The sequence below is a fragment of the Chromatiales bacterium genome (genome assembly GCA_020445605.1).
Taxonomy (GTDB): Bacteria; Pseudomonadota; Gammaproteobacteria; order JAGRGH01; family JAGRGH01; genus JAGRGH01.
Window position 1 is genome coordinate 1 of the sequence record JAGRGH010000049.1, and the last position, 56,757, is coordinate 56,757.

The 56,757-nt window shown below is 64.9% G+C and carries 57 protein-coding genes and 1 tRNA gene (1 of these 58 only partly in view); 36 read left to right on the forward strand and 22 right to left on the reverse strand.

Going from position 1 to position 56,757, the window contains the following annotated elements; all coding sequences use genetic code 11:
• The 3 genes from KDG50_10250 to KDG50_10260 all read left to right on the forward strand — a co-directional run.
• Positions 1-598, forward strand: a 598-nt coding sequence (locus KDG50_10250) for a transposase (GenBank protein MCB1865802.1), incomplete at its 5' end; no start/stop codon positions are given.
• 73 nt (positions 599-671) lie between these two features.
• A complete protein-coding gene (locus tag KDG50_10255; protein ID MCB1865803.1) occupies positions 672-1,196 on the forward strand; it encodes a DUF2812 domain-containing protein in 525 nt (174 codons plus the stop codon).
• Between the two features lie 20 nt (positions 1,197-1,216).
• On the forward strand, positions 1,217-1,480 hold the full coding sequence (locus KDG50_10260; protein MCB1865804.1) for a helix-turn-helix domain-containing protein: 264 nt from the start codon (positions 1,217-1,219) through the stop codon (positions 1,478-1,480).
• 325 nt (positions 1,481-1,805) lie between these two features.
• Here KDG50_10260 and KDG50_10265 read toward each other — a convergent pair whose 3' ends face one another.
• From KDG50_10265 to KDG50_10275, 3 genes are all read right to left on the reverse strand, one after another.
• Positions 1,806-2,219 carry a type II toxin-antitoxin system VapC family toxin gene (locus tag KDG50_10265; protein MCB1865805.1) on the reverse strand — a complete coding sequence of 138 codons (414 nt, stop codon included), beginning with the start codon at positions 2,217-2,219 and terminating at the stop codon, positions 1,806-1,808.
• The gene (locus KDG50_10270) at positions 2,216-2,458 is read right to left on the reverse strand and encodes an AbrB/MazE/SpoVT family DNA-binding domain-containing protein (protein MCB1865806.1); all 243 of its coding nucleotides are present in this window, start codon (positions 2,456-2,458) and stop codon (positions 2,216-2,218) included. The genes KDG50_10265 and KDG50_10270 overlap by 4 nt, the downstream gene beginning before the upstream one ends.
• 253 nt (positions 2,459-2,711) lie before the next feature.
• A complete protein-coding gene (locus KDG50_10275; protein ID MCB1865807.1) occupies positions 2,712-2,924 on the reverse strand; it encodes a hypothetical protein in 213 nt (70 codons plus the stop codon).
• A gap of 20 nt (positions 2,925-2,944) precedes the next feature.
• Here KDG50_10275 and KDG50_10280 point away from each other — a divergent pair, with 20 nt between their 5' ends.
• The 5 genes from KDG50_10280 to KDG50_10300 all read left to right on the forward strand — a co-directional run bounded on the left by KDG50_10280 (position 2,945) and on the right by KDG50_10300 (position 7,074).
• The gene (locus tag KDG50_10280) at positions 2,945-3,919 is read left to right on the forward strand and encodes an ABC transporter permease (protein MCB1865808.1); all 975 of its coding nucleotides are present in this window, start codon (positions 2,945-2,947) and stop codon (positions 3,917-3,919) included.
• Positions 3,916-4,713 carry an ABC transporter permease gene (locus KDG50_10285; protein ID MCB1865809.1) on the forward strand — a complete coding sequence of 266 codons (798 nt, stop codon included), beginning with the start codon at positions 3,916-3,918 and terminating at the stop codon, positions 4,711-4,713. Before KDG50_10280 ends, KDG50_10285 begins: the two co-directional genes overlap by 4 nt.
• Positions 4,714-4,838: 125 nt before the next feature.
• A complete protein-coding gene (nagZ, locus tag KDG50_10290) occupies positions 4,839-5,888 on the forward strand; it encodes a beta-N-acetylhexosaminidase (GenBank protein MCB1865810.1) in 1,050 nt (349 codons plus the stop codon).
• Positions 5,885-6,652, forward strand: coding sequence for an aspartyl protease family protein (locus KDG50_10295; GenBank protein ID MCB1865811.1), 768 nt, complete (start codon positions 5,885-5,887; stop codon positions 6,650-6,652). Before nagZ ends, KDG50_10295 begins: the two co-directional genes overlap by 4 nt.
• Positions 6,649-7,074 (forward strand): hypothetical protein, encoded by a 426-nt coding sequence (locus KDG50_10300; protein MCB1865812.1) that lies wholly within the window; start codon positions 6,649-6,651, stop codon positions 7,072-7,074. The genes KDG50_10295 and KDG50_10300 overlap by 4 nt, the downstream gene beginning before the upstream one ends.
• Before the next feature lie 47 nt (positions 7,075-7,121).
• Here the strand turns inward: KDG50_10300 and KDG50_10305 are convergent, their stop codons facing one another.
• The 4 genes from KDG50_10305 to KDG50_10320 all read right to left on the reverse strand — a co-directional run bounded on the left by KDG50_10305 (position 7,122) and on the right by KDG50_10320 (position 12,113).
• Positions 7,122-7,571, reverse strand: a complete 450-nt coding sequence (locus KDG50_10305; protein MCB1865813.1) for a hypothetical protein — start codon at positions 7,569-7,571, stop codon at positions 7,122-7,124.
• A 96-nt stretch (positions 7,572-7,667) separates the two neighbouring features.
• On the reverse strand, positions 7,668-10,772 hold the full coding sequence (locus KDG50_10310; GenBank protein MCB1865814.1) for an efflux RND transporter permease subunit: 3,105 nt from the start codon (positions 10,770-10,772) through the stop codon (positions 7,668-7,670).
• Positions 10,769-11,779 carry an efflux RND transporter periplasmic adaptor subunit gene (locus KDG50_10315; protein MCB1865815.1) on the reverse strand — a complete coding sequence of 337 codons (1,011 nt, stop codon included), beginning with the start codon at positions 11,777-11,779 and terminating at the stop codon, positions 10,769-10,771. The genes KDG50_10310 and KDG50_10315 overlap by 4 nt, the downstream gene beginning before the upstream one ends.
• A gap of 7 nt (positions 11,780-11,786) precedes the next feature.
• A complete protein-coding gene (locus KDG50_10320) occupies positions 11,787-12,113 on the reverse strand; it encodes a S24 family peptidase (GenBank protein ID MCB1865816.1) in 327 nt (108 codons plus the stop codon).
• An 83-nt stretch (positions 12,114-12,196) separates the two neighbouring features.
• Between KDG50_10320 and KDG50_10325 the strand changes: the two genes are divergently transcribed.
• From KDG50_10325 to KDG50_10365, 9 genes are all read left to right on the forward strand, one after another.
• Positions 12,197-13,990, forward strand: a complete 1,794-nt coding sequence (locus KDG50_10325) for an ABC transporter ATP-binding protein/permease (protein ID MCB1865817.1) — start codon at positions 12,197-12,199, stop codon at positions 13,988-13,990.
• Positions 13,987-15,117 carry a multifunctional CCA tRNA nucleotidyl transferase/2'3'-cyclic phosphodiesterase/2'nucleotidase/phosphatase gene (gene cca, locus KDG50_10330; protein ID MCB1865818.1) on the forward strand — a complete coding sequence of 377 codons (1,131 nt, stop codon included), beginning with the start codon at positions 13,987-13,989 and terminating at the stop codon, positions 15,115-15,117. Before KDG50_10325 ends, cca begins: the two co-directional genes overlap by 4 nt.
• Positions 15,114-15,461, forward strand: a complete 348-nt coding sequence (locus KDG50_10335; protein ID MCB1865819.1) for a 4a-hydroxytetrahydrobiopterin dehydratase — start codon at positions 15,114-15,116, stop codon at positions 15,459-15,461. The genes cca and KDG50_10335 overlap by 4 nt, the downstream gene beginning before the upstream one ends.
• Complete coding sequence (locus KDG50_10340; GenBank protein ID MCB1865820.1) at positions 15,458-17,017, forward strand: histidine kinase; 1,560 nt, start codon at positions 15,458-15,460, stop codon at positions 17,015-17,017. The genes KDG50_10335 and KDG50_10340 overlap by 4 nt, the downstream gene beginning before the upstream one ends.
• Before the next feature lies 1 nt (position 17,018).
• On the forward strand, positions 17,019-17,708 hold the full coding sequence (locus KDG50_10345; GenBank protein MCB1865821.1) for a response regulator transcription factor: 690 nt from the start codon (positions 17,019-17,021) through the stop codon (positions 17,706-17,708).
• A 45-nt stretch (positions 17,709-17,753) separates the two neighbouring features.
• Complete coding sequence (locus KDG50_10350; protein ID MCB1865822.1) at positions 17,754-18,173, forward strand: Mth938-like domain-containing protein; 420 nt, start codon at positions 17,754-17,756, stop codon at positions 18,171-18,173.
• Positions 18,170-19,342 (forward strand): right-handed parallel beta-helix repeat-containing protein, encoded by a 1,173-nt coding sequence (locus KDG50_10355; GenBank protein ID MCB1865823.1) that lies wholly within the window; start codon positions 18,170-18,172, stop codon positions 19,340-19,342. The genes KDG50_10350 and KDG50_10355 overlap by 4 nt, the downstream gene beginning before the upstream one ends.
• 372 nt (positions 19,343-19,714) lie before the next feature.
• Positions 19,715-20,521, forward strand: coding sequence for a helix-turn-helix transcriptional regulator (locus KDG50_10360; GenBank protein ID MCB1865824.1), 807 nt, complete (start codon positions 19,715-19,717; stop codon positions 20,519-20,521).
• 183 nt (positions 20,522-20,704) lie between these two features.
• Positions 20,705-22,915, forward strand: a complete 2,211-nt coding sequence (locus KDG50_10365; GenBank protein ID MCB1865825.1) for a hypothetical protein — start codon at positions 20,705-20,707, stop codon at positions 22,913-22,915.
• A gap of 42 nt (positions 22,916-22,957) precedes the next feature.
• On the opposite strand, the gene KDG50_10370 is transcribed toward KDG50_10365, so the two are convergent.
• On the reverse strand, positions 22,958-24,448 hold the full coding sequence (locus KDG50_10370) for an AAA family ATPase (protein ID MCB1865826.1): 1,491 nt from the start codon (positions 24,446-24,448) through the stop codon (positions 22,958-22,960).
• 179 nt (positions 24,449-24,627) lie between these two features.
• Here KDG50_10370 and ndk point away from each other — a divergent pair, with 179 nt between their 5' ends.
• The 11 genes from ndk to KDG50_10425 all read left to right on the forward strand — a co-directional run bounded on the left by ndk (position 24,628) and on the right by KDG50_10425 (position 35,793).
• Positions 24,628-25,059 (forward strand): nucleoside-diphosphate kinase, encoded by a 432-nt coding sequence (ndk, locus tag KDG50_10375; GenBank protein ID MCB1865827.1) that lies wholly within the window; start codon positions 24,628-24,630, stop codon positions 25,057-25,059.
• The gene (gene rlmN / locus KDG50_10380; GenBank protein ID MCB1865828.1) at positions 24,986-26,128 is read left to right on the forward strand and encodes a 23S rRNA (adenine(2503)-C(2))-methyltransferase RlmN; all 1,143 of its coding nucleotides are present in this window, start codon (positions 24,986-24,988) and stop codon (positions 26,126-26,128) included. Before ndk ends, rlmN begins: the two co-directional genes overlap by 74 nt.
• The gene (pilW, locus tag KDG50_10385) at positions 26,125-26,901 is read left to right on the forward strand and encodes a type IV pilus biogenesis/stability protein PilW (protein MCB1865829.1); all 777 of its coding nucleotides are present in this window, start codon (positions 26,125-26,127) and stop codon (positions 26,899-26,901) included. Before rlmN ends, pilW begins: the two co-directional genes overlap by 4 nt.
• Entirely contained in the window at positions 26,898-27,929 is a 1,032-nt protein-coding gene (locus KDG50_10390) for a helix-turn-helix domain-containing protein (protein MCB1865830.1), read from the forward strand. The genes pilW and KDG50_10390 overlap by 4 nt, the downstream gene beginning before the upstream one ends.
• Positions 27,930-27,931: 2 nt before the next feature.
• Entirely contained in the window at positions 27,932-29,206 is a 1,275-nt protein-coding gene (gene hisS / locus KDG50_10395) for a histidine--tRNA ligase (protein ID MCB1865831.1), read from the forward strand.
• Positions 29,207-29,227: 21 nt separating this feature from the next.
• Complete coding sequence (locus KDG50_10400) at positions 29,228-29,863, forward strand: tetratricopeptide repeat protein (protein MCB1865832.1); 636 nt, start codon at positions 29,228-29,230, stop codon at positions 29,861-29,863.
• Complete coding sequence (gene bamB / locus KDG50_10405; protein ID MCB1865833.1) at positions 29,856-31,031, forward strand: outer membrane protein assembly factor BamB; 1,176 nt, start codon at positions 29,856-29,858, stop codon at positions 31,029-31,031. The genes KDG50_10400 and bamB overlap by 8 nt, the downstream gene beginning before the upstream one ends.
• Positions 31,032-31,055: 24 nt before the next feature.
• Complete coding sequence (der, locus tag KDG50_10410) at positions 31,056-32,435, forward strand: ribosome biogenesis GTPase Der (GenBank protein ID MCB1865834.1); 1,380 nt, start codon at positions 31,056-31,058, stop codon at positions 32,433-32,435.
• Positions 32,436-32,526: 91 nt separating this feature from the next.
• Positions 32,527-34,350 carry an ATP-dependent DNA helicase gene (locus tag KDG50_10415; GenBank protein ID MCB1865835.1) on the forward strand — a complete coding sequence of 608 codons (1,824 nt, stop codon included), beginning with the start codon at positions 32,527-32,529 and terminating at the stop codon, positions 34,348-34,350.
• Positions 34,347-35,036, forward strand: a complete 690-nt coding sequence (gene tsaB, locus KDG50_10420) for a tRNA (adenosine(37)-N6)-threonylcarbamoyltransferase complex dimerization subunit type 1 TsaB (GenBank protein ID MCB1865836.1) — start codon at positions 34,347-34,349, stop codon at positions 35,034-35,036. Before KDG50_10415 ends, tsaB begins: the two co-directional genes overlap by 4 nt.
• Positions 35,037-35,337: 301 nt before the next feature.
• Positions 35,338-35,793 carry a hypothetical protein gene (locus KDG50_10425; GenBank protein MCB1865837.1) on the forward strand — a complete coding sequence of 152 codons (456 nt, stop codon included), beginning with the start codon at positions 35,338-35,340 and terminating at the stop codon, positions 35,791-35,793.
• Between the two features lie 56 nt (positions 35,794-35,849).
• Here KDG50_10425 and KDG50_10430 read toward each other — a convergent pair whose 3' ends face one another.
• Complete coding sequence (locus tag KDG50_10430) at positions 35,850-36,626, reverse strand: helix-turn-helix domain-containing protein (GenBank protein ID MCB1865838.1); 777 nt, start codon at positions 36,624-36,626, stop codon at positions 35,850-35,852.
• Between the two features lie 172 nt (positions 36,627-36,798).
• Here KDG50_10430 and KDG50_10435 point away from each other — a divergent pair, with 172 nt between their 5' ends.
• A complete protein-coding gene (locus KDG50_10435; protein MCB1865839.1) occupies positions 36,799-37,482 on the forward strand; it encodes a Crp/Fnr family transcriptional regulator in 684 nt (227 codons plus the stop codon).
• A gap of 63 nt (positions 37,483-37,545) precedes the next feature.
• On the opposite strand, the gene KDG50_10440 is transcribed toward KDG50_10435, so the two are convergent.
• The 11 genes from KDG50_10440 to KDG50_10490 form a co-directional block, all read right to left on the reverse strand.
• On the reverse strand, positions 37,546-37,980 hold the full coding sequence (locus tag KDG50_10440; protein MCB1865840.1) for a molybdenum cofactor biosynthesis protein MoaE: 435 nt from the start codon (positions 37,978-37,980) through the stop codon (positions 37,546-37,548).
• Positions 37,977-38,234 (reverse strand): molybdopterin converting factor subunit 1, encoded by a 258-nt coding sequence (gene moaD, locus KDG50_10445; GenBank protein ID MCB1865841.1) that lies wholly within the window; start codon positions 38,232-38,234, stop codon positions 37,977-37,979. The genes KDG50_10440 and moaD overlap by 4 nt, the downstream gene beginning before the upstream one ends.
• A 7-nt stretch (positions 38,235-38,241) precedes the next feature.
• Positions 38,242-39,534: a molybdopterin molybdotransferase MoeA gene (locus KDG50_10450; GenBank protein MCB1865842.1), complete on the reverse strand. Its 1,293-nt coding sequence runs from the start codon at positions 39,532-39,534 to the stop codon at positions 38,242-38,244.
• Positions 39,486-40,016 carry a molybdenum cofactor biosynthesis protein B gene (moaB, locus tag KDG50_10455; GenBank protein ID MCB1865843.1) on the reverse strand — a complete coding sequence of 177 codons (531 nt, stop codon included), beginning with the start codon at positions 40,014-40,016 and terminating at the stop codon, positions 39,486-39,488. The genes KDG50_10450 and moaB overlap by 49 nt, the downstream gene beginning before the upstream one ends.
• Before the next feature lie 37 nt (positions 40,017-40,053).
• Positions 40,054-41,037, reverse strand: coding sequence for a GTP 3',8-cyclase MoaA (gene moaA / locus KDG50_10460; GenBank protein ID MCB1865844.1), 984 nt, complete (start codon positions 41,035-41,037; stop codon positions 40,054-40,056).
• Between the two features lie 164 nt (positions 41,038-41,201).
• Entirely contained in the window at positions 41,202-41,369 is a 168-nt protein-coding gene (locus tag KDG50_10465; protein ID MCB1865845.1) for a 4Fe-4S binding protein, read from the reverse strand.
• A 422-nt stretch (positions 41,370-41,791) separates the two neighbouring features.
• The gene (locus KDG50_10470; protein ID MCB1865846.1) at positions 41,792-42,265 is read right to left on the reverse strand and encodes a nitrate reductase cytochrome c-type subunit; all 474 of its coding nucleotides are present in this window, start codon (positions 42,263-42,265) and stop codon (positions 41,792-41,794) included.
• On the reverse strand, positions 42,262-43,143 hold the full coding sequence (napH, locus tag KDG50_10475; GenBank protein ID MCB1865847.1) for a quinol dehydrogenase ferredoxin subunit NapH: 882 nt from the start codon (positions 43,141-43,143) through the stop codon (positions 42,262-42,264). Before napH ends, KDG50_10470 begins: the two co-directional genes overlap by 4 nt.
• A 56-nt stretch (positions 43,144-43,199) precedes the next feature.
• Positions 43,200-43,955 (reverse strand): ferredoxin-type protein NapG, encoded by a 756-nt coding sequence (gene napG, locus KDG50_10480; GenBank protein MCB1865848.1) that lies wholly within the window; start codon positions 43,953-43,955, stop codon positions 43,200-43,202.
• A gap of 28 nt (positions 43,956-43,983) precedes the next feature.
• Positions 43,984-46,722, reverse strand: coding sequence for a nitrate reductase catalytic subunit NapA (napA, locus tag KDG50_10485; GenBank protein ID MCB1865849.1), 2,739 nt, complete (start codon positions 46,720-46,722; stop codon positions 43,984-43,986).
• A 68-nt stretch (positions 46,723-46,790) separates the two neighbouring features.
• On the reverse strand, positions 46,791-47,111 hold the full coding sequence (locus tag KDG50_10490; protein MCB1865850.1) for a chaperone NapD: 321 nt from the start codon (positions 47,109-47,111) through the stop codon (positions 46,791-46,793).
• A 628-nt stretch (positions 47,112-47,739) separates the two neighbouring features.
• Here KDG50_10490 and KDG50_10495 point away from each other — a divergent pair.
• From KDG50_10495 to KDG50_10525, 7 genes are all read left to right on the forward strand, one after another.
• Positions 47,740-49,842, forward strand: coding sequence for an adenosylcobalamin-dependent ribonucleoside-diphosphate reductase (locus tag KDG50_10495; protein MCB1865851.1), 2,103 nt, complete (start codon positions 47,740-47,742; stop codon positions 49,840-49,842).
• 40 nt (positions 49,843-49,882) lie between these two features.
• Positions 49,883-50,569, forward strand: a complete 687-nt coding sequence (locus tag KDG50_10500) for an NrdJb (GenBank protein ID MCB1865852.1) — start codon at positions 49,883-49,885, stop codon at positions 50,567-50,569.
• Positions 50,570-51,092: 523 nt separating this feature from the next.
• The gene (locus tag KDG50_10505; protein ID MCB1865853.1) at positions 51,093-52,598 is read left to right on the forward strand and encodes a cytochrome C552; all 1,506 of its coding nucleotides are present in this window, start codon (positions 51,093-51,095) and stop codon (positions 52,596-52,598) included.
• Positions 52,599-52,703: 105 nt separating this feature from the next.
• Positions 52,704-53,198 carry a tetratricopeptide repeat protein gene (locus tag KDG50_10510; GenBank protein MCB1865854.1) on the forward strand — a complete coding sequence of 165 codons (495 nt, stop codon included), beginning with the start codon at positions 52,704-52,706 and terminating at the stop codon, positions 53,196-53,198.
• Positions 53,199-53,257: 59 nt separating this feature from the next.
• Positions 53,258-53,851, forward strand: coding sequence for a c-type cytochrome (locus KDG50_10515; GenBank protein MCB1865855.1), 594 nt, complete (start codon positions 53,258-53,260; stop codon positions 53,849-53,851).
• 12 nt (positions 53,852-53,863) lie between these two features.
• Complete coding sequence (locus KDG50_10520; protein ID MCB1865856.1) at positions 53,864-55,144, forward strand: FAD-dependent oxidoreductase; 1,281 nt, start codon at positions 53,864-53,866, stop codon at positions 55,142-55,144.
• A 159-nt stretch (positions 55,145-55,303) separates the two neighbouring features.
• Positions 55,304-55,379: transfer RNA gene (locus KDG50_10525), tRNA-Ala, on the forward strand.
• A 62-nt stretch (positions 55,380-55,441) separates the two neighbouring features.
• On the opposite strand, the gene KDG50_10530 is transcribed toward KDG50_10525, so the two are convergent.
• Together KDG50_10530 and ppa are read right to left on the reverse strand one after the other, a co-directional pair.
• On the reverse strand, positions 55,442-55,960 hold the full coding sequence (locus KDG50_10530) for a metallophosphoesterase family protein (GenBank protein ID MCB1865857.1): 519 nt from the start codon (positions 55,958-55,960) through the stop codon (positions 55,442-55,444).
• A gap of 250 nt (positions 55,961-56,210) precedes the next feature.
• On the reverse strand, positions 56,211-56,757 hold the 3' portion of the coding sequence (gene ppa / locus KDG50_10535) for an inorganic diphosphatase (GenBank protein MCB1865858.1). The gene runs 2 nt beyond the window's last position; only the last 547 of its 549 coding nucleotides appear in the window; the start codon is cut by the window's right edge — 1 of its three bases falls inside, at position 56,757; the stop codon is at positions 56,211-56,213.

The window sequence follows — 56,757 nt, forward strand, 5'->3', positions numbered from 1 at the left end:
CAGGTACGCGGGCGAGACGGGCTGCGAGGTCCACGTCTATGTCCTGATGACCAATCACGTCCACCTGCTGCTGACACCGAGGGAGTCCGATTCAGCAGGTGACCTAATGAAGCGCCTGGGCCAGCGCTACGTCCAGTACGTCAATCGTACCTATCGACGCAGCGGCACCCTGTGGGAGGGGCGATACAAGTCGTGCCTGACCCAGGAGGAGGACTACGTGCTGGGTTGTCACCGCTACATCGAGCTCAACCCGGTGCGTGCGGGGATGACTGAACATCCAGCGGAGTACCGCTGGTCGAGCTACCGGGCGAACGCGCAGTCGGAAAGCAACACGCTGCTGACGCCTCATCCGTTGTACGTTGCGCTCGGCACCAGCGGAGAGTCGCGTTGCGCGAGCTATCGCGAACTGTTCAGGAACGAACTGGATCCTGGGATGGTCGGTGAAATCCGCCAGGCCACCAATGGCAATTACGCGTTAGGCACCACAAGATTCCAGGCTCAAGTGGAGCGGGCATTGGGGAGACGCGCTGCCAGAGGTGTCTCCAGACGCCCTCGTAAGAGCCGATCAGACGATGCGGATCTCGACCTCTCCTCGTAGGCCAGTACGAAACCGTGGTCTGTCCCCTATTTGCTCTGCGTATGCCCCAAAAAACCCGGGCCGGATGGGTGTGATGAATGCTCAGAATAATCTAAAGTTATTCTTTGCTGTTGGATCTCTTATTTGTTTGTTAGTTGTTGGCTGTAACAATACTTCTAGGGAGAATAGTTTTTTTGTTCCTTTAATGAATGGAGGATATAAAGCTAACGTATATCATTTGGAGCGAGAGTTAGCAAAGCAGTTGACTTACAAAATTGATCTTCCGTATCGCTCCAAATCAGCATACATGTATTATGTTGATTTTTATGTCAATAAAGGTTGGACTTTGTGCGGGGAATTAGATGAATGGCATAAGCATACTTACTTAGATGGAAACAAACAGATAGTTAACTCTGAGCGGATGTTAAGTTATTTCTTAGATTCTACAAGCGATAGATTATCGTTGCTGCTTACACAGACCGACTCTTTGAGAGGGCAAGAGGACAGTGGCTCTATAACCCAATCTGTTTCGATAATTCAGTATCAGAATATATCCGCGCAAGATTTGGTTTCTTTATTATCTCTAGATTGCAAGATTTACTCACAAGTCAGCAAATAAGACTACAGTTGTGGAACTGAATGGTCATAGCTGAACTCCAACCGATCATGAAAAGAGACGGACGTGCGCTTGATCGCAAGACCCAGGAAGCCATCCGCCTGATGGCAGTGGAACGCATCGTTGAGGGCGAGGATGTAACGAGCGTTATGGCGAGCTATGGCTTGTGTCGTACGACGGCTTACAGGTGGCTTGCCAAGATACGTGGTCGCGGCCATGGCAAACGCGCGCTGGCTGCCCGCAAGGCGACGGGCCGTCCGTCCAAGCTTACGATGACCCAGAAGTAGAAAAGGGGTCAGACCCCTTTTATGATGGGTTCGGCGGTGAATTCAAGTTCCAAGCGCACCACCTGTGATCTTGTTGAACACTTCGAACGGGGTCTGGTAGTTGAGGCACTTGCGGGGTCTATGATTGAGGGTGTGGACGATCCGTGCAAGCTTTTGGAACAATAGGGGACAGACCACGGTTTTCCGCCAGAAGCCAGCCCTGATACCCTGAAACTCCACAATCAACGGACTGAACGATCATGCCAAGAGTCAAAGGGGTCAGCGCCCTTTAATTGATCCGCCGCGGGTATTGTGAGCCCATCCTCGCTGGCGAATTCACCTGGTGTCAGACGCCCAACCAGTTCTCAATGCGCAGGGATGGAATGCGTTTGAATTCGCGTGTGTTTGCGCTCACGAGCGTTAGATCTGCGGCCAGTGCATGTGCGGCGATCAACAGGTCGTTTGGGCCGATGGGGGTTCCCAACCCAGCGAGTTGGTTGCGAATCACAGCATAGAGACGATCTGCCGGGGGCGCTAGCGGCAGAATTTCCAGCGCGGACAATAGCAGCTCAACCCGTTCGGATAGTGGCTTTGATCCCGACTTTTCGGCGCCATAGCGAAGTTCGGCAGCCACGATGATGCTGGTACAAATCGAGTCTTCGCCAACCTCGGCAATTTTTCTAACTACCGCTCCGTCGGGCTGGCGAATGAGGTTCGAGATGATATTGGTGTCGAGCAGATAGCGAAGCGACACGCTCAGAGTTCCGGTTCGTCCAAAGATGCCAAGCCCTTGTCGACATCTGGGAATTTTTCAGCCAACGGCTTAAGGGTTGCCAACAATGCCAGCAACCCGCCTTTACGGACAGGCTCAATTACCAGGCGGGCACCGTCCTTGCGCACGATGGCCTCGTTGCCCTGTAATTCGAACTCACGGGGAATGCGTAGCGCCTGATTACGGCCATTGCGAAACAGCCGGACGATTCGTTCGTTTTCAGTCACGGTGATGATCCCAGAACCAGAAAGACATATGCGGAAGCATATGCCGAGATGATCCGCTCGGTCAATTCAGACGCCTCGCTATCCTTGCTGACACAACCGGGGCGGCACTGCACCTTGGGGCGAGCCTGGGGATCCCGCGAGGGAGAAGGGGCAGGCCCTTTAATCGCCTGACCCACTATCTAGACAAGCTCTACGAGCGCAGTTTCGAGACCGACGACCAGGGTCAACCCGTCACCAAGGCGCGGCATTTCATCTACGTCGGCGGCAACGTGATTGCCGTGCACACGAAGACCGAGGGGCGGTTGGGCTGATAGCCGCCCAGAGCGCGTTCATGCACCACGACGCCCTGGGCTCGGTCGACACGGTCACCGACCTCCAGGCCAGGGTCATCGACCGCCAGGGCTTCGATCCATTCGGCAGCCGGCGGGGCGATCCATTCGGGCATACTCGCGGCTGGTACCGTCATCGAGTATGCACCTCCGTTCCATGGTCCAAACGCAGGCAAGCGATCACCTTCTCCGGGCGCTGCCTGGCGTGGGGGTCTTCGGCTATCTGATCGGCCGGGCGACGCAGGCGCTGGTTACGGCGTTTGGCGTCGTGACGCTCGTGTTCCTGCTCCTCCACCTGATTCCGGGTGACCCGGTCGAGGTCATGCTCGGTGAATCGGCGCAGCCGGCCGATCTCGAGGCGCTGCGCGCGTCGCTCGGGCTGGATCAACCGCTTGCGCGGCAATACGGCCGGTATCTCGCCGGGCTTGCGGTCGGGGATCTGGGTGAGTCACTGAGTCATGGGCGGCCGGTTGCACAGCTGCTGGGCGAGCGCATCGGACCGACCGCGGAACTTGCCGTCGCGGCGCTGCTGATTGCAGTCGGGATCGCGATTCCGCTCGGCATTGCCGCCGCGCTTCGGCGCGGACGCGCGGTCGATCTCGCGGCGAGCAGCCTGTCGCTCGCCGGCGTTTCGATACCGAACTTCTGGCTCGGACCGATGCTGATGCTGGTGTTCGGGCTGTGGCTGGGTTGGACACCGATCAGCGGACGCGACGCCCCGGGCGGCCTGATCCTGCCGGCCGTGACGCTCGGCACTGGCCTGGCTGCCATACTCGCCCGGATGCTGCGGGCCAGTCTCCTTGAGGTGCTTGGTGAGGACTACGTGCGCAGCGCGCGTGCGCGAGGTCTGTCCCCATCGCGCGTTCTGGTTCGTCACGCGCTGCGCAATGCGTGGATGCCGTTCGTCACGGTGCTCGGCCTGCAGTTGGGTGTTCTGCTGGGTGGCGCAGTGATCGTGGAGGTCGTGTTCGGCTGGCCGGGGCTGGGCTCGCTGATGATCGAATCCATTCAACGCCGTGACTATCCGGTGGTGCAGGGCGCGGTGCTGCTCATTGCGCTGTCGTATGTGGCGGTGAACGCGCTGACCGATCTCGCCTACGGCTGGCTCGATCCACGGGTTCGGCAGCGATGAACCGCGGGCTGTGGCTGGCCGCCGGTGTGGTGGGGCTGTGGTTGCTGGCGGCCGCGTTCGGCCCCGTGTTCGTGGATGACCCGAATGCGATCGTGCTGGAGGCGATTCTGGAGCCGCCATCGACGGCCGCAATCGTCGGCCGCGACGAGCTCGGTCGTCCGGTGTTCGAGCGTGTGGTCATGGGTGCGCGCACCGCGGCAGTTGTCGGCGCGGGGGTGGTCGCGGTGGCGGCCGTGGTCGGCGTCGCGCTGGGTGCGCTGGCCGGCTTTGCCGGCGGGACCCTGGACCGTTTCGTCGGCTTTGTCGTGGACGTGGTTCTGGCGTTTCCGGGGCTGCTTTTGGCGATTGCACTGGCTGCCGTGCTCGGTCCGGGGCTCGAAAACGTCATTCTGGCGCTGGCGGCCGTGGGCTGGGTCGGCTTCGCGCGGCTGACGCGGGCACAGGTGCTGGTGCTGCGCGAACGCGAGCATGTGAGCGCGGCCCGGGCGCTGGGCACGACGCCGGTCCGAATTGTGCTCCGGCATCTGCTGCCGCTGGCGGCCGCGCCGCTGATCGTTGAGGCCAGCTTCGCAATGGCCACCGCAACGCTGGCGGAGGCCGGCATGGCCTTTCTGGGGTTGGGCGTACAGCCACCCGATGCCTCCTGGGGCGTGATGATCCGCGACGGCGCACGCTTCATGCTGGTCGCGCCGCATCTGGTGATCGCACCGGGGCTGGCGCTGTTCGCCGTGGTGCTGGCAATCAACCTGCTTGGCGATGCGCTTCGCGACCGGCTCGACGTGCGCCTGCGCTGATGCATTGGCTATAACGATTGTCGAACACCGGGCCCGACACTACGATGCTCACCATGTCGCGGATGAATCCCCCACGCGCGCAGCGGCGACCGAAGCGCCCGCTCTAGATTGCTGAGCAGTCGACGATGGCAAGCGGTCCTCTGATGCTGGATCTCGCCGGTCTCGCGCTCGGCGAGGAAGAGCGTGATCTGCTGGCCCACCCGGCGGTGGGCGGAGTCATTCTGTTCACGCGCAACTACGAGTCGCACGAGCAGTTGCGCGCGCTGGTCGCCGACATTCGTGCCGCGCGCGAGACGCCGCTGCTGATCGCGGTGGATCACGAGGGCGGGCGCGTGCAGCGGTTTCGCCCGGGATTCACCGAGCTGCCGCCGGCGCGCTGGATCGGGCAGTGCTATCACGCCGATGCCGCGCGGGGAAGGGCGCTGGCGCGTGAAATGGGCTGGCTGATGGCGCGCGAGCTGCGCCATTTCGACATCGATATCAGCTTTGCCCCGGTGCTCGATGTCGACCACGGCACCAGCGAGGTCATCGGCGACCGCGCGTTCGACCGTGATCCGGAGGTGGTCGCGCATCTCGGCTTCGAGTGGGTGCGCGGCATGCGCGAGGCCGGCATGGCGGCGACCGGCAAGCACTTCCCCGGCCACGGGTACGTGGCGGCCGATTCGCATCATGCGTTGCCCGTTGATGAGCGCGAATTCGCCGCAATCGAACGCCGCGATCTGCTGCCGTTCCGTCGCCTGATCCGCGCAGGGCTCGATGCGATCATGCCCGCGCACGTGATCTATCCGGCGGTGGACTCCGTGCCGGCGGGGTTTTCGCCGATCTGGCTCAGGGAAATCCTGCGCCGGCGGCTCGGGTTCGAGGGCGTGATCTTCAGCGACGATCTGGACATGGCCGCCGCGGGCGCCGGCGGTGGTTTCTGCGAGCGCGCCGACCACGCGATCGACGCCGGCTGCGACATGGTGCTCGTGTGCAATAATCGGGCAGCAGCGATCGAAGTCGCCGAGCATCTCGGTGGCTGCCGCCGTCCGACCTCGATGATGCGCCGGGTACGCATGCAGGGCCATGGTCATGACGAGCCGGCCGGCGCGGGGGATCGCTGGCGGCGCGCAATGCAGGTCGCGCAGTCTTACCGAGATGGCGGGCTTGACGAACTCGAGCTGGAGGTCACATGAAAGCCATCGGTACTGGCCTCGTCCTGACACTGTTTTCAATTCCAACGCATGCGGCTGGTGTTGCGATCGCACAGGCCCTGGATGGCCTGGCCGGCCAGCATCGGTTCACCGTGGTGGGTGCGCACCGGCTCGGTGATGCGGCTGGGCAGCTCATCGACGCCGGGCTCGACGAACAGTTGCGCACACTGCTCGCTGGCTGGAGTTACGTCTATTCCGAGGGCGATGCAGGGGCCCCTGCGCGGCTGGTCGTCATTGGTCCCAAGGGCGCGGCGCCGGTGATCGCCGTGCCTGCGACCGCGAATGATGACGGCGTCGGGTCGGGAGACCATCAGGTCATCGCCTTGCAACCCGATGGCAGCCACCTGACGGTGCCTGCGGCGTTGCGCGGCCCGGCCGGCCGCGAGGTCACGCTGCCCCTGATCGTCGATACCGGAGCGTCAAGCGTGGTGTTGCCGAAATCCCTGGTCGAGCGGCTCGGGTTTTCGTCCGAGGCCCTGGCGCCGATCCGGATCCGGACCGCCAGTGGCGACGCCGAAGGGCTGCACGGTCGTCTTTCGGGCTTCACGTTTGGTAAAGATTCCCTGGACGATGTCGACGTGGTGTTTGTCGACAATCCGGAAATGGGCTCGACCGGGCTGCTGGGAATGAGCGTGCTCGGGCGCTACAACTTCCGCATCGACACCGAGCAGAACCAGCTCGTTGTCCAGCCGCTCGGCGACCGCCGCAGCGACCACAACGACGGCACGCAGGAGGTCAGTCAGTGAGTGGTGCCGCCGCAGGCACGGCCGAACCGGATGCCGCCGTCACGCTCGAGCCGGACGGCATCGTACACATCGAGTATCCGCTGCATGCGCACGTGACGGCCGCCATGGTGCGGCGTGTACTGGCCAACCATCAGGCCTTGGGTGATAGGGCGCGGCCGGTGCTGATCAGCGGTCAGCGCCTGACCGGGTTCGATCGTGAGGTGCACGAGGTCTGCAACAGCCCCGAGGTCGCCCGCTTAACCCTGGCCGTGGCACTGGTGGCCAAGACCGTGCTCGAGCGCTACCTGATGCGGCTGTACCTGGAGTTCTCGTCGTCACCGTACCCGCGCCGGGCGTTCAACGACGAAGACGAGGCGCGCGCCTGGTTGCGTGGATTCCTTGCGCCTGTCCCGGAAGCCGCGGCGGGCGGGGTTGCCGGCTGAAACCGTAGGCCCGCGGGACGCATGCCCACTGCCTGATTGCAGAGCGCTCAGCGCAGGTGCGCGAGGCGTTTGTCGATCCAGCGCAGGATTGCGTCGGTGAAGGCACGTTCCCGTGGTGTCACGCGGGTGCGCAGATCCTGGACCATGCCTCGCATGCGTGTGCACAGCTCGCGGTATTCGATCACCTGATCGCGGTAGTAGCGCGCGTCACGCGCCGCCTGATCGAACGACTCCTTGAGTTCGGCGTAACTCGCGCCATAGGTCTGGCGATTGCGCTGCCCCATCGCCTTGCTGGTCGCGTCCTCGCGAATCTGGCCGACGACCTCGACCATGGTCGTGCGCCGTTCGCCGACATCCGGAAACTGCCGCTTGAGTTCGGCGAGCCGAACCTTGCCCCGCACCAGATGCAAAACGCCGCGGCGAATCTCCGCTTCGATCTCATCGATGCCGACACCGGCGAGTCGTGCGGCGCGTTCAAGGTCCAGTAATCGATCCATCCGCTCAGCATAGACCCGGGCCGGCAGGCGTACAAATGCGCGGCATCGTTCGGTCGGGCGCTTTGCGAATCCGCAAGTGCCGGCGTGAATCGAACCTCAGGCGCGCCCGAGATGGCGATAGGCGACCGGAACGAAGATCAGGCTGACGATCAACGAGAAGCTGAGCCCGCCGGCGATTGTGATTGCCAGCGGTTGCAGCATCTCCGCGCCTTCGCCCCAGGCCAGCGCCAGCGGCAGCAGACCGACGACCGTGGTCAGCGTCGTCATCAGAATGGGACGCAGCCTTTCGCCGGCCGCGAGTGCGATCGCCCGCACGCGCTCGACACCGGCCCGACGGCGCAGTTCGATCGCCTCGATCAGCACAATGGCGTTGTTGACGACGATTCCGGCGAGCATGATCACGCCGAGCCACACCGGCATGGACACGCTGACAGCGCTCAGCTTCAGGGCCAATGCAACGCCGATCAGCGCGAACGGCACGCTCGTCAGAATCACCAGCGGATTGCGCAGCGACTCGTACTGCACCGCCAGCACGACGAACACCAGAAACACCGCCAGCGCCAGGAGACTCTGGACCAGCCGTTCGTTGCGGTGCAGGGCATCGGCGGTGCCGCCGTCGTACATCAGGTAGCCCTCGGGGAGTTCGAAATCCGTGAGGGCTTCCTGCACGGTTTGCAGGGCCACGGGCAGCGTTACGCCTTCCTTCAGTCCGGCGCTGATTTCGACGCTGCGCTGCTGGCGGTCGCGGTGGATGTTCGCCGGGTTCGAGACCAGCGAGGTGCTCGCCACGGCAGCGAGCGGTACCGCCACGCGCGGCTTCGTCTGGCTGTAGACCACCAGTCGGTCCAGCGCGCCGGCATCGCGCATGGAAGCGGCCGGCAGCCGCAGACGCAGCTCGCGCAGTTCGTCGCCGTCGATGAAGTCGGAGATCCGTTCGCCGTCCAGCGCGATGCGCAACACGCGCCCGATCTGGTCGTCGGTCAGCCCCAGCGGCGCGGCGCGCGCCCGATCCAGCCGCACGGCGAGTTCGGTCACGCGCACGTCCGAGGAATGTTCGACGTTGCTCAGTCCATCCACGACATTAAGCCGCTGCACGAGGGCATCGCCGAGACGGTCGAGTTCGTCGAGGTCCGGCCCCGCGATGCGCAGCGCCAGATCATCATCGCCGGTATGCAGGCTGAGCCCGTGCACATGCAGCGCGCCGGCCCAGATGCGAACACCGGGTCCGCGCAGCGGCGCGAATTCGAGGTATTTATTCGCGGCCCACTCGCGCGTGCTGATGCCGCGCTCCGCAGCCGGCTTGAGGTGTACCAGCAGACTCGCGCGCGACGGATTCTGGTATTCGTTGCGACCCCAGGTCCAGCCGCCGACGGTGGCCAGGACGGAATCCACGGCCGGGTCTGCACGCAGCTGATTCTCGACCTGCGTGACCAGCGCATCCATGCGCTCAAGGCTGGTGCCCAGCTCCAGGCGCACGGCGACGTAGGCGCGGCCCTCGTCGATGCGCGGCAGAAACGCCGTGGATTTTTCGACCAGCGGCGGCACATACACGGCGAACGCGGCGACCAGCGCCGCGGCGACCAGCCAGCCGAATCGAAGCAGTCGTGCGACCAGCGCCGCGTAGCCGGCCTCGACGCGGGCGAAACCGCGTTCGATCGCCGCGCGAATCCGGCCATGGGTCGGCTGAACCCGCGCCGCGAGGGCCGGTACCAGCGTGAGTGCGACGACCGCGGATGCGACCACCGCCGCGGAGATCGTGAAGATCAGTTCACGAAACAGCAGACCGATCAGGCCCGTGACGAACAGGAATGGCAGCACCGCGGCGAGATTCGTCGTCGTCGACGCGAAGATGGCACCGCTGACTTCGCCGGCCGCGCCGGCGGCGACCGTGGTCTCCGGCAGCGCCGCTTCCCGGTTTTCGCGCTGGCGGCGCGCGATCTGCTCGAGCATCACGATGGTGTTGTCGACCAGCATGCCGACGCCGAGCGCGAGTCCGCCGAGTGTCATGAGATTCAGCGTCAGACCGCCCAGCGCCATCAGCGCGAGCGTGACGAGGATCGCGATCGGGATTGCGCTGCCGATGATCAGCGTGCGCCGCAGATTGCCGAGGAACAGGTACACCACCAGCATCGCCAGCACAGCGCCGCCAATGGCGGCCTGGGTCGCATTGTCGAGCGCGTGACGCACGAAGACCGCGGCATCGTCGACGGTACGAATGTCGAAGTTGCTTGGCACGAGCCGCTGTGCGCGCAGCCAGTCGAGCTGTTGGTGCACGGCCTCGACGACCTCGACGGTGTTGGCCTGCGGCGCCTTGCCGACGGAAATCTTCACGGCGGGCTGGCCGTTCAGGCGCACGCGCACGCGGTCACCCGCGGCGATGTCCTGGACGACGGCGATGTCGCCCAGTCGCACCGGCGGCCCGGTGGAATCCGCGTCGGCGCCCAGCGGCAGGGCACGCAGTTCGTCCAGCGACCGCGCGCGCCCGGCGACCCGCCCGCCGATCTCGGCCGAGGGCGTGACCAGTCGTCCGACCGGCGTGTCGCGGTTGGCCTTGCGGATGCGCTCGGCAAGGTCCAGTACGTCCATGCCCACGGCCGCGAGCCGCGCGGGGTCCGGCAGGACCTGGATCTCCCGCAGGCTGCCGCCGGAGACCGTGACGGCGGCGACGCCCGGCACGTTCACGATCCACTTGCGCAGACGCTCAGCGGCCCATTCGCGCAACGCGGCGGGGTCTTCCGTCGTGCCGGAAACGGCAAGTTCGAGAACGGGCTGCTGGGATGGATCGCTCTTGTAGACCGACGGCGGGTCGGCACTGTCGGGCAGTGCCCCGCGCGCGCGATCGAGCCGCGTGCTGGCGTCCTGCAGGGCACGGTCGATGTCGGTGCCGTAATCGAACACGAGGTCGACGGCGCTGCGGCCTTCGCGGGTATGCGACTGCACGCCGATGGCGCCTTCGGTGAGGGCGAGCTGTTCCTCGAGCACACGGGTGACGCGGTCCTCCATGATCGCGGCCGGCACGTTGGCCTCGAACACGCGCACGCGCACCTCGGGGCGGACGACCTTGGGCAGCAGATCGACGCGCAGCAGACCCAGCGTCGTGGCGCCGAGCACCACCACCGCGGCGGTGATCGCGGCGACTCCGATCGGCCGCTCGATGCACCAGGCCGCGAGCCCGCGCGCGCCGCCCGGGCGGGGATTCACGGCTGATCCGCCACCTTCACGCGACTGCCGGCGCGCAGCCCGCGCAGCCCGCGCACGACCACGCGATCACCCGGCGCGAGGCCATCGACGATGTCGATGCGCTCGCCGATCCGGGCGCCGGACTCGACCGCGCGGCGTTCGACGGTATCGTCGCTGCCGACCACGAAGACGTACTCGCCGGCCGCGTCGCCGTTGAGCGCAGCGAACGGCACGAGCATGCGGTCGCGGGCGCGGCCGCGCAGCCGGATGCGCGCGAACTGACCGGCGCGCAGGCCCGGTGGATGTTGGGCCAGCGTCAGCTCGATCGTGCCGAGGCGGGTGCCCGGGTCGACCAGCGGATGGATGCGCGAGACGCGAGCCTCGATCAGGGCATCGCCGAGTGCGTCAATTCTGACCGTGGCCGGGGTGCCGACCGCGATCAGCGGCAGGGCGAGTTCGACCAGCTGCGCCTCGATGATCAGCGAGGCCGGATCGAGCAGGCTCAGCACATGGCTGTGCCGGGCCAGCGCGTCGCCGGGCTCGGCGAGCCGCTCGGTCACGACGCCGTCAAACGGCGCGCGCAAGCGCGTCTCGGCCAGGCGGTAGTCGAGCGCGGCGAGTTCGGCGCGGGCGATCTCGACATTGGTTTCGGCGCGAACGAGTTCGTCCTCGGAGCTGACCGAGGCACCGCGCAGCGCGCGGGTGCGGCCGAGCGTCGATTCGGCCTGACGCAGACGTGCGCTGGCCTGATCGTGTTCGGCGCGCAGGGCGCGGTCGTCGGTCTCCACCAGCACGGCAGCGGCGGAAACCGCATCGCCGGGGCGCACCTCGAGCTTGCGGATGCGACCGTCCTCGGCGAGGTACAGGCGCGCGGTGCGCAGGGCATGCACGCTGCCGGTGGTCGTCACGGCTTCGTCCACGCTGACACGGGCGGCGGTCTCCACCGCCACGAGCGGGAGGTCGGCGCCGGCCGGCGCCGGACCACAGAACCACGGCGCGAGCAGCAGCAGGAGGGCGCGCCCGCGCATGGCCGGGTCAGACCAGCGGATGGTAGTGCTTGATCTTGCGCCGGACGTTGCGCTGGACGATCACGCCGGTCACGCGCCAGTTGCCCTCCAGGCGGATCTCCGGATACAGGTCGTTCAGCGCGACGAGGTAGGCGCCGTCCTCGCGCTCGACGTACTGGCGAAACCACGGCATTCCGTCGAAATCGACGATTGCGTAGGCGCCGCTTTTCACCGCCCCGACGGGCTCGATGATGATGATGCAGTGGCGCGGAAACTCCGGTTCCATGCTGGTGTCGGTGACCTGCAGCGCATAGGGTTCGGCGCCGCCACAGGCGCTCAGGAACTCGTCGGGCATGGATTGGGGCATGCTATTGTGCAACCTCGTCTCCGTTCACATCGCACCGCCTGCCGGCGCGTCAATGGCGTAATTATACCGGCATGGATTACCACCGCCCCGAGCTGCGTCCGCACCGCGACCGCCGCGACCTGCACAACCTGCGCGCGATGCTCCCCTATCTATGGGATTTTCGCGGCCGGGCGGCCGCCGCGCTGGTCTTTCTGATCGCCGCCAAGCTGGCCAACGTCGGGGTGCCGCTGGTCCTGAAGGCGATCGTCGATCATCTGGACGTGGAAACCGGGATGGTCGTCGCCGTTCCGCTGGCCCTGCTGGTTGCATACGGTGCGATGAAGCTCGCGGCATCGCTGTTCAACGAGCTGCGCGACGTGGTGTTCGCCCGGGTGCGCTACCGCGCGATGCGCAAACTGTCGCGGCAGGTGCTGGAGCATCTGCACCGGCTGTCGCTTCGCGACCACCTGGACCGTCGCACTGGTGCGATCTCGCGCGATCTGGAACGCGGCACGCGCTCGGTCAGCACCATCCTGAACTACATGGTGTTCAACCTGCTGCCGGTCGCCGCCGAGTTCCTGCTCGTTGCGGCCATTCTGCTCAGCGAGTACGCGGCCGTCTTCGCGCTGGTGACGTTTGGTTCGGTCGTCGTGTACATGGGCTTCACCTTCGCGGTGACCGAATGGCGCATGGAGCACCGACTGGAAATGAACCGGCAGGAATCCGAGGCGAACAGTCGCGCGATCGACAGCCTGATCAACTACGAGACGGTCAAGTATTTCAACAATGACCGGCTCGAGCTGGACCGTTTCGATCGCACGCTGGGGCGCTGGGAGGATTCCGCCGTGCGCTCGCAGTCCTCCATGTCGGCGCTGAATTTCGGCCAGGGCGCGATCATCGCGCTTGGCGTGACCGGCGTGATGTATTACGCAACCGCCGGCGTTGTGGACGGCAGCATGAGCCTCGGGGATCTCGTGCTGGTCAATGCATTCCTGCTGCAGCTGTTCATTCCGCTGGGCTTCCTCGGCATCGTCTATCGCCAGATCAAGTATGCGCTGGCGGACATGGATGCGGTGTTCAAGCTGCTTGAACGCGTGCCCGAGGTGGCCGATCGCCCCGGTGCACATCCGCTGCGGGTGGATCGCGGCACCGTGAAGTTTGAGAACGTGAGTTTTGGCTATCAGCCCGAACGGCCGATTCTGCGCGGCTTCGATCTGGAGCTGCCGGCGCGGCAGACCGTGGCCGTGGTCGGCGCGAGCGGGGCGGGCAAGTCCACGCTGGCGCGGCTGTTGTTCCGGTTCTATGACGTGAACGAGGGCGCGGTGCGCATCGACGGACAGGACGTTCGCGACGTCACGCTCGAGAGTCTGCGCGCATCGATCGGTGTGGTTCCGCAGGATGCCGTGTTGTTCAACGACACCCTGCGTTACAACCTCGTCTACGCGCGTACGGATGCGACTGAAGGCGAGATCGAACACGCCGTGCGAATGGCACAACTCGATCAGTTCGTCGCCAGCCTGCCGGAGGGCTACGAGACCCGCGTCGGCGAGCGCGGTCTGAAGCTTTCCGGTGGCGAAAAGCAGCGGGTCGCGATCGCGCGTGCCCTGCTCAAGCGCCCGCGCATTCTGATCTTCGATGAGGCGACCTCGTCGCTTGATTCGCGTACTGAAAAGGCGATTCAGGTGACCATGTCCGGGGTGGCTGCGGATCACACCGCGCTGGTGATCGCACACCGGCTGTCGACGGTCGTGAATGCCGACCGGATCGTCGTCATGGACCACGGGGTCATCGTCGAGCAGGGCACGCATGCCGAACTGCTTGCCGCCAGCGGCAGATACGCGCAGCTGTGGGCGATGCAGCGGCATGAGGAAACGTCGGCATCATGAACATCTATCTCGTCGGTGGTGCGGTGCGCGACGAACTGCTCGGTTTGCCGGTGGCCGAACGCGACTGGGTCGTCGTCGGTGCGACACATGACGAAATGCTCGGGGCCGGATTCAACCCCGTGCCAGGCGACGCGCCGGTATTCTGGCATCCGGAAAGCGGCGAGGAATACGCGCTGGCACGCACCGAAACCAAGACCGGTCCGGGCTATCGCGGATTCCGCTTCGACGCCGGCCCCGATGTAACGCTGGAAGCCGATCTTGCAAGGCGCGATCTGACGATCAACGCCATCGCCCGCTCGGCGGACGGCGACATCGTTGATCCGTTCGATGGCCGCGGCGATCTCGAAAAAGGCCTGCTGCAGCACGTCACCCCGGCGTTCGCGGAAGACCCGGTTCGGGTTCTGCGCATTGCGCGTTTCGCCGCGCGCTTTGGTGCGCTGGGGTTTCGCGTGGCGCACGGCACGCATGCAGTGTTGCGAGCCATGGTTGCCAGCGGTGAACTCGCGCACCTGGTTCCCGAGCGGGTCTGGGCGGAGACCGCGAAGGCCTTGGGCTACGAGCAACCCTGGCGATTCTTCGAGGTGCTTGCGGCCTGTGGCGCGCTGGCGGTGGTTTGTCCGACGCTGGCCGCCGGTCACGCCGCGCCGGAGCCGCACGACGGCGGCGAGCCGGCGGCCGTGCGGGCGTTGAAACGTGCCGCGCGGGCGAGCGACGATGGTCGCGTGCGTCTGGCGGTTTACGCGGCTGCGGCCGGCGTGAACGCGGATTCGCTTCCGACGCTCTGGCGGGAGCTTCCGGCACCGGCGGCCTGGCGCGAGACGGTTGCGGACCTTGTGCTGCATCAGGCGGCGCTGGGCGGGTTCGGCGCGCTGGATGCACCGGCGCGATTGGATCTGATTGAACGGCTGCGACTGGAGCGCGATCCCGGGCGGCTGGAGCGGCTGCGTGCGGGACTGCGCGCGCTGACGCCGAACGCACCGTTCGCCGCGCTGGATGCTGCCCTCGGCGCGCTGACGGCAGTCGATGCGGCGGCCATTGCCCGCGCCGCCGGGCCGAATGCCGCCAATGCAGTCCGCGGCGCGCGAGTCGCCGCCCTGAACGCACTTGACGCGGGGACCACTGAATGAACGCACTGCGCGAACGGCACTGTCGCCGCTATTCAAAAAGTGAAGCACCGCTGACACCGCAGGCGGTCAGCGCGCGCATGCGCGAGATCGACCCGGGCTGGCAGCTGGAAAGCGAGCCGGCCGCCATCGAGCGGACGTTCCGGTTTGCCGATTTTCATCGCACGATGGCGTTTGTGAATGCCGTCGCCTGGATCGCGCACGCCGAGGACCATCATCCGGACATGCACGTCGGTTACAACCGGCTGCGCATCGTGTACCGGACGCATTCGGTCGGCGGCCTGACCGACAACGATTTCATCTGTGCCGCAAAGATCGACGCGCTGCAGCCGACGGCAGACCAATGAGCGAGTCGCGTGCTGCGATCCGGGGGTTCGGCCTGTTCGGGCCGGTTGCGGCACTGGTTGCGTTTTCGATCGGTGGTGTATTGCTGGCCATCCTGTCCGGCCGGCTTGCGTCGAGCGTTGTGATGTTGCTTGCACTGATCGGTCTCGGCGGCGTGGCGGTCAGCGTGTGGTGGCTCGCGGAACGGGTGCGTGCACGCGTGTCGGTGCCGGTCGCACAGCTGCGGGCGTGGACGGCGGTGGCCGAGCGTGGTGTGGGCGAGGAACCCGCGCGGGTCAGTGTCGGCGGCCCGTTTGCGGCGCTGGCATCGGACCTCAACGAACTCATCGAATTGTACTGTCGGCAGAAGAAGGCCGATGACGCGCGCTTGCGCAAGGACGTCCGCAGGCTTGCGCAGAAGACCAGTTCGCTGAACATCCTCTATGACATTGCCGCGCGCATCAACGAGGTGCACGACGTCGATGAACTGACGATCGGTTGTCTGCGCCGGTTCAAACGCATGGTCGACGCCCGCTCCGCGACGCTGAACCTGCGCGGTCAGGGCGGCAACATCCAGCTGTTTGCCGCCATCGATGAGGACGACCGCATCCTCACGGGTGCGCAGCTGCACCGCGTCCCGCTGTGTCTGTGCGGCCGCGCACTCGGTCTCGGCGAGCGAATCTGCGATCAACCGCAACGACATTGCGAAACCCAGGTGCGCTGGCCCATGTATCGCAGCGAAGCGGTCGAGCGTGTGCGCGTGCCGATCGATCATTCCGGCGAACGACTCGGCTATTACGATCTGTTCGTCGCGCGCGAACGCATGGTTCATCAGGAGGAGGCGGTGCATCTGCTCGAGACCGTTGGTGCGCATCTGGGTACGGCGGTGAAGAAATCCCGGCTCGTCGAGCAGGCCGCGCGTACCTCACTGTTGCACGAGCGTTCCAATATCGCGCACGAGCTGCATGACTCGCTCGCGCAGTCGTTGACGAGTCTGCGCTACCAGAGCCGCACGCTCGCCGAGCGCGTCGCCCGCGTCGGCGATGCCGGGCTGGATCGCCAGGTCGAACGCATCTCCAGCGCCATCGACGAGGCGCACGGCGAACTGCGCAGTCTGATCGCGGAGTTTCGCGAGCCCATGGATCACCGCGGGCTCGTGCCCGCGCTGACGGAAATCGTCGACCGGTTCCGCAGGGAAACCGGCGTGCGCACCTTCTTTCAGGCGCAGTGTCGCGAGCCGCCGATCAGCCCGAACCACCAGTTGCAGGTGTTGCGCATCGTGCAGGAGGCGCTCGCAAACGTGCGTCAGCACAGCCAGGCGCGTAACCTGCGGGTCATGCTGCGCCGCGATGAAGACAGCCTGTGCCGGGTGTTGATTGAGGACGACGGGGTCGGTTTCGACACGGCACTGATGCACGAACACCTCGGCGAACACATCGGGCTTTCCGTGCTCGAGGAGCGTGCCTATCGCCTCGGTGGCCAGTTGCGCATCGAAAGCGAGCCTGGCGAGGGCACGCAGATCGAGCTGATCTTTGGCGCCGATCCATCGGCACCGCGCGCGCAGTCGCCCGGAGTCTGAGGTGCACGTCCTGCTGATCGACGATCATGCGCTGTTTCGCTTCGGGCTCCAGGAACTCCTGCAACAGCGTGACATCGAGGTTCGTGCGGCCGGCACCGGCGACGAAGGCATCCAGATGGTGCGATCGAGCCGGCCCGACGTCGTGTTGCTCGACATGCGCATGCCCGGCATGGACGGGCGCGTGGTGCTGGCGCGACTGAGCGCGGAGTTTCCGGACCTGCCAGTCTCCATGCTGACCACGAGTGCCGACGAGCGTGACGTGCTCGACACACTCGCAGCCGGTGCGCGCGGTTACCTTCTGAAAGACATGGAGCCCGACGACCTGATCCGCGCGCTGCGCGATCTCGCCGGTGGCCGCACCGTGGTTTCGCCGGAACTCACGGCCGTGCTTGCGCGCGCGGTGCGCGGCGAAAACCTGCCGGAATCCGAACCGCACTGGACGCCGTATGCCGATTTGACCCCGCGTGAGCGCGAGATCCTCTGCCATCTGGCCGAGGGGCAGAGCAACAAGGTCATTGCAAAGGCACTCGGCATCTCGGATGGAACCGTGAAGCTGCACGTGAAGAGCATTCTGCGAAAACTCAGCGTGCACTCGCGGGTGGAGGCCGCCGTCATGGCCGTTGAGCACGATTTGTGCGGGCGCAACCGTGCACGCGAGGCGCGTGAACGCCAGCCGTCGTCGGACGGTTGATCTGCCGCGGTCGATCTTCCATCGCAAACTGTCCAATGCTTTGCCGTGCATTTTGAACTCGAGACCGGGCCGGGACATTTCATCTCCGCGGCCGAGCCGGGGCGTGTGCGCATCGGCGCGCGCGATTACACCGCGAGCCTGATCGTTACACCGGAGCGGATTGTCGACGACTGGCCCGTGCCGCACATCGGTGCGCTCGGCGACGCCGACATGGCGCGGTTGCGCGAGTTCCAGCCGCAGATCGTCCTGATCGGAACCGGTGCGAGCCTGGTGTTTCCGGATGTTGAGATCTATGCTCGGTTGCTTGCGGACGGAATCGGCGTGGAGTTCATGAACACGCCCGCCGCCTGTCGCACCTACAATCTGCTGGCCTCCGAGCGGCGCCGCGTCGCGGCCGGGCTGGTGATCACCGCAGGCACGCGAGCCTTGTCAACGTCAGAGCGAGTGAAGAGGGCAAGACAATGAGAAATAATCAGATCGCCGCGCTTTACATTGCGGTGACCATAATCGGTTTCGCCTCACCGCCGGCTGCTGCTGGCGACGGTCAGTTCGAGATCAACCAGGCCTGCGCCGTCAACAGCGGCTGCTTCCCGGGGGACACGCCGGGATTTCCGGTCACGATCTCGTTTTCCGGCAGCTTTCTGCTGACCGGCAATCTGGACCTCAGTGCGCTCAGCCCGGATCTGACGGCCGTGGAAGTCAGTGCGCCCGCGGTAACCGTGGATCTCGGCGGGTTTCAGATCGTCGGTCCCGGCGGCTGTACGGGCAGCGGTTCGTCGATCAGCTGTCCGTTGGGCGGCCTGGGCCGAGGCGTGCGTGCCGTGGACCCGGCGGCGATTGCCTTCACCTTGCGCAATGGCGTGGTTCGGAACATGACGGGCTTCGGGGTGTCGACCGCCGGGTCCGCTGCCCGGATCGAGAACGTCACCGCCATTGGCAACAATATCGGGATCATCGTCCGGGAAGACTCGCTCGTGTCGCACTGTCTTGCCATTCGAAACGGCCAGGACGGCATCAGTGCGGACATGGCCTCGATCATTGAATCGTCCGTGGCCGAGGGCAACGGTGGCGCGGGATTCGATCTGGAAAATGCCGCCGGCATGGTGACCCGCAGTGTCGCGCGCGGGAACGTACGGGGCTTTGAACTCGCACCCGGCGCTGAATTCGGTCATGACAACGTCTCCAGCGGCAACGACAATCCGGACGACTGCGGTGGCGGAATCTGCACGGAACACCGGCGCTTCTATCTGACGGACTTCACGGATCTGGCATCCGGCAGTGGCGCGCTGACGGTCTGTGCGGCGGGGTTTCACATGGCGTCCCTGTTCGAGCTTTGGGACCTTACGGTTCTGCGCTACGATCCGGTGCTGGGTCAAACCAACCCGGACTCCGGTCTAGGGCCACCGAGTTCAAACTCTGGTTGGGTCCGAACCGGTTTTTCCAGTACTGGTGACAGTACGCCCGGTTTCGGAAACTGCCTTGGCTGGTCAACCGGAGATCCAACTAAATTCGGCTCGCGGGCGCGTCTGCCCACGACCTGGGATACGGCACCGAGCACTCGGGTCGTACCCTGGCTTGTGGACGCGGACAACTGTTCCAATTCTTCCTATGTCTGGTGCGTTGAGGACGACTGAGCATCCTTGGAACCCGACGGGGCCGATCGAACGAGTTTCCCGACAGATCGTGAAGCCGTTACGGATTAGGGCTTTTTTTGGCTTCGTAGCAGTGATGGCGGCCAGTATCCGCATGCGTCGCCGTTACTTGCAAAGTCGCGGCGCTTAGTCGCCCCTCGTAGTTGTGGTCACGGGCACCTTGGGCGGGCGCTGATTCGCACTGGCCCGCAAGACCAGTCTGCGAATCCCCTTTCATCGGGAATTTGCCCGTTTCCAATCGCTTGGTTCGGCCGAACTGGATCGAGCCCACGCCAAGGTACGATAGCAGCTTTATTCAAGTTCGCCGTTTGCCATCCCGTTACGCTCCGCAGCTGGATCGTCACCTGAACAGAGATGATGAATCAGCAAGGTGACCCACCCAAAACTCGACTTTTCCTGTGGGAAGACTGCGGCCTTTACGCCGGCCTAGAGGCATGCAGCAAGCTGCACAGTCATCACGCCATTCAGATCACCTATGTGCTGGATGGCGAATGCCGGATTCGCGCCCAGGGAGACGGGCAGTGGCGTACGACCACGGGGTTTCTGATTCTCCCGGGCACCGTCTACCAGGGCGATACGCCGGGGCGGTTCGTGACCTTTTTCGTCGACGTCAACCACCCGCTGTATTGGCGCCACAAATGCGCACAAGAATCCGTCTTTTTGCATGGTATCCGGTGTTTTGATGTGCATGCCGAGGACCTCCATCGGCTGCGCGAGTTTCATGGCGGCCGGATCTCTTGCCCGCAGGCCCGGGGGCTGTTTCAGGATGCCGTCGTGAGGTGGTTTCCTGAGTCTCTGGGTACACCGGCACTCGATACCAGGATCGGGCGTATCGTTGCGCACATCGATCATGCCCTCCCGGGCGCGATGAAGCTTGAAGACATTGCTGCGGTCGTGGGCTTGTCGCCCAGTCGAGTGATGCATCTGTTCCGTGCGGAAACCGGCACCACGGTTCGACAGTTCATTCTTTGGCGTCGACTTAAATCGGTATTGGTCACCCTTGCCAAAGGCGAGAATCTGACGCACTCGGCGCATGTGGCGGGATTTTCCGATTCCGCGCACCTGACTCGAACCTTCGTCATGATGTTCGGTTTCAGTCCAACGGCGATTCTTGCCGGCCCGGTTGGCGCGCAGTTCGCGGTCTGTTCCGAAACGGACTGACAACCGGCCGCGTTCCGCTCACTGTTGCTGTCTGATGACGGTAGCAGCTTTTTTCAAGTTATCCCTACATTGAATGCGTATGGTCCGCGAAGAGCGGCGTGAGCATCTTGCGTAAAGCGCGAGCGTGCATGTGTGTGCGCCTTCACCGAATACGCGGCCGATACAACAAAACGGGAGAGTGTCATGGGGCGTTCAGATCATGTAACCATTCGTTCCGGCAAACGGGCTTGGCTTGGAATCCTTGCCGTGATTGCCGGTGCAAGCGTTATTCCCGCGCATGGCGCATCTTTCTCAGTCATCAACACTCTGGATGCCGGCGCGGGTTCACTGCGCCAGGCGATCACGGATGCCAACGGGGCGGCCGGGCCCCACACCATCAGCTTTGCGATTCCAGGTGCCGGACCGCATACCATCAATCTCGCCACGGCGCTGCCCGGCATCACCAGTGATGACGTGACGATTGACGGTTATACACAGGCCGGGGCTTCGGCCAACACGCTTGCTGTTGGCAATGATGCGGACATCCGCGTCATCATCAGTTGTGATGCTGGGCCGGGCGGAGCGGTGGATGGGTTCGTGCTGCTTGGCGATCGAGCGGTCATTCGCGGCTTTTCGATCGTCAATTGCCGTGGCGCGATGTTTGTTCCGGGGCCGCTCAGCCCGGTGCCACCCGGCGGCGGTGGTTCGGGCCACACGATCGCCGGCAACTTCATGGGCGTATTGCCGGATGGCTCCGCGATGGCCAGCCAGCGCGGCATCACGGGCGATGCGATGGCGTCCACCATGGTTGGCGGGCCCACGCCGGCTGATCGCAACGTCATCAGCAATGGCAGCGGCGGCACCACCACCGGCTACGGCATTCGCATCAATCTGGGCGGGACCGGTAATACCATTCAGAACAATTACATCGGTCTGGATCCGACCGGAACGCTGAATCACGGCAACGGTGGCTTCGGCGTTGAACTGGCCGGTGCTGCGTCGACGGGCAACATGATCCTCGGCAATGTGATCGGTGGTAACGAAGAGGGTGTGCGGGTCAACGCCCCAAGCAGCACCATCAGCGACAACTACATCGGCACGAATGCGACTGGCACCGCGGCAGTCGGAAATGATACGGAAGGCGTGCATATTCGCACCCCGACGGGCATGAGCCTGGTGTCCGGCAATCTGATCTCGGGCAACGGCGCGCGCGGCGTCATCATCAACCAGGGTTCATCGGACAACATCATCCGCAGCAACAGGATCGGGACCAACGCGGCCGGCACGGCGGCGATCCCCAACGTCGGGGGTGTCAACATCGTCTGGGGTTCGAACAATCTGATTGGCGGCGCGCCCAACGGCAACCTGATCTCCGGTAACACGCAGATTGGCGTGCGAGTCGCGGCGGGCAACAATCCCAGTAGCGGCAATATGGTGCTCGCGAATCTGATTGGAACGGACATCACTGGAACCGTGGCGATCGGTAACGGCACCAATGGCGTGATGCTCGCGGCGAACGGATCGGCGGCTCTGTCGTCAACCACTGTCGGTGGCGCGGGCGTCGGCGAGGCGAACATCATCTCCGGCAACAGTGTCGGTGTTCTTGTTACCGGCCCGAACACGGTGGGCAACGGCAATACCGTGACCAACAACATCATCGGAGCGGACCTGGCCGGCACGGGTGCGATCCCGAATGGCACGGGCATACGCTTTGAGAACGACGGTGGCGTGGTGGTCGCCAGCAACCGGATTCTCTACAACAGCACCGCTGGCGTGACCCTGACCGGAACGACCTCGTCGTTCGAGGCCACTTCCGCAGACAACTGCGTGGTCCTGAACGCAGCCGGCGTGGACAACCAGACCGGCAGCCTGACGGTGTTCGAGAACAACTGGTGGGGCGCGTCGACCGGCCCGTCGGGCGTAGGCCCGGGCAGCGGCGACAGCGTGAGTGCCGACGTGGACTTCGATCCGTTCACGGCCGTGCAGCCCGGCAACTGTCCGAACAACGAGGGTTCGATCACGATCTTCCAGGATACCGTTCCTGACGACGCCCAGGACTTCGGCTTCTTCGGCAGTCTGGGCGGATTCACCCTCGATGACGATCTGGACGGCGGCCTGCAGAATTCGATGATGTTCAGCGTTCCTCCGGGCCCGTACGGTGTCAGTCAGACACTGGTCGAGGGATTCCACCTGGTCAGCGTGGCGTGCGTGGATCCAAGCGCGGACAGCTCCGGCAATGTCGGCGTTGCGATCGCCTCGATCAATCTGGCGCCTGGTGAGTCGGTTACCTGCACGTTCACGAACCATGCCGCCGCCGCGGTTCCGGCGCTGGATTGGCGCGCCGTCATTGTGCTGATGGGGATGCTGTTGTGCCTGGCCGCGTTCGGCCGGTGGCGTAGCTACGGGGTTCGCTAACGATCGGCCCGACGTCGGACTCGATCGCTCCGGACCTGCCGGTCAGACCGGACCCTGGGTCGAGGCGGGGATCGCGCGCTGGAACGACCAGTCGCGGATGGCCTTGATCTGTTCGGTCATGGTGCGCGAGAGCGGGACCATGCGTGTCGTGCCGCGCGCGACGTCCTGTTCGGTGAACGCGCGGTTTTCCTGATACGCGTCGATGCGGGCGGATTTGACGGCCTGTTCGATCTCTGCACCGCTCCATTCGCGAGTCGCCGCGGCCAGATAGTCGAGGTTGAACTTTGTCGGGTCGCCACCGTGGCGCGTGATGTGAATGCGCAGAATCTCCGCGCGTTCCTTCTTGTTGGGCAGGTCCAGAAAGAACAGCTGGTCGAAGCGACCCTTGCGCATGAACTCCGCAGGCAGTTCCTGGATGCGGTTGGCGGTCGCCGCGATGAAAACTTTCGGTGACTTTTCCTGCATCCAGGTCAGGAAACTGGACAGGATGTTCACGTTGCCGCCGCCGTGCGCGGCGCGGTCGAAACCGAAGGCGTTCTCGATCTCGTCGATCCACAACACGATGGGGGCGATCTCCGCCGCCAGACGCGCGGCGTTCTCGAAGGCGTACTCCGGCGTGCCGAAACTGCCCGACAGCACCAGGCTCATGTCGAGCCGGACCAGGGGCAGTTCCCAGGCCGCGGCGATCGCCTTCGCGGCCATGGACTTGCCGCAGCCGCTGACACCCATGAGCAACAGCCCCGACGGCAGCGGAACTCCGGAACTCAAAGCACGCTCCGAAAACAGGTATTTGCGCTTGAGCACCCAGTCGCGCAGCTGGTCGAGTCCGCCGACGTCCTTCATCGACCACTCGGCACCATAGAAACGCAGCACGCTCTCCTTGCGCAGCAGCTGCGATTTCTCTTCCTGGGCTTCGAGCAGCGCCTTGTGGTGATCGAACACCTGCGGCAGCAGCAGGCGCGAGACGACATGCTGGATCTCGTTCTGCGACAGGCCACGCAGCGCGCCGGCCAGCCGGTGCAGGTGTTCGGGCTGGATGTTGCGGCCGGCCGTGCGCTCGGTCAGCACCTCGAGGATCTCGTCTTCGGCCGGCAGTGGCACTTCGATGAGGAAGATTTCCTTCTTCAGCACCTCCGGCAGCACGAGCTCGGGGTGCGACATGAACACGACCACATCGCGCTGGCGCAGGGCCGCGTAGAGGTCGCGCACGGCCCGTACCAGCCGCGGGTTCCCTTCGAACCACGCCGGCAGGTCTTTCAGCAGATAGACGCCGGCGGTGTCGCGTGCGGCGATCCAGGCCAGGGCCTCCACCGGATCGGTAATCGGCGTGGACTGACCGTCGCCGCCGAACGGTGCCGAGAAACCGGTCGTGGCCGTCCAGATCACCAAGCCGGGCGACTTCACGCGCGATGTGATCGGCCGCAGCAGGGCCTCCATGCGCGGTTCGTCCCAGCCGAGCAGGTAGACGAGCGGATAGCGCGAGGCCATGGCCTTGGCGAGCTTGTCGAGCATGGGGCGCTGGTGGCTACTCATCGAAGTTCCTTGTGCAATCTGGCCAGGCGGCGGGGGGCAGGTGGATCACGGCATCTTAGCCGGTGCCATGCCTGATTGGCCCGCGCCCGGCCGTCCGGTAGACTACTAGGGTTGCCCTTCTACCATCGGCCCCGCCCACGGCGGGGCGTATTTTTTCCGAACTGAATCACGGAGTCCCAATGTCCGTCGAACGCACCCTGTCGATCATCAAGCCCGATGCCGTGGCCAAGAACGTGATCGGCCAGATCTATGCCCGTTTCGAGGCCGCCGGCCTGCGCGTCGTTGCCGCGAAAATGCTGCACCTGTCCGAACAGCAGGCGCAGGGCTTCTACGCGGTCCACCGCGAACGGCCGTTCTACAATGACCTCGTTTCGTTCATGATGTCCGGCCCGGTCATGGTGCAGGTGCTCGAAGGCGAGGGCGCCATTGCGAAGCACCGCGAGGTGATGGGGGCGACCGATCCGGCCAAGGCCGCGCCGGGCACGATCCGCGCGGATTTCGCGAAGACCGTCGACGAAAATGCCGTGCACGGTTCCGATGGCCCCGACACCGCACGCGCCGAGATTGCATTCTTTTTCGCCGACAACGAGCTGTGCCCGCGCACGCGCTGAGGACGTGACTGTAACGAACCTGCTGCCGCTGGACCGTGCCGCGCTCGAGACCTGGTTTGAAGGTCTCGGCGAGCGGCCGTTTCGCGCGCGGCAGGTTCTGAAGTGGATCCACCAGCACGGCGTGACCGATTTCGCGCAGATGACCGACCTTTCGCGCGACCTGCGCGAACGGCTAGCGGAACGCGCGACCGTCCAGGCGCCGCCGATCGGCACGGAGCAGCACGCGCTTGACCAAACCCGCAAGTGGCTGCTGGAACTCGGCGACGGTCAGCGCATCGAGAGCGTGTTCATCCCGGAACCGGATCGTGGAACCCTGTGCGTCTCCTCGCAGGTCGGCTGCGCGCTGGACTGCCGTTTCTGTTCGACGGCGCAGCAGGGCTTCAGCCGCGATCTGACCACCGACGAGATCATCGGTCAGCTCTGGCAGGCGGAACGCCGCCTCGGCGCCGGCCGTGTAACGAACGTCGTGCTCATGGGCATGGGCGAGCCGCTGCTGAACCTGGACGCCCTGGCGCCGGCGCTGCGCCTGATGCTGGATGATCTCGCTTACGGTCTGTCACGCCGTCGCGTGACGGTCTCCACCGCCGGCGTCGTGCCGATGATCGAGCGCCTGCGTGAAGTCGCGCCCGTGAGCCTCGCGGTATCACTGCACGCGCCCGACGACGATCTGCGCAGCGAACTCGTGCCCCTGAACCGCAAGTACCCGATCGCCGATTTGCTTGCGGCCTGTCGTCGTTACGTCGCCGACGAGGCCCGCGCGCGTGTGACCTTCGAATACGTGATGATCGAAGGCGTGAACGACTCGCTCGCGCAGGCGCGTGCGCTGGGCGCGTTGCTGCGCGATGTGCCGGCCAAGGTCAATCTCATTCCGTTCAACCCGTTTCCGGGCACGGGGTATCGGCGCTCGCCGCAGTCGACGATCGATGCGTTCCGCGATGTGCTCGTTGCGCGCGGGCTGACCTGTGTGACGCGCCGCCCGCGCGGTGAGGACATTGACGCGGCCTGCGGGCAGCTCGTCGGGCGTGTGAACGACCGGGGGCGGCGCGCGCAGCGCGCGCTTGTGTCATGAGCAGATTCCTGCGTGTGGCCGCGTTCGGTTTGATCGTGCTGGCGCTCGGTGCCTGCCAGACGAACCAGCCCAGCGATGAGATCAGTTCGCGCGATACTGATCACGCGCTGGCCAAGACGTATCAGGAACTCGCCGTCGCCTACATGCAGCAGGGCGCGGCCGAAATCGCGCTTGCACAGATTCAGCGTTCGCTTGCCATCGATCCGAAGTTCGGCATGGCCAACAACGTCGCCGGCATGATCTACCAGCGCCTGAATCAGAACGAACTCGCCGAGGAATACTTTCTCAAGGCGGTGGAATTCGATCCGGCGAACCCGTATATCCGCAACGCGGTCGGCGCGTTCTACTGTGCGCAGAAGCGCTACGACAAGGCCACCGAACAGTTCGACGCGGCCTTGCGAAATCCCCTGTATCGCGAACCGGAGGTGGCGCTGTCGAACTCCGGTCTGTGTGCGTTGCAGGCCGGCGATAGCGAGCGCGGTGAACGTCTGCTGCGGGAATCTCTCGTCAAGAAACCGACCCAGCCGCGGGTCCTTCTGCAGATGGCGAAGCTGAGTTTCGAGAAGGGCATTCACCTGTCCACGCGCGCATACCTGCAGCGCTATGAACAGGTTGCGCAACCGACCGCGGCCAGCCTCTGGCTGGGCATCCGCGCGGAGCGCGAACTCAACGACACGGATGCCGTCGCGCGATATGCCGAACAGCTGGTGCAGCGCTTCCCGGACTCCGACGAGGCGCAGCGCTACTTCCAGTCCCTGAGTCGCGCACCATGATTCCCGACCTGGACGCCGACGACAGCACCGCTTACAGCTCAAGCCCCGGCCAGCAGCTGCGTGCGGCGCGCGAGGCGCGGCGGCTGGAGCGCGCGGATGTCGCACGCGAACTGCGTCTGACCGAACGCGTACTCGACGCGCTGGAAACCGACGACTACGAACACCTTCCGGAGGAGGTGTTCGTGCGCGGCTATATCCGCAACTACGCACGCCTCATGGGGCTCAGTGCCGATCCGCTGCTGGCGGATTACGCACGGCTCAATCCGCAGGCCCGCGCGGTGCGCATCGACACGGCGGGCGTGCGGACGAAACAGCTGCACAGCAGTCACCTGGTCGTAAAGCTGGTCACGGCGGCGATTGTGATTGCCCTGATCGCCGGGGTGTTGTTGTGGTGGCAGGCACGCGAGGAGCCGACCCGTCGCGATGCGTCGAGTGCGCCGGCCGAGCGTGGCGAACGCGGCTCGGTGACCACGCCTGCGCGAACCGTCGCGCTGCCGCCGGCTGCGGTTCGGGTTCCGTTCGTCACCGCGGACGATCTGGCGAACGCGCCGGCCAATCCACTCGACACGCCGGCATCGGCCGAAACCGCGGCGCCCGTGCCGGAGTTCGTTGCGGCGGTGCCCGTCCAGCCGCCGGCCGATCTGCCTGACGCACCAGCGCCAGTCCCCGAGGCGAACCGGGCGCCGCTGGCAGCACAGGCGCCATCAACCGAGCCGCCGACCGCTGCGGGCCCGACCCCGGCCGTCGTGGAGACTGCGGCTGCGCCGGTCGCGAAGGCCGGCGGGCTGGAGCTGCGCTTCGCCGAGGACTGCTGGGTGGATGTGCGCGACGCGAACGGCGCGCGCGTGCTCTTCGGCACGATCCAGGCCGGGTCGAGTCGACCGCTCGATGGTGCGCCACCGTTTCGCATGACGCTCGGCAACGCCGCCGCCGTGACCCTGCTGGAAGACGGCCAACCGGTCGACCTCGCGCCGCACACACGCGGCAACATCGCGCGCCTGAGCGCCGGCACGCCGACGCTGGATTGAACATGGACCGCATCACGGCCATCCGCGGGATGCACGACCTCCTGCCGGACGCGAGCGCGCGCTGGCAGGCGCTGGAGCTGGTCCTGCGCGAGCTGGTCGCGCGCTACGGCTACAGCGAGATTCGCACGCCCATCGTGGAATCCACGGCCCTGTTCGCGCGTTCCATCGGCGAGGCGACCGATATCGTCGAGAAGGAGATGTACAGCTTCGCCGACCGCAACGGCGACGGGCTGACCCTGCGCCCCGAGGGCACGGCGAGCTGTGTGCGTGCGGCGATCGAACACGCTCTGGTCCCCGAACCGCCGCGGCGGCTCTGGTACATGGGGCCGATGTTTCGCCACGAACGCCCGCAGAAAGGCCGCTACCGGCAGTTTCACCAGCTCGGTGTCGAGGCGTTCGGCCTCGCCGGCCCGGATATCGATGTCGAGCTGATCGCGATGACCGCGCGACTATGGCGCGAGCTGGGCCTGGGCGATCAGGTCGGGCTGCGCATCAACACGCTCGGCCGGCCCGAAGAACGCGCCAGCCATCGTGCCGAGCTGATTGCGTATTTCCGCGAACATTTCGATGTGCTCGACGAGGACAGCCGAAACCGCCTCGAGCGCAATCCGCTGCGCATCCTCGACACCAAGAACCCGCGCATGCGCGCGCTGGTCGAGGCCGCGCCAAAGCTCGAACAGCACCTCGGCGAGCGCTCACGGGCGCATTTCGAGGGCCTGTGTACGGGGCTGGAGGCGGCCGGCATCGCCTACGTGGTCGATCCGCTGCTTGTGCGCGGGCTCGACTACTACACCGACACGGTTTTCGAATGGGTCACCGATACGCTCGGCGCCCAGGGCACGGTCTGCGCGGGCGGGCGCTATGACGGCCTGGTCGGACAACTCGGCGGTCCGGCGACCCCGGCGGTCGGATTCGCGCTCGGCATCGAGCGGCTGCTCGGTGTGCTGGAGGCCGCGGACCGGCCACTGCCGGAGCGCGGCGTGGACGTCTATTGGGTTTTGGTCGGGGAACAGGCGACAATGCGCGGCCCGGCGCTGGCCGAGCAGCTGCGGGATGCGGCGCCGGCACTACGGGTCGTGACCCATTGCGGCGGCGGCAGCTTCAAAAGCCAGTTCAAGAAGGCCGATCGCAGTGGCGCGCACTACGCCATCGTCCTCGGTGACGACGAACTTGCGCGCGGCGTCGCGGGCCTCAAGCCCCTGCGCGGCAACGACGCCCAGAGCGAAGTCGCGCTGGATGCCCTCGCGGACGTGCTGCGCGCGAGCATGGCCGACTGAAATCAAATGTTGGAGCCCTGAATGGCCAGTCACTACGAGACCGAAGAGGAACAAGTCGAGGCCATCAAGAAGTGGTGGCGCGAAAACGGCAAGTCGCTGATTGCCGGCGTCGTGCTCGGTCTGCTCGGCATCTACGGCTGGAACGCCTACCAGTCGAACGAGCAGCGCAAGATCGCCGAGGCCTCGCTGACCTACAGCCAGCTCGAAGAAGCGGCGCGAACCGGCGACGACAAGACCGTCGCCGAATACGCGCAGGCCCTCGCCGGCGATGCCGCGGAGGGTGGGTATGCCTACTTCGCGGAACTCATGCGTGCGACCCTGCAGGTGCAGAAGGCCGGCCCGGCCGCAGCGGAATCCGCACTTCAGCTTGCGCTCGATCGCGCACCGGATGCCGGGCTGTCGCATGTCGCGCGGCTGCGTCTGGCGCGAGTGAAGATCGACCTTGGCAAGCTCGACGAAGCGGCCGCCCTGCTGGATGCCGGGGCGCCGGCCGGTGCGTTCGAAGCTGAATATCACCGCATTCGTGGCGACATCGCCGTCGCGCGTGGGGACATCCAGCTGGCGGCCACCGAGTACCGTGCCGCCCTGGACAAGGGCACCGGCGCCGCGGCGCTGGTGCGCATGCAGCTTGCCGATCTGGGCCTGGGCAATGACTGAGGCGCGCAGCCGGCTGCTGGTCGCGGCGGCGCTTGCCGGCGCACTTGCTTCGCTCTCGGGCTGCGGCATCAGCAAGCTGTGGAGCGACGACAAACCCAGCTACGGGCCGTTGCCGAAGATCGAGACCGGTTCGCCGATCGAGCGCCTCTGGTCGGTGGATACCGGCGCCGGCGCCGACAAGCAGGTCCTGCGGCTCGCGCCGCAGGTACGCGACAACACGGTCTATGTCGCGGATGCCGACGGCCAGGTCGGTGCGTATTCATGGTCGGACGGTGCGCGCCGCTGGGAAGTCGACACCGATGCCCCGGTCAGCGGCGGTCCCGGCGTCGGCGGGGATCTGGTCGTGGTCGGGACGACGCAGGGCGATCTGATCGCGCTGGATGCCGCCACGGGCGCCGAGCGCTGGCGTGCGGCCCTGTCCAGTGAAGTGCTTGCGGCCCCTGCGGTGACCGAAACCGTCGTGGTTGCTCGTACCGCCGACGGCGAAGTCCACGCGCGCGCGAAGTCCGACGGGAGTGCCGTATGGCGCTACGGTCGTGCCGTGCCGGCGCTGAGCCTGCGTGGCGACAGCGCGCCGGTCGCGGTCGGTCCCATCGTCGCGGTCGGGCTCGCGAACGGGCACCTCGTGGGTCTGGCGCTCGCCGACGGGCGCGAGCGCTGGGACGCGGCAGTCGCGGTGCCGAGCGGTCGCTCGGAACTCGATCGCATGGTTGATCTGGACGGCGATCCGCTGCTGGTCGGCGATACCCTGTTCGTGACGAGCTACCAGGGTCGTCTCGCGGCCGTGGACGCAACCACCGGGACCGTGCTCTGGCAGCGTGAGTTCTCGGCGTTCCAGGGCGCCGTCACCGACGGCGCGTTTCTCTACATCAGCGATGCGGCTGGTGACGTCTGGTCGATCGACCCCGGCACCGGCCGGGCCCTGTGGCGCCAGCAGGCACTTGCCGGGCGCCGCCTGTCTCCGGTCGGGCTCGCGGACCGCTGGGTCGGCGTCGGCGACAACGAGGGCAACCTGATCTGGCTCGCCGCCGACGATGGCCATCTTGTCGGCCACGAGCGGATCGACCGCGCCGGCGTGACCGCGCGTCCGGCGGGGGATGGCGAACAGGTCGTCTGGCTCGGAGACGGCGGCGAACTCGCGGCGTACCGACCGCTCGCCGGTCGCTGACGCCACCAAGCAGCAGTTGACCGGATGCTTGCGGTCGTCGCTCTGGTGGGCCGACCGAACGTCGGCAAATCCACACTCTTCAATCGCCTGACGGCAAGCCGCGACGCACTGGTCGCGGACGAACCCGGGCTCACGCGCGATCGACGCTACGGCGTGGCACGCCGGGCCGAGCGCCCCTTCATCGTCGTCGATACCGGCGGGCTGTCCGGACTCGAGACCGGGATCGACCTGCACATGGCGCGCCAGGCCCGGGTCGCGATCGCCGAGGCCGATGTCGTCGTCCTGCTGCTCGACGCCCGCGAGGAGCCTGGCGCACAGGACCTCGAAATCGTCGCTGAACTGCGTCGCGCCGGCAAGCCCGTGATTCTCGCCGCGAACAAAACCGATGGCATCGACCCGCGCGTGCTGATCGGCGAACTGCACGCGCTCGGGTTGGGCGAGCCGCTCGCGATCGCCGCTGCGCACGGCAGCGGGATTGCGCAACTGCTCGAGCGCATCGACGCGGCCCTTCCGGCGGACGCCTCGACCGAGCACGAGGATGCGGTCGACGGCGTTGCGGTGGCCGTCATCGGCCGGCCGAATGTCGGCAAGTCGACGCTGATCAACCGCATCGTCGGTGCCGAACGGGTCATCGCCTACGATCAACCCGGCACGACGCGCGACGCCATCGACGTGCCGTTCGAGCGCGACGGCCAGCGCTATACGCTGATCGACACGGCCGGCGTGCGGCGGCGCTCGCACGTCGAGTCCGCCATCGAGAAGTTCAGCGTCATAAAGGCGCTGCAAGCCATTGAAAAGGCGCAAGTCGTTCTGGTGGTTCTGGATGCGCACGAGGGCGTCACCGAACAGGACCAGACCATCCTCGGCATGGCCCTCGATCGTGGCCGCGCGCTGGTCGTGGCCGTGAACAAATGGGACGGGCTGCGGCCGGATGCGCGCGACAACGTGCGCCGCGAGCTCGACCTGCGACTCGGTTTCGTGCGCTGGGCGCCGGTGCACTTCATCTCCGCGCTGCACGGCAGTGGCGTCGGCGAACTGTTCGAGACCCTGCTCGGCGTGCATGCGGCGGCCGGGCGCACGCTCGCGACCCCGGCCCTGAACGACGCGCTCGCCGCGGCACTCACCGCGCACCAGCCGCCGTTGCAGCGTGGCCGGCGCGTCCGCCTGCGTTACGCACACCAGGGCGGGCGGTTTCCGCCGGTGATCGTGATCCACGGCACCCAGGCCGACCGCACGCCGGCAAACTACCGGCGTTATCTGGAAAACCATTTCCGTGAGTCGTTCCGGCTGCACGGGACACCGATCCGGCTGGAGTTCCGCGGTACCGAGAACCCGTACGCGTCACGCGCCAAACGCCGACCGAAGCCTTCCGGAAGCAAGCGTGGTCGCAGCGAACGGCGCTGAGTTCGCGCCCGGCATCCGCGCCGCGTTCGATGCGGGCGGCGCGCTGGCCGGCGCAATCGACGGGTTCCGCGTCCGCCCCGGTCAGCGCGAGATGGCCGTCGCGGTCGCCGATGCGATCACCGGTGGACGGCATCTGATCTGCGAGGCCGGCACGGGGATCGGCAAGACCTTCGCCTATCTCGCACCCGCGATCGCCTCGGGCCGCCGGGTCGTGGTCGCGACCGGCACCCGGCACCTGCAGGATCAGCTGTTCGAGCAGGACCTGCCGCGCATCGCGCGGGCGTTCTCGACACCGGTGCAGGCGGCGTTGCTAAAGGGTCGCGCGAACTACCTGTGTCGCGAACGTCTGGCGCAGGCGCTCGCCGCCGGCGTCACGGATGCGAAACGTCACGCGGAGTACGCCGCAGTCGCCGATTGGGCCGGGCGGACCAGCAGCGGCGACCTCGCCGAATTCGACTGGCTCGCAGAGGACCACCCCCTGCGCGGGCAGATCACCTCGACCACGGACAACTGTCTGGGCGCGCAGTGCGCGCATTACTCCGAGTGCTTCGTGTTCGAGGCCCGGCGGCGTGCGCTGGCCGCGCGCCTGATCGTCATCAACCAGCATCTGCTGTGCGCGGACCTCGCTCTGAAAGGCGGCGGGTATGGCGATCTGCTGCCGAATGCCGATGTCGTGATCGTCGACGAGGCGCACCAGTTTCCGGAAATCGCAACACAGTTCTTTGGCGAGGGCCTGAGTTCACGCCAGCTCCTGGATCTCGGTCGCGATGTCACCACCGCACAGCTGCGGGATGCGCCGGACGCCGCCGCACTACGGCCACTGGTGGACGTGCTCACGACCGGGGTGCGCTCCGCGCGGGCCGGCTGGGGGCAGGGCGCGCGGCGCGCCGTGCTCGACCAGTGGGACGGCGACCAGCTGGCCGATGCCTTCGATCGCATCGACGCGGGGCTCGCGGAACTCGCGGCAGGACTCGCCGTGCACGAGGGTCGTTCGGTTGCGCTGGACCGCTGCCTGACCCGCGCAAACGAGTGCCGCGAGCGCCTCGCCACCCTGCGCGCGGTCGATCCGGCCGAGGCGGTCGGCTGGCTCGAGACCTCGGGTGCCGGCTTCCAGTTGCGCAGCGCGCCGCTGGACGCCTCGCGACCGCTGCGCGAGTACTGGGAGTCGACCTCGGCGACCTGGGTGTTCGCCTCCGCGACCCTGGCCGTCGATGCGCGCTTCACCTACTTCACCGATCGTGTCGGGCTGCCGGCACAGACCGACACGCTGGCCGTGCCCGGCCCGTTCGACTACGCGACCAATGGTCTGCTCGTGCTGCCCGAGGACATGCCGGAACCCAACGATGCGCGGTTTGCGGCGGCCTTCGAGCGCATGGTCATCGACGCGGTCGCCGCGACGGCTGGGCGGACCTTTGTGCTCGTGACCAGCCACGCCGCCGTGCGCCGGCTCGAGGGCGCGCTGCGGGCGAGCCTTGACTACCCGGTACTCGTGCAGGGCGACGCCCCGCGCCACGAACTGCTCCAGCGCTTCCGCCATGCCGGCAACGCCGTGCTGCTGGGCACGAGCAGCTTCTGGGAGGGCGTTGACGTGCCGGGGGCCGCGCTGAGCTGTGTGATCGTCGACCGGCTGCCGTTCGCGGCCCCCGATGACCCGATCACGCGCGCGCGGATCGAGGCCGTCCGCCGCCGCGGCGGCAGCCCGTTTCAGGACTACCAGTTGCCACAGGCGGTTCTGATGCTCAAACAGGGGGTCGGACGATTGCTGCGCTGCGAGACCGACCGCGGTGTGATCATCGTCGCCGATCCGCGCCTGACGCGGCGCGGCTACGGTCGAACGTTCCTGCGCAGCCTGCCGCCGTTCACGGTCACGAAGGATCTTTCGGCGATTCGTCCGCATCTGGAGGTCGCGGCGTGAGGCTGCTCGCCATCGAAACGGCGACGGACGCCTGTTCCGCTGCACTGTGGATGGATGATGCGCTGGCGGCCGAGCGGTTTGAACTGGCGCCGCGCGGGCACACGCGGCTGCTGCTGCCCATGATCGAGGCCCTGCTGGGCGCCGCGGGCATGCGTGCGGCGGAACTCGATGCGGTCGCGTTCGGCCGCGGACCGGGTGCGTTCACGGGCCTGCGGATTGCAGCGGCGGTTGCCCAGGGGCTGGCATTCGCGAACGCTCGGCCCGTGGTGCCGGTCTCGACCCTGGCCGCGCTTGCGCAGCCGGCGCTGGACGCGGGCGCCGCGACGGTGCTCTGCGCCCTGGATGCGCGCATGGGGCAGGTGTACTGGGGCGCGTTCGGGCGCGATGCGTCAGGGCTTGCGCGTGCCGTCGTGGACGAACAGGTCTGCGACCCGGACCGGGTCGAAATGCCCCCGGATGCGATGGGTCCCGCCGTGGGGGTTGGCAGCGGGTTCACGGTCTACCGGGGTCTGCTCAGCGAACGCTGCGGACTCGACGATGCGGTGATCGATTCACAGGCACTGCCGCGTGCCGCCGCGATTGCGCGGCTCGCGGCCGCGCAGTTGCGGCGTACGGGCGGGGTGAGTGTGGAGGAGGCCTTGCCGGTCTATCTGCGCGACCAGGTGGCGACCCCGAAACCGCAATAGCCCCATGCCCCCCGGTACCCGTCGGACACCGCGCGCCCGTCGTCGCCGGCAAAGAGCGCTCGAAAAGTGTTTTGGGTGTCGGTAACATTCGTGCGGGCTTGGAAACGTTTGGGGGGGTATCGTGACACGCACAGCTTTCGACCTTTTCCGCAGACTTCTCTCGGTCGCAGTGCTGGTGGTTCCAGCAACAGCCTGGTCGGTGCCGTCGGTGACGCCACTCACGCCGCCTGATCCAGCTACGTCCCAGACCTTCATTTTCACGGGTACGTGCACGGTCGACTGCTCTCCGTCCGGCAGCATCGTGAATGCCTACATCACCCTCGGACTGGATTACGTTCCTGGAACCCCGATTGCGAGCCCTTCGGACGTGCTTTGGTTCGAGTTTCATTCGCCCAACAGCGACGTGCTGCCGGCAGGTCCGCTCGTGGCCGAACACGTCGGCGCTGTATCCGGAAGCATTTCGCTGTTGCTGGGACCCTCGATCTTCGCGATCAACTTCAACACGGATATTGCCGCCGATCTCGATACGCTGAAGTTTCACTTCGAAACCAGCCTCGATGGCGGTTGGAGCATCCAGTCGTTTGCCTCGCTGATGCCGGACGACCTGGGCGTCGCGGGCGTGTGGAGCACCCCGGTGCCGGCGACGTTTGCGCTGCTGGTGCTTGGGCTTGCTGGAATTTCTCGCGTGAAACGCCCGGTCCAGCCGGGAGACGTCACCCAGCAGGCGGTTGAAAAGGGAATTTCGGCAACTTGTTAGAGCGAGAGTATTGAACGATCAAGACGGGTGCTCAGCCAGCGTGAGCGCCCGGCCGATCAGGCGTTTGCCGCCTTTCGGTCCTGCGCCATCCCGACGAATTCCGTATCGCCAACCAGCGTGTGCAGTGCCGCGCTGTCGAGAATCTCGATCTCGCGTCGATCGACCTCGAGAACACCCTGTTCGCGCAGGCGCGAGAACAGCCGGCTGACGGTCTCAACCGCGAGGCCCAGATAGTTCGCGAGTTCATGCCGAGACATGGGCATGCAGAAGCGCAGCGCGGACAGGCCGCGACGGTTCAGGCGTTCGCCGAAGTCCAGCAGAAAGCTCGCGACGCGAGCCTCCGCTGTCATCTGGCCCAGCAGCAGAAAACGGCGTTGATCGCAGGCGATTGCCTCGCCAGCCAGCCGCAGCATTTCCTGCGCCAGCCCCGGCACGGTGTCGAACAGTTCGGACATGTTGCCGAGCGGCAGGCGACACACGGTGGTACGTTCGAGCGCGATGGCCGTCACCGCATGGCTGCCGCCGGCGATGCCATCGAGGCCGACGATCTCGCCGGGCAGATAGAAGCCGGTCGTCTGCTCGCTGCCGTCACTGGTGAGCACCAGGGTGCGAACGCTGCCGGAGCGCACGGCGAACAGAAAATCCACGCGTGCGCCCGCTTCGAACAATGCCGCACCGCGTTCGATCGGCGCGGGTCGTTCGACCTCGTCGTCGAAGCAGCGCAGTGCATCTTGGGCGAGCTCGCGCGGCAGGCACACCCGCTGCAGGGAACAGCGGTCGCAGTGCACGGCAATCGCCGGCGTTCTGGAATGCGTGTCAATGGTCGCTGGCATATCTAACCGCCCCATCGGTCGACAAGCGCGATAAAATTCACTCTAGCGCGGCAGTGGCGACAAGTCCTTGTCGCAGGTTAAAAAATTATAGAACAGCGATCCGACCGGGCGTCGCCTTTGTGCGGCGCACCATGCCGTGCGTAACGACCGGATTGCAATCATTGAGGTCCCCATGAGATCCGAAGCCATTCTGCATACGCTGTCGCGCTGGCCACTGTTCAGCGAGCTTGGCGGCGAACAACTCCAGCACCTTTCCGGTGCATCCCGGGTGCGCGATTTCGATCGGGACGCGTTTCTGTTTCGCAAGGGCGATCGCCTGACGGACTTTTTCTGCATCGTTGACGGGCTGGTTGCACTGGTGATCAGCACGCCGGATGGGGCGGAAAAGATCGTCAACATCGAAGAGTCGGGCCATACCTTCGGTGAGGCGCTGCTGTTTCTGGATCAACCGAGCCCGATCGCGGCACGTACGCTGGAACCCTCGCGTCTGTTGATGATTCCACGTGCGGTGGTCATGGACACCATCCAGGACTCGCACCAGTTCACGCGTCAGCTGCTGGCCGGTCTGAGCGCGCGCCTGCATCATCTGGTCATGGACCTGGAGTCCTATTGCCTGCGCAGTTCCACGCAGCGTGTCGTCGACTACCTGATCAGCGAGGCGCAGTTGTGCGAGTCCAACCGCAATGCCGCGGAACTGTTGCTGCCCGTTGCCAAGGGCGTGCTGGCCTCGCGACTGAAACTGACGCCTGAAACGCTCTCGCGGGTGTTGCATGAACTCGTCGCCGACGGGCTGATTTCCGTCAGCGGCAAGGTGATTCGAATCCTGGATCTCAGGCGGCTTCGCGAAGCGCGCTAGTGCGGGCACGCGCTCCGGCTTTGTTTGGACGGTAAACCGTCCGGCAGCCCAATTCTGATCCGGTTACCAGTCGTCGCGCTTGGTTTGATCGGACCTGCGCGCGTCGACCCAGCGCTCTCCGTCGCGCGTGAATTCCTTTTTCCAGAACGGTGCGTCGGTCTTCAAATAGTCGATGATGAACTCGCAGGCCCGCAATGTCTGCGTGCGGTGCCGGCCCGTGACGGCGACCAACACGATGCGTTCACCGGGGTTGAGTTCGCCGACGCGATGAATCACCAGCGCATCGGCAAATTCGAATCGCTGGTGGGCTGTCGCTACGATTCCCGCGAGCGCCGCTTCGGTCATGCCCGGATAGTGCTCCAGCGCCATGCGCTCGACGCCATCGTCGGACCGCACGTAGCCGACGAAGCTCGTGACCGCGCCGAGGTCGGTGCGTGCGCCGCGCAGCCGGTCGATCTCGGCGCCGGGATCGAAATCCTCGCGCTGGATGCGGATCATCCGCCGGTGACCGGCGGCATGAAGGCGATCTCGTCGGCCGCGCCGATGGCGTGATCGCGCGCGACCAGCACCTGATTGACGGCGATGAGCACGCGTGGATCGTCCCTGAGGGCCGCGCGCCAGGTCGGTCCACGCCGGGCGAGGTGATCGATCAGCGCGTCGACACGCGTGACACCCTCCGGCAGGTCCGGCAGTTCCTCACCGGCGCTGCCAAGTGTCTCGCGCAGACGGGCGAAATACAGAAGCCGGGCCATGCTGCGATCAGTCGAGCAAGGCGGACCAGTTCGCGTAACGCACCGGCTCGCCGCTGCGAATCGCGCGCCCGCGCGGGATTTCGACGAGGCCATCGGCCCAGACGACCGATGACAACACGCCGGAGCCCTGCTGGGGATACAGGCGCGCGCGGCCGTCGCAATCGAGCCGGGCGCGGGCAAACTCGGTGCGTGGTCCGGCATGCGGCCAGTCGAAGTCCGCCGCGACCTCGCGCCAGCAGCTGCCCTGTGCGTCGGTACGGCCCTGGCGCAGTCGCAGGTAGGGGCGCACGAAGATCGCGAAGGTCACGAAGCTCGAGACCGGGTTCCCGGGCAGGCCGATGAAATCCGTGCCGGCGACCTGGCCGAACGCCAGCGGTTTGCCGGGCTTCATGGCGACGCGCCACAGATGAATCGTGCCTTCCGCCTCCACTGCTGCGCGCACGTGGTCTTCCTCGCCGACCGAGACCCCGCCAGAGGTCAGGATCAGATCGGCTTTCGAGGCCGCGCCGCGAAGCGCCGCGCGGGTGGCGTCCAGTCGGTCCTCGACGCGGCCGAGATCGATCGCCTCGCAGCCGCACCGCTCGGCGAGCGCGAGCAGCATGTAGCGGTTGGAGTTGTAGATCTGTCCGGCGGCGAGTTTCTCGCCGGGCTCGCGCAGTTCGTCGCCGGTTGAAAATACCGCGACGCGCAGCTTGCGGAAGACGTTCAGCCGCGCGATGCCGAGCGACGCAGCCAGGCCCACATGCTGGGCCGCCAATCGGGTGCCGGTCGCCAGTGCCTCGGATCCGCGCGACAGGTCCTCGCCACGCCGGCGGACGTTCATGCCGGACTTCAGCGGCCCCTCGAACTCGATGTGATCGCCGTCCGCTCGGCAGTGCTCCTGCATGAGCACGCAGTCCGCGCCTGCGGGCAGCGGGGCACCGGTAAAGATCCGCGCGGCCGAGCCCGGTTCTAGCGGCTCACCGGCCTGGCCGGCGGCGATCCGCTGACGGACCGGCAGGCGATTCGCGGCTCCGGCGCCATCGCTGGCGCGCAGCGCATAGCCGTCCATCGCGCTGTTGTCCCAGCCCGGCACGTCGATCGGTGCGAGCAGGGGTTCGGCGAGGACCCGCCCCGGCGCCTCGGCGAGCGCGAGATTTTCGGTCGCCGCCGACGGCCTAGCCGCGTCACACAGAACCTCGATCGCTTCGGCGACGGCTAGCAGCCGGTCGCCGGGCGTCACACAGGCGTCGACTTGCGTGGCGGCCGTGCTCACCCGCTGCGTTCGCGCAGCCGCGGCAGGATTTCGATCATGTTGCATGGCCGGTGCGTGGCGTCGAACTGGTGGGTGAGGATCGCGTCCCAGCCGAGTCGGCAGGCGCCGGTCGAACCCGGCAGGCAGAAGATGTACGTTCCGTTCGCGACGCCGCCGATTGCACGCGACTGCACGGTCGAGGTACGGATCTCTTCGAACGACAGCCAGCGGAACACCTCGCCGAACCCTTCGATTTCCTTGTCGAACAGCGGCCGCACGGCCTCGACCATGACATCGCGTCCGGTCAGCCCGGTGCCGCCGGTGGAAACCACGACCTGGACCGCCGGATCGACGATCCAGTTGGAGACGATCGCGCGAATCCGGTAACGATCGTCTGGAAGGATCTGTTTGTGCACGAGTCGGTGACCCGCCGCTTTGATTCGTTCAGCGAGCAGCCCTCCGGAGGTGTCGGTCGCCTCGGTGCGGGTGTCGGAAACGGTCAGAACGGCAAAGCCGACCGCGCTTGCGGCCGCAGGTGAATCGGACATGGTCTGGCTCGAAAAGGGAGTCGGGCAGGGCGCCGGCTCAGCCGCCGGTCATGGACATGAATCGTACCACCTGCCGGGGTTTTTCCCGGAACTCGTGGCGTTCGGGCTTCAGTGCGATCGCAGCGGCGAGGGTTTCGCGAAGCTCGGCGTCGGAGATGCCCGCGCGTAACGGTTCTCGCAGTTCGACGTTGTCGTTCTGACCCAGGCACAGATGCAGAGTGCCGTCCACGGTGACGCGCACACGATTGCAGGTTTCGCAGAAGTGCTGGGAAATCGGCGTGATGAAACCGATCTTGAGGTCCGTCCCGGCGACCTGGACATAGCGCGCCGGACCACCGCCGGGCATGGCCGCCGGAATCAGATCGTAGCGTTCGGCAAGCCGGGACCGCACGGTCTGCAGGTCGACATAGCCCCGGCTGGCATCGCGACCGGTGTCGCCGATCGGCATGGTCTCGATCAGCCGTAGCGTGAACCCGTGCTCCGCGCAGAAGTCGACCATGGCCTCGACCTCGTGGTCGTTCACGTCGCGCATCACCACCATGTTGATCTTGATCGGCGCGAAGCCTTCCTCCTTCGCGGCCATGAGCCCGGCGATGACGCGGTCGAGCCGGCCGGTGCGTGTGATCTCGTGGAACCGCTCGGCGTCCAGTGAATCCAGGCTGACGTTGATCCGGCTCACACCCGCAGCGCGCAATGCCGCCGCATGTCGTGCGAGTTGCGAGGCGTTGGTCGATAGCGAAAGGTCTTCGATACCGTCGAGCGCAGCGAGGAGACCGGCGAGTTCGGGCAGGCCGCGACGGGTCAGTGGTTCACCGCCGGTGATGCGCACGCGGCGCACGCCGAGCGCGGCGAACGCACCGATCACGCGTTCGATCTCCTCGAAGCGCAGCCAGTGGTCTGGCTCCTCGAAGCCGCGAAAACCCTCCGGCATGCAGTAGCTGCAGCGGAAGTCGCAGCGGTCGGTGACCGACAGTCGAACGTATTCGATCCGCCGGCCGAATGGATCGATCAGCTCAGCCATCCAAGCACCCGTTCCACGACGCCGTGAGCCGCATGGATCGACTCAGGCGATTGGTGCCACGGAGGCCACGGCGATGCCCGTTCCGATCGTCGCGATCAGGGCCCAGAACACCAGATCGGTCAATAGATCACGCGGACTTCGCATGGATGGTCTCCGGTTGGATCTCAGCGGCCAGGGACAGCGTCGGCCATGGCGGCGGTGACGCTAATCGCCTGGGTCGGACAGCCGCGCACGCACTTGCCGCAACCGTTACAGGCCTCTGCCGCGATCGCGGGTCGCGAGCGGGCATCGGCACCGATCGCACGGGTCGGACAGGCATACCGGCAGCTCACGCAGATTACTCCGTTCCAGGCCAGACAGGCAGACGGGTCCAGTGTCGCCAGACCGATTGCGGGCAGCGTCGCCGGCACCACGGTATGCGGACAGGCCGTTCCACAGTCCCCACAAAAGGTACAGCCCCCGGCGCCGAAATCCAGGTAGGGCTGGCCGGCCAGCGCGTGATTCTGTGGGTGTTTCCGGATGATCCCCTCGGAGCACGAGGACACACACGGTGCGGCGCAGTCTCGGCACGGAGCGGCTGAGTCGAGGCCGGCCAGGGTGGCGGCCACGCCAGGCGGTGGCGGGCCGAGTGGCTTCATCGCCGCTGCGGCCAGCGCGCGGCCCTCATGTGTCAGGGCCCTGCCGCGCAGAAATGCGCGTCTGTCGGAATCGACTGTTAATGAGCGGCTCATCGAACTTGCGGTCGAAGCCCTGCCTAGAAGGTGTTGTCAACCAGCGTCGGGGCGTTGGCCTGAGGTACATGGCACTGGGTGCAGACGTAACGCGATCCGCTCAGTTTATCGCCGGCGGTCGGTGCAAGTCCTGCGGCTGGTTTGCCATAGGCGGGCTCCGCGTAGTGGCTGGCCGGGATCGAAGTGGGCAGACCCTTTTGCTTGATACCGCGCATGTTGGGCTTGTCGTGACAGCCCAGGCAGGCGTTCGAACCGGCCTTGACCGGCGTGAACAATGCGATGTTGTGTGGAATCTGCGGTGGCGCGGTCACGTAGGCAACGGGCAGGCGCTCGTTGGAGCCCGGAAAGCTCTGCGTATATTCCGTCGGCGGCGGGGCCGGGGCGTCACGCACGTCAGTGCGAGAAAGGCCCATGTCACTGGCGGAGATCGCCTGACCGGCCTGGGTGGCAGGAACCATGAACCAGGCCGCGGCGAGAATCATCAGGTAACGTTTCATGCGGTTTTCCTCCGGTGGTCTTGTGTTTGTGTTGCCTGCCGATTGTGCTGATCAATCAGCCAGCGCAGATCGTACGAAAGGGTGTCTTCCGGGCACACGCTGATGCATTGCCCGCAGTTCGTGCATTCGCCCGAGGTGATTCGTCCGGCCGCGGCTGCCTGCTTCAGGTTCAGCACCTGCGGTTCCGGGCAAACCTTCGCGCACTCGCCACAGTGCGTGCAGGTCGGTGGGTCGAAGCGCACGCGCACCGGCGCGAACGACCCGACCAGGGCGTAGAACGCCCCGAGCGGACACAGGTGCCCGCACCATCCATGCCGCAGCACGAACAGGTCGAACAGGAACACGCCGAGTACAGCCGTCCAGCCCAGTCCGATGCCGAAGATCAACTCGCGATGCAGCATGCTGATCGGGCTGATCCACTCGAATGCCGCGATGCCCGTAAGCGCGCTGAGGACCAGCGTCAGGGCGAGCGCGATGTAACGCACGCCGCGCCGAACCGACAGCGCGTCGCGCAGGCCGAGCTTTTTGCGCAACCAGCCCGCGGCATCTGTGACCGGGTTGATCGGGCAAACCCATGCGCACCAAGTGCGGCCGCCAAGCGCCGCATACAGCGCGAAGATGATCGCGGCGCCGATCAACACCTCGCGTGCCGGCCAGTGTCCCGTGAGGATGATCTGCAATACCGCGAATGGATCGGCCATGGGCAGCGCATCCAGCAGCTTCGAACTGCTCAGGTTGCCGAGCAGCACGGGGTGCCCGGCGATCTCCCAACCCCAGCGCGCCGTGCCTATGAACAACACCAGCACGGTGATCTGCACGAGACGACGTGCGATCAGGTAACGCCACACGCGGAGTTTTCCGGTCAGGCTTGCCGGCATGACAAACGGACGCACCGGACGCCCGTTCGGGCCGATGCGGGGCACGTTCGGTGGTGTCACAGGGGGTTCGCATTGAGATAGTCGAGTCCGCCCGGCGATTCCCCAGTCGGCGCGGGTGTCCGGTCGGCGGGTACGAATTCCTGGGTGATTTCGTTGTCGATTTTCCAGCCCAGCCGATAGTGTTCACCGATCCGGCCCTGGACCAGGTCGGCCTGCACGACACGGATTGCGGCGAGTTCGGTGGGGCAGGCCTTTTCGCAGATACCGCAGCCGGTGCAGGCGTTTGAATGCACGATGGGTACGAACATGCCGTGCTTGGAAAGCTTGCGTGGCTGGTTCTCGATCGTGATTGCCGTGCCCTTCAACGGGCATTCCCTGTAACAGACTTCGCAGCGCAGACCCTGCCAGGACAGGCAGCTCTCGATGTCGATTGCCGCGAGCCCCATGCGGGATGCCTCGATCGAGTCCAGCTCGGGATTCAGCGCACCGGTCGGGCAGGCCGCCTTGCACGGGATGTCCTCGCACATGTAGCAGGGCACGTCACGGGGCGTGAAATACGGCGTGCCGATCGGGATGCCTTCGCCGGCCGCTGAGAGTCTCAGCGTGTCATACGGACAGGCGCGCACGCACTGTCCGCATTTGATGCACTTGGCGTTGAAGTCGTCTTCTGCGAGTGCGCCCGGTGGACGGATGGCAAACGGCGTTGCACGCGCCTCGTTCTTCAGCAGGAACGACCAGACCAGACCGGCCGTGGCGGCAAGCGCAGTCCCTTGCGCCGCTTTCGCCAGAAATTCACGCCGTGTACTTGCCATGGGCGGATGCCGCTGAAAACGCGCTCACTCAGGCCTTGTAGACCTTCACGGCACATTTCTTGAAATCCGTTTCCTTGGACATCGGGCAGGTCGCGTCCAGCGTGACCTTGTTGATGAACACACCCTCGTCGAACCACGGTACGAAGATCGAACCACGTGGCATCGTGTTTCGACCCTGGGTCTCCACACGTGCCTGTATCTTGCCGCGGCGCGATTCGACCCAGGCCAGATCGTTGCGTGCCAGGCCGAGCTTTTCGGCATCTTTCGGGTGCATGAAGATCTGCGCGGCCGGAACGGCACGGTGTAGCTCCGGAACACGTCGTGTCATCGTTCCGGAATGCCAGTGCTCCAGTACCCGACCGGTTGCGAGCCAGAACGGATAGTTTTCGTCCGGGCGCTCGACCGGCGCCGCGTAGGGCCGGAAGAAGATCTTGGCCTTGCCGGCAAGCGAGGTCTTCTCCTTGTTCGTGACGCCATCCAGGTCGCCGCTCGGCAGCGCCTTCAGCGCCTTGCCGTAGAACTCGATATCGCCATTCTTGACGTAGGGATCGTACTTCGCGTTGAAGCGGATCTGCGTCTCCTTGCCGTCGACGACCGGCCACTTCAGGCCACGCACATCGTCGCGCATATAGGTGTCGAACTCGGCCAGATCATGCGCATGTCCGCGACCGAAGCTGGCATATTCCTCGAACATCGCCTTTTCCGGGAACCAGCCATCGCCAAGCCAGTTTGCCGTGCTGTTGTCATGGCCCTTCGCGACCGGGTCTGGCCAGGGGAATTTTTTCTTCAGCTCTTTGCGCGCGAACAAGACGTCGTACAAGTTGTCGTCCGGCGAGTAACCCATCTTTTTCGCCTCGGCCATGATGTCTGGCAGCTTGCCGTCTTCGAAGCCGGCCTCTTTCAGGCCAGGTATCGGAGACTCGCCCCAGACTTCCTTCAGCTTGAAGCGCTTGGAGAACTCCATGACCTGCCAGACGTCGTTACGCGCGTCGCCGGGCGAGGGCACCTGTTCGCGCCAGCCCTGGGTGCGCCGCTCGGCATTCCCGTAAAGACCCCATTTCTCGAAGATCATCGAGGTCGGCAGGATCAGGTCTGCCACCTTCGCCGAGATCCCGGGATACGGATCAGAGCAGACGATGAAGTTGTCCATGTCGCGCGCACCGGTGATCCAGTGGTTCGCGTTGGCCGTCGCCTGGAACGGATTGTTGACCTGCACCCAGGCGAACTTGACCGTGCCGTCCTCGAGATCGCGAAGGATCTTGGTGATGTGACTGCCGACCTTCGGGTTCACGGTCTTCGCCGGCACATTCCAGGTCTTCTCGGCAAAGGCGCGGTGATCGGCATTCGTCACGACCATGTCGGCCGGCAGACGGTGGGCAAACGTGCCCACTTCCCGCGCGGTACCGCAGGCCGAGGGCTGTCCGGTCAGCGAGAACGCGCCACTGCCGGGCTGGCATTGCTTGCCCGTCAGCAGATGGTTCATGTAGGCCTGTTCGTTGACCCAGCTGCCGCGCTGGTGCTGGTTGAATCCCATGGTCCAGAACGACACGAGCTTGCGGTCCGGGTCGGCATAGTAGTCGGCCAGCTGTTTCAGCTTTTCCTTGAACTGCTCCATGGGTTCGTCCGGATCGCCCTTGGCGACCTCGGCGACGAAGTCCAGGGTGTACGGTTCAAGACCACGCTTGAATTCCTCGAAGCTGATCAGCCAGTGCTTGACCGGGGCTTTGGTGTTCTTCTGCTCGACGACCTCACCCTCGGTGCGACGTTGGGCAATGGCTTCGTGTTTGGTCAGCGTGTGGCGGATTTCATTGGCCTGGGTGTCTTTCTCGGCGTCATAGGCGAACTTGTCGGTCGCACGCATGCCGTAGCCGATGTCGTATGGCCCGGTCGCGAATACGCAGTGCTTGTCGACGAAATCCTGATTGACCGCGCCGCGCTTGACGATCTCACGCGCGATGTAGTTCTGGATCGCAAGATCGCCACTCGGGGCGAAGATGATCTCGAGATCGGCCATGTCCGAGGACATGTTGCGGTAGGTCGACAGGTTCACGATCTTCATCTTGTCGTGACCAAGGCGCCGATCGGCAATGCGTGCCCAAAGAATCGGGTGCATCTCCGCCATGTTCGCGCCCCAGAGGACCGCGGTATCGGTGTGTTCGATGTCGTCGTAGTTGCCGGCCGGCTCATCAATGCCAAAGGTCTGGATGAACGCGACCACGGCCGAGGCCATGCAGTGGCGTGCGTTCGGGTCGATGTTGTTCGAACGCAGCCCGGCTTTCATGAACTTCGCCGAGGTATAGCCTTCGGGAATGGTGTACTGGCCAGAGCCGATGATTGCGACACCATGCGGGCCTTTTTCCTTGAGTGCGGCCTTGCACTGCTTTTCCATTTCGTCGAAGGCGCGTTCCCAGCTGACGGGCCCGAACTTGCCCTTCTTGTCGAACTTGCCGTTGGTCATGCGCAGCAGGGGCTGGGTCAGGCGATCCTTGCCGTAGAGGATCTTGCCGTTGAAATAGCCCTTGATGCAGTTGAGCCCGCGGTTGACCGGCGCGTCCGGATCACCCTTGGTCGCGACGATCTTGCCGTCCTTGGTGGCGATCTGGATGCCGCAGCCGGTTCCACAGAACCGGCACACGCCCTTGTCCCACTGCCAGCCGGCTTCGGCGTCGGCAGCCGCAGCAACCGGAGCGGCGACGGGGATGCCTACAGTGGCTGCGGTCGTGGCGGCGATCGAGGATTTGATGAAATCGCGACGGGATACGGACATGGGTGGCCTCCTACGGCGATGGTCTGTTCGCCAGTGCCCGCGGCAGGCGCGGAGCAGTCGGCGTGGTTTTAGTCATTCAGGGCTGCGGGTACGGCACGCGAATCGAAACCGGTCTCGGTGTCGAGGTCGGAGGGATTCGCGTTGATGACCGGCGACTCTTCGTCAAAACGGTGATAGACGAGTTCGGCATAGACCACATGGGGCAGGGACTTGATGGCGCGCAGGGTCGCGACTTCGCTGCCCGTGTTGGCGGCCTCGATGGTCGCGACCAGGCGCGAACTCTGCGTATCCACCTGGTGGACATCCACGCCGTCGATCGACGTCAGCGAGTCGATCACGGCTTCCAAGCGCCCGGAAGCGCTCTGCACGACGATGCCTGAAATGTTCACTCCGTCCTCGCTTTTACTTGTTGAGGCGCTGATGCGCTCTGCGTCCGCAGTTTCAGCCTGCCCGGGCGGGGTTGGGCGTTGCGCAGGCACAGCTGGTCTCGAGACATAGTAGGCGGCTGCGGGCAGAGCGTCCTTGACGTGCGTCAAGTCAGTGCACCGAATCAATGACCGGGATCATGTGAAGAGCCGGAAGCACCGGAGTTGGGCGCGTTATCTGGGCATATTCGAAAATACTGATCGCACTTTTTCGCGCTTGAAGCGCCGATCCGGCTCGGTCTGCCCCGAGCGGCCGGCGCGCGACGGCGGGGCCGTGTGCGGCGGCGAAAAGAAAAAAATCCTGCTACAGCGGCCGGTTGCGCACACCGGCCCCCAATCTGTCCACAGTTTGTCCGTAGGACAATTCTCTAAAACACAATATCTTGTGTTTGACAAAGCGGAGACTGCCTATATATTGGGTATTCAGGAGCCTGGAACAGGCTTCGGACAACAACGAGCACCACCACGACCGCGGCCGGCCTGAACCGCTGAACATGCCGGCGCGCTCGCGCCTTCGGAGGACCTGCGGCCCATGAGCACACTGCGCGCTGACGACCTGAAGAACCGCGTCCACAAGCCTGCCGAGATCGGCATGCAGGCCGCCTCACAGGACATCTGGGACAAGAAGTACCGCCTCAAGACCAAAACTGGTGAGGTGCTCGATCAGGACATCGACGCGACCTACCGGCGCATCGCAACCGCGCTGGCCGAATGCGAGTCCACGCCGGCCCTGCGCAAGCACTGGGCCGAGCGCTTCGTCTGGGCGCTGCGCCATGGCGCGATCCCGGCCGGGCGCATTGTTTCGAACGCCGGCGCGCAGGCGCACAAGCCGGCGACCTCGACGATCAACTGCACGGTCTCGGGCACGATCCGCGACTCCATGGACGACATCCTCGGCAAGGTCCACGAGGCCGGGCTGACGCTCAAGGGCGGCTCCGGCATCGGCTACGAGTTCTCGACCCTGCGACCGAAGGGCGCGTACGTCTCGGGCGCCGGGGCCTATACCTCCGGCCCGCTGTCGTTCATGGACATCTACGACAAGATGTGTTTCACCGTGTCGTCGGCCGGCGGGCGGCGCGGCGCGCAGATGGCGACCTTCGATGTCGGGCATCCGGACGTCATGGATTTCATTCGAGCCAAGCGCGAGAACGGCCGCCTGCGGCAATTCAACCTGAGCCTTTTGATCACCGAGCCGTTCATGCAGGCCGTGCAGGACGACGCGGACTGGGCGCTGGCGTTTCCGCTCGACCAGCGCGAGCAGCAGGAATCGCCGATCGACCTGAACGATGCCGAGATCGTGATCTGGCGCGACTGGCCCAGCACGCAGGGCTATGTCAGCAACGAAGTCGGTCAGGTCGCCTGCAAGGTCTACCGGCGCATCCGCGCGCGGCGCCTGTGGGACATGATCATGAGTTCCACCTACGATTTTGCCGAACCGGGCTTCATCCTGATCGACAAGGTCAACGACGAGAACAACAACTGGTTCTGCGAGAACATCCGCGCGACCAATCCCTGTGGCGAACAGCCGCTGCCGCCGTATGGCGCATGTCTGCTGGGCTCGGTGAACTTGACGCGCTTCGTGCGCGATCCGTTCACGAAAAATGCGCGCTTCGACTGGGATGAGTTCCGCGAGGTGGTCGCGGTGTTCACGCGCATGCTCGACAACGTCGTCGAGATCAACGGCCTGCCGCTCGACAAGCAGCGCGCCGAGATCATCCGCAAGCGTCGCCACGGCATGGGTTTTCTCGGTCTGGGGTCGACGCTGACCCTGCTGCGCATGAAGTACGGAACGGCACCGGCCGTGCGCTTCACCGAGGATGTGACCCGTGAACTGGCCGTCACCGGCTGGAAGGTCGCGCTGGAACTGGCGAAGGAGAAGGGCGCCGCGCCGATCATGAGCGAGGAGTTCGAGGTGACCGAGTCCATGCTCGCGCACCGGCCCGAAATGCGCCGTGACGGTTTCCGCGTCGGCGAGCGTGTGCCGGGTCGCGTGCTGCATGCGCGCTACAGCCGCTACATGCAGCGCCTGGCCGAGGTCGAGCCGGAGCTGGTCGAGGCGCTTGCAAGCGAGGGCGCTCGCTTCACGCACCACAGCTCGATCGCGCCGACCGGCACGATCTCGCTGTCGCTTGCGAACAATGCCTCGAACGGCATTGAACCCTCGTTTGCACATCATTATTCGCGCAATGTGATCCGCGAGGGCCGCAAGACCAAGGAGAAGGTCGACGTGTATTCCTACGAGCTGCTGGCCTATCGCGAACTCGTCGACCCGCAGGCATACCCGGATGCCGAGGACGACGCCCACCGGCTGCCGGAATACTTCATCGCGGCCGACGACATCACGCCGCGCGCGCATGTCGACATCCAGGCCGCCGCGCAGAAGTGGATCGATTCATCGATCTCCAAGACCGCGAACGTGCCGACGGATTATCCGTTCGAGGATTTCAAGGATATCTATCTGTACGCCTATGAGAGCGGGCTCAAGGGCTGCACGACCTTCCGCTTCAATCCGGAGGCGTTCCAGGGCGTGCTGGTCAAGGAGAAGGATCTCGAAAACACGACCTACGAATTCAAGCTCAAGGACGGCACGACCGTCCGGGCGCGGGGCAACGAAATGATCGAGTACGACGGCGAAGAACACACCGCGGCGAATCTGTTCGACGCGTTGAAAGAAGGCTACTACGGCAAGTTCTGATCCGTCACCAGCGGGGCAATCCGCAAGAGGGCAAACGAACATGAGCATCAAGATCGAGCAGAAGATCGTCGACTACGGTGTGGTTCGCGACGAACCGCAGGCCCCGGCTGCGCCGAAGGAGGAGCGCCCGCGCGCCGACGTGATCCAGATGAATGAGCGTCTGGAGCGTCCGGAGCGACTCGAGGGCACGACCTACAAGGTCAAGACGCCGAACTCCGAACACGCGATGTACATCACAATCAACGACATCGTGCTGAACGAGGACACGCCGCACGAACACCGCCGGCCGTTCGAGATCTTCATCAACTCGAAAAACATGGACCACTTCCAGTGGATCGTGGCCCTGACGCGCATCATGTCGGCGGTGTTCCGCAAGGGTGGTGACGTGACCTTCCTGGTCGAGGAACTTCGCAGCGTGTTCGATCCGCACGGCGGTTATTTCAAGAAGGGTGGCCGCTTTGTGCCGTCCGTGATCGCCGAGATCGGCGACATCATCGAATGCCATCTGAAGAAGATCGGCATGATCGTGGAATGCGATCTCGAGACCGGACAGAAGGAGCTGATCCGGAAGGCGCGGGAAAAGGCCGGGCTGGACTCTGCACCCGGGGCGGAGGATACCGGTTATCCCGACAGCGCGACGGTGTGTCGCAAGTGCTCGACCAAGGCCGTGGTGATGCTCGACGGCTGCATGACCTGTCTGAGCTGCGGCGACTCCAAGTGCGGCTGATGGCTTCGAGCGTAGCCGTACGCGATCCTGCTATTGATTGTGGCGATGTTTCGCCGTGCCCTGAGAAGCTCTGAGCGTATCGGCATTTCCTGACATTCGGTTACCGGTCGACTCCTCGACGACCGTGATTTCGGGGCCCGCGTTCTGCGTGGCCCCGTGTTTTTCACAACGCCAACACGCTGTTCTGCACGCGTGCAATTTGCGCCTCAGGTCTCGTGCTTGCACCAGGTTTCGTCACGAAGCTGTAACACAGCGGTGTGTTTTCCTCTCGGAGTGCCGTTTCACCGGGTCTCGCCCCGGCGTTCTTGATCGTCGTCAAGGATTGCAATCTGCACCCTGCGTATTAATGTGCGCGGGATCCAGTAAACCGGCATAACTGATTGATTTAGATTAATTAGAAACACCTAATTGATCTGCGTCATCAAGCGAAGTGGTTCCCGTCCGGCGTATCAGAAAGATGCGCTAGACCTAGTGTTCAGACCGGAGCATTCCGGCAAGGCACCTCAACCAAAGGGGACAACTCATGACAACTCGCCGCCGAGACTCCCGGATTTTGAGTCCGTGGAGCATTGTTTTCACAGCATTGCTGTGTTTGGGCTCAACCACCGCGAATGCCGCGCGCCCCTCGGGGAAGATCGGCGTCGACTGGGGTGACCCCAAGGGCCAGCAGTGCGTTGACTGCCATCGCTCGGTCACGCCGGGCCTCACCATGGAGTGGAACAACAGCCAGCATGGACAGCTGGGCGTCAACTGTCTCGACTGCCACAAGGCGGAAGACGGCGACAAGGACGGCTTCGCCCATGCCGGACAGAAGGTTTCGGTCATCGTTTCGCCGAAGGACTGCTCGCGTTGCCACAGCACCGAGTTCGAGGAGATGGACGGATCGCATCACTCGCATGCGGGTCGCATCCTGGCGTCGCTGGACAACCTGCTCGGTGAAGTCATCGGTGGTCCGGCTGCGGTGCATGTAGGCTGCCGTCAGTGTCACGGCGCGGTGGTCGAGATCGGCGCCGATGGCAAGCCGACCGCCGACACTTGGCCAAACACCGGCATCGGCCGCAAGAACCCGGACGGCAGCGAGGGTTCCTGCACGGCCTGTCACACGCGGCACCGCTTCTCCAAGATGCAGGCGCGTACGCCGGATACCTGTGGCAAGTGCCACGTCGGACCGGATCATCCGCAGATCGAGGTTTACAACGAATCCAAGCACGGCATCCTGTATCGCGCGTTCAAGGACGAGCTGAACATGACGTCGGACAAGTGGGTTGCGGGCGTGGATTACTCCGCGGCGCCGACCTGTGCGTCCTGCCACATGAGTGCCGGCGGCAGCGAGGGCAAGACCCACAACGTCGGAGACCGCATCTCCTGGACGCTGCGTCCGCCGGTATCCAAGAAGTTGAACATGGTCCGGCTCGACAACGGTCAGGAAAAGGACATCCCGGGTGACAATCCGGAACTGCCGGCGATCGGCTCATCGCCGGATTGGGCGAATGGTGCGAAGGTCGTCGAGGTGCTGACTTGGCAGCAACGCCGCGACAAGATGAAGCAGGTCTGCCGTGCGTGTCATACCTCGAGTGTCGTGGAAGGGCATTACCTGCAGTTCGACAACCTGGTGGAACTTTACAACGAGAAGTTCGCCAAGCCCATTGCCGCGATCATGGGTGAACTCAAGGAGAAGGGTTACATCACCAAGAGTCCGTTCGACGAGAAGATCGAGTGGGTCTGGTGGGAGATCTGGCACCACGAGGGCCGTCGTGCTCGCCACGGTGCTTCGATGAACGGTCCGGACTATGCCTGGTGGCACGGCATCTACGATGTCGCGAAAAACACCTACTTCGAGTGGATTCCGGAGCTCAAGGAAGTCGCCCACAAGAAGGACGGCAACGAGCACTTCGCCGAGGCGATGCTCGAGAAGTACTTCAAACCCATCGAGGGGCATGACTGGTACTTCAACGGCATGAGCAAGGATCAGCTCGACAAGGTTCGCAAGGGCTTTGAAGCCCGCTACGGCAAGGGTTCCCTGAAGTAGCATCCTGAGTTGCATTGGGCCGGATCAAGCGATCCGGCCCGATGCCGTCCGGCCCCGGTCGCGGTGTCTGTGCCGCGGCGGGGCATTCCAAGCAGGAGTCCCCCAATGCGACATTTCAATGCCGCCAGTCTTTTTTTCTGCCTGATGCTGGCGTTTTCGGCGAGTGCCCCGGCGGCGGCATCCGCGGAAGATTCCGAATCGTTGCTCAAACAGGGCGAGGCGCTGTCGGCCGAAGGTCGCTTTGCCGATGCGCTGGAGTACTTCAAACGAGCCACCGCCGCCAATCCGAAGTCATCCGTCGCATTCTTCCGCCAGGGCGGCATGGAGATTGCGTTGCAGCGCTACGATGACAGCATTCAGAGCTTTCAGAACGCGGTCGAACTGGACTCCAGTCTCGGCCCCGCATTCCTGGGCATGGCGATCGCCTTGATCCATACCGGTCGTTATGACACGGCCCGACTCGCGCTCGACGAGGCGTTGCAGCGTTCGCCGCAGCGCGCAGCGGAGATCGAACACGTCAAGGCCTGGCTGAGTCAACGTTCCGACGGCGAGTCGCTTGGGCACAGCGAGCGCCCGATGGCATTCATGCCGCAACACTAACCACCAGAACAATGCTGCGTCGCCAGACGAGTGGCGCAGCCGACGAGGAGGAGATTTCGATGAGACTGAGACTCAAGATCACGGCAGCGGCGCTCCTGGCGGGCGCGCTGCTCCAGGCGACTGGGTCGATCGCAAGCGATCCGCGATCGGCCGAGATGCTGGCGCGTACCTGCGCCGGTTGTCACGGAACGGATGGCGTAAGCAGCGGGATTGCAAATCCTTCCATTGCCGGCCTGAACGGCGAGTACCTGAACAAGGCGATGGACGAGTTTGCCAAGGATACCCGCCCGTCGACCATCATGGGCCGCATTGCCCGCGGTTACAGCGAGCTGGAAATCAAGGCGATTGCCGACTATTTTGCCGCGCGGCCGTGGGTGTCTTCCAGCGCTTCTACAAAACCGGCGCTGGTCGAGAAGGGGCGCGGACTGCATGAACGGTCCTGCGCAACCTGCCATACCGACGGTGGTCGTGGCGGGCCGGGTGCGACACCGCGCATGGCCGGGCAATGGCCGGCCTATCTGTATATGCAGATGCGCGATATGCACGATCCCGGGTATCTAGGTCCGTCGCCGCTGCTGATGCGCCAGCTGATCCAGCAGCTCAGCGACGACGATTTGCATGCGCTCGCGCACTACTACGCAAGCCAGAAGTAGAGGAGTCCGATCATGTCCAAGCTTTCACGTAGGGATTTTGTCCGGATCCTCGGCGCCTCCTCGGCACTCGGGCTGCTCGGCGCCTCCGGCATGGCCCGTTCGGCGGGCACCAAGGCCCGTGTGGTGGTGATCGGCGGTGGCTACGGTGGCACCATCGCGGCGAAATACATCGCGATGTCGGATCCAGGCATCCGTGTCACGCTGATCGAGAAGGACTCGCAGTTCGTCTCGTGCCCGCTCAGCAACGAGGTGCTGAGCGGCGATCGCACCATCGGGTCGCTGACGTTCGGCTACCACGGCCTCACTGGGCATGGCGTCAACGTCATGCAGGACGAGATCATCGATATCGACGCCGCAAACAAGTATGCACGCGGCAAGTCCGGTAATCGTTACAACTACGACATGCTGGTTGTCTCGCCGGGCGTGGATTTCAAATGGGGTGCGATCAAGGGCTACGACGAGGCGGCATCGCAACACATGCCGCACGCCTGGAAGGCCGGCGAGCAGACCCTGCTGCTGCGGCGTCAGCTCGAAGCGATGCGTGATGGCGGCACGTTTTTCATCGTCGCGCCGCCGAATCCGTTCCGATGCCCACCGGGGCCGTACGAGCGTGCCGCGCAGGCCGCCCACTATTTCAAGCATCACAAGCCGAAATCCAAGGTCGTCATCCTGGATCCGAAGGACAAGTTCTCCAAGCAGGGCCTGTTCACGGCCGGCTGGAAGGCCAACTACGGCGACATGATCGAGTGGGTGTCCGGTGCCGCGGGTGGCATCGTCGAGGAGGTCAGGCCGGGTTCGATGAAGATCATCGGCCAGGTCGACGAGCACACCGGCGATGTCGTCAACGTGATTCCACCGCAGCGTGCGGGCGCCATTGCACAGAAGGCCGGCCTGACCAACGACAGTGGCTGGTGTCCGGTCGATCAGCGCAGTTTCGAGTCATCCATCCACAAGGACATCTATGTGATTGGCGATTCCTGCATCGCCGGTGCCATGCCCAAATCCGGCTATGCGGCGAACTCGCAGGGCAAGGTTGTCGCGGCCAACGTTGTGGCCAAGGTCAACGGTCGCTCTGCTTCGGAGCCGTCCTACGTCAACACCTGCTACAGCGTGATCGCGCCGGATTACGGCATATCGGTCGCGGCCGTTTATCAGCTCGGCGAGAACGGGATTGTTGGGGTCAAGGGCGCCGGCGGATTGTCACCGGGCCAGGCCAGCGCCCGGACCCGCGCCGACGAGGTCATGTACGCCTACGGCTGGTATCAGAACATTACGTCCGACATGTTCTCCTGAATACCCATAAATCCCCCCTGGGTGATTGTCGCGGCACCTCTCGGGGTGCCGCGAATCGTTTTGTTCCACGAACCCGCGCAGCCGTCCACTGCGGGTGTCTGGGGCGGTGTCGCGGCTGGTCAAGCCCGGGGTGATCGCGTATGATTGCCGGCTCTATCCGGGGCCATAGCTCAGCTGGGAGAGCGCTACAATGGCATTGTAGAGGTCGGCGGTTCGATCCCGCCTGGCTCCACCAAAATCCCCCCGGGACGGGCGCCGATCGCAACGATCCGCGCCCGTTTTGTTTTTGCCGTTCCGTCAGCCGGACGGAACAGACCGAACCTCGAAGCTGAGTGCTTCGAGATCGCCGAACACCCAAGTCGCAGCCGCACCGCCCGCGCCACCCACCGTGCCGGGATCAACGAGCGTCGTTTTGCCCCCCTTCAGATTCGGCAGTTGCTCGATCCCCGGAACGTGGCTATGGCCGCAGCAGACCAAGTCCCAATCCCCGGTGGCGCACATCGCGCGTGCATAGTGCGGGTAGTGGACCAGAAAGATGCGCCGGCCGCCGAGTTCAAGTTCGGCGTCCTGGCCGTGGAAGGTGATCGCGCGATCGCGCCTGGCGGCCATGCGGCTCATCACGACGAGGTCGCCCGTATTGTTGCCATGAATGACATGGATCGGCAGGCCGACATCGGTCACTGCGGCCAGCGTACTCGGGGCGACGACGTCGCCGCAGTGCAGCACCGTTTCGGCACCCATGGCGTGCGCGTCGGCAAGCGCTCGCGCCAGCAGCGGGATGTTGTCGTGGCTGTCCGAAACGATCGCGACTTTCATGGGCGGGTGGTCGGAGACACAGCTTCGACAGGATGTTGAAAACGGTCCGTCGATGGCCTTTTCGACGTCACAGCCGAAGCGCGAAGATTTCCGTTGCTGACGAAAATCCAACGCTTCGAGGTTCGGTTTCCTGGCGAAACTCCCCCGCACGACACCACAGCCTGCCGCCCCAGTGGAACGACGGGTGTCCGGCGTCGCCGGGGCGCGCTGGGCGGCAAAAGCGGCGGCCCAGCCACCGCCGCCATGCGGATCAGAAGTTCGGGCGTTCCGGCGCTTCCTTGAACATCCTCACGCTGTCGAGGATTTCCTGCTTGGCTTCCTCGACGCCGGCCCAGCCGCCCACGCGAACCCACTTGCCTTCGTCCAGGTCCTTGTAGTGCTCGAAAAAGTGCGCGATCTGGTTGAGCAGTTCCTCGGGCATGTCGCGAAACGAGTCCACGCGCCGGTAGGTCTTGCAAAGCTTGTCGATGGGCAGGGCGAGCACCTTGGCATCGTCGCCCGATTCGTCGGTCATCTTCAGCACACCGACCGGCCGGCAGCGGATCACCGAGCCCGAGATGAGCGGGTAGGGCGTCACGACCAGCACGTCGACCGGGTCGCCATCCGCGGACAGCGTGTGCGGCACGTAGCCGTAGTTGCACGGATAGTGCATGGCCGTCGACATGAACCGGTCGACGAACATCGCGCCGGTATGTTTGTCGAGTTCGTATTTGACCGGGTCGCTGTGCGCCGGGATCTCGACTATGACGTTGATGTCGTTCGGGACGTCGGCGCCCGAGGTGACGCGGTCAAGGATC

Coding starts and splice junctions, on each gene's coding strand:
- KDG50_10255 (MCB1865803.1), top strand. CDS start 672: ATGAATGCTCAGAATAATCTAAAGTTATTCTTTGCTGTTGGATCTCTT.
- KDG50_10260 (MCB1865804.1), top strand. CDS start 1,217: ATGGTCATAGCTGAACTCCAACCGATCATGAAAAGAGACGGACGTGCG.
- KDG50_10275 (MCB1865807.1), bottom strand. CDS start 2,924: ATGACGGTACCAGCCGCGAGTATGCCCGAATGGATCGCCCCGCCGGCT.
- KDG50_10280 (MCB1865808.1), top strand. CDS start 2,945: ATGGTCCAAACGCAGGCAAGCGATCACCTTCTCCGGGCGCTGCCTGGC.
- KDG50_10285 (MCB1865809.1), top strand. CDS start 3,916: ATGAACCGCGGGCTGTGGCTGGCCGCCGGTGTGGTGGGGCTGTGGTTG.
- nagZ (MCB1865810.1), top strand. CDS start 4,839: ATGGCAAGCGGTCCTCTGATGCTGGATCTCGCCGGTCTCGCGCTCGGC.
- KDG50_10295 (MCB1865811.1), top strand. CDS start 5,885: ATGAAAGCCATCGGTACTGGCCTCGTCCTGACACTGTTTTCAATTCCA.
- KDG50_10305 (MCB1865813.1), bottom strand. CDS start 7,571: ATGGATCGATTACTGGACCTTGAACGCGCCGCACGACTCGCCGGTGTC.
- KDG50_10315 (MCB1865815.1), bottom strand. CDS start 11,779: ATGCGCGGGCGCGCCCTCCTGCTGCTGCTCGCGCCGTGGTTCTGTGGT.
- KDG50_10320 (MCB1865816.1), bottom strand. CDS start 12,113: ATGCCCGACGAGTTCCTGAGCGCCTGTGGCGGCGCCGAACCCTATGCG.
- KDG50_10325 (MCB1865817.1), top strand. CDS start 12,197: ATGGATTACCACCGCCCCGAGCTGCGTCCGCACCGCGACCGCCGCGAC.
- cca (MCB1865818.1), top strand. CDS start 13,987: ATGAACATCTATCTCGTCGGTGGTGCGGTGCGCGACGAACTGCTCGGT.
- KDG50_10335 (MCB1865819.1), top strand. CDS start 15,114: ATGAACGCACTGCGCGAACGGCACTGTCGCCGCTATTCAAAAAGTGAA.
- KDG50_10340 (MCB1865820.1), top strand. CDS start 15,458: ATGAGCGAGTCGCGTGCTGCGATCCGGGGGTTCGGCCTGTTCGGGCCG.
- KDG50_10355 (MCB1865823.1), top strand. CDS start 18,170: ATGAGAAATAATCAGATCGCCGCGCTTTACATTGCGGTGACCATAATC.
- KDG50_10360 (MCB1865824.1), top strand. CDS start 19,715: ATGATGAATCAGCAAGGTGACCCACCCAAAACTCGACTTTTCCTGTGG.
- KDG50_10365 (MCB1865825.1), top strand. CDS start 20,705: ATGGGGCGTTCAGATCATGTAACCATTCGTTCCGGCAAACGGGCTTGG.
- KDG50_10370 (MCB1865826.1), bottom strand. CDS start 24,448: ATGAGTAGCCACCAGCGCCCCATGCTCGACAAGCTCGCCAAGGCCATG.
- ndk (MCB1865827.1), top strand. CDS start 24,628: ATGTCCGTCGAACGCACCCTGTCGATCATCAAGCCCGATGCCGTGGCC.
- rlmN (MCB1865828.1), top strand. CDS start 24,986: ATGGCCCCGACACCGCACGCGCCGAGATTGCATTCTTTTTCGCCGACA.
- pilW (MCB1865829.1), top strand. CDS start 26,125: ATGAGCAGATTCCTGCGTGTGGCCGCGTTCGGTTTGATCGTGCTGGCG.
- KDG50_10390 (MCB1865830.1), top strand. CDS start 26,898: ATGATTCCCGACCTGGACGCCGACGACAGCACCGCTTACAGCTCAAGC.
- hisS (MCB1865831.1), top strand. CDS start 27,932: ATGGACCGCATCACGGCCATCCGCGGGATGCACGACCTCCTGCCGGAC.
- KDG50_10400 (MCB1865832.1), top strand. CDS start 29,228: ATGGCCAGTCACTACGAGACCGAAGAGGAACAAGTCGAGGCCATCAAG.
- bamB (MCB1865833.1), top strand. CDS start 29,856: ATGACTGAGGCGCGCAGCCGGCTGCTGGTCGCGGCGGCGCTTGCCGGC.
- der (MCB1865834.1), top strand. CDS start 31,056: ATGCTTGCGGTCGTCGCTCTGGTGGGCCGACCGAACGTCGGCAAATCC.
- KDG50_10415 (MCB1865835.1), top strand. CDS start 32,527: ATGGCCGTCGCGGTCGCCGATGCGATCACCGGTGGACGGCATCTGATC.
- KDG50_10430 (MCB1865838.1), bottom strand. CDS start 36,626: ATGCCAGCGACCATTGACACGCATTCCAGAACGCCGGCGATTGCCGTG.
- KDG50_10435 (MCB1865839.1), top strand. CDS start 36,799: ATGAGATCCGAAGCCATTCTGCATACGCTGTCGCGCTGGCCACTGTTC.
- KDG50_10440 (MCB1865840.1), bottom strand. CDS start 37,980: ATGATCCGCATCCAGCGCGAGGATTTCGATCCCGGCGCCGAGATCGAC.
- moaD (MCB1865841.1), bottom strand. CDS start 38,234: ATGGCCCGGCTTCTGTATTTCGCCCGTCTGCGCGAGACACTTGGCAGC.
- KDG50_10450 (MCB1865842.1), bottom strand. CDS start 39,534: ATGCAACATGATCGAAATCCTGCCGCGGCTGCGCGAACGCAGCGGGTG.
- moaB (MCB1865843.1), bottom strand. CDS start 40,016: ATGTCCGATTCACCTGCGGCCGCAAGCGCGGTCGGCTTTGCCGTTCTG.
- moaA (MCB1865844.1), bottom strand. CDS start 41,037: ATGGCTGAGCTGATCGATCCATTCGGCCGGCGGATCGAATACGTTCGA.
- KDG50_10470 (MCB1865846.1), bottom strand. CDS start 42,265: ATGAAACGTTACCTGATGATTCTCGCCGCGGCCTGGTTCATGGTTCCT.
- napH (MCB1865847.1), bottom strand. CDS start 43,143: ATGCCGGCAAGCCTGACCGGAAAACTCCGCGTGTGGCGTTACCTGATC.
- napG (MCB1865848.1), bottom strand. CDS start 43,955: ATGGCAAGTACACGGCGTGAATTTCTGGCGAAAGCGGCGCAAGGGACT.
- napA (MCB1865849.1), bottom strand. CDS start 46,722: ATGTCCGTATCCCGTCGCGATTTCATCAAATCCTCGATCGCCGCCACG.
- KDG50_10495 (MCB1865851.1), top strand. CDS start 47,740: ATGCAGGCCGCCTCACAGGACATCTGGGACAAGAAGTACCGCCTCAAG.
- KDG50_10500 (MCB1865852.1), top strand. CDS start 49,883: ATGAGCATCAAGATCGAGCAGAAGATCGTCGACTACGGTGTGGTTCGC.
- KDG50_10505 (MCB1865853.1), top strand. CDS start 51,093: ATGACAACTCGCCGCCGAGACTCCCGGATTTTGAGTCCGTGGAGCATT.
- KDG50_10510 (MCB1865854.1), top strand. CDS start 52,704: ATGCGACATTTCAATGCCGCCAGTCTTTTTTTCTGCCTGATGCTGGCG.
- KDG50_10515 (MCB1865855.1), top strand. CDS start 53,258: ATGAGACTGAGACTCAAGATCACGGCAGCGGCGCTCCTGGCGGGCGCG.
- KDG50_10520 (MCB1865856.1), top strand. CDS start 53,864: ATGTCCAAGCTTTCACGTAGGGATTTTGTCCGGATCCTCGGCGCCTCC.
- KDG50_10530 (MCB1865857.1), bottom strand. CDS start 55,960: ATGAAAGTCGCGATCGTTTCGGACAGCCACGACAACATCCCGCTGCTG.